The sequence below is a fragment of the Aeromonas sp. ANP5 genome (assembly GCF_963870295.1).
Lineage (GTDB): Bacteria > Pseudomonadota > Gammaproteobacteria > Enterobacterales > Aeromonadaceae > Aeromonas > Aeromonas veronii.
Genome location: NZ_CAWMRY010000011.1, coordinates 1 through 56,497 on the forward strand (window position 1 = coordinate 1; position 56,497 = coordinate 56,497).

Annotated in this window: 51 protein-coding genes and 3 tRNA genes (1 of these 54 cut by a window edge); 28 read left to right on the forward strand and 26 right to left on the reverse strand. The window is 58.9% G+C overall.

Features of this window, described 5'->3' with window-relative positions:
• Nucleotides 1–95 precede the first annotated feature (95 nt).
• From AACT07_RS08380 to AACT07_RS08415, 8 genes are all read right to left on the reverse strand, one after another.
• Nucleotides 96–818, reverse strand: a complete 723-nt coding sequence (locus AACT07_RS08380; protein ID WP_069527203.1) for an AcvB/VirJ family lysyl-phosphatidylglycerol hydrolase — start codon at nt 816–818, stop codon at nt 96–98.
• Nucleotides 819–829: 11 nt separating this feature from the next.
• Nucleotides 830–3,379, reverse strand: coding sequence for a bifunctional lysylphosphatidylglycerol flippase/synthetase MprF (gene mprF / locus AACT07_RS08385; RefSeq protein ID WP_069527205.1), 2,550 nt, complete (start codon nt 3,377–3,379; stop codon nt 830–832).
• A gap of 153 nt (nt 3,380–3,532) precedes the next feature.
• Nucleotides 3,533–3,715 carry a hypothetical protein gene (locus AACT07_RS08390; protein WP_005337116.1) on the reverse strand — a complete coding sequence of 61 codons (183 nt, stop codon included), beginning with the start codon at nt 3,713–3,715 and terminating at the stop codon, nt 3,533–3,535.
• 54 nt (nt 3,716–3,769) lie between these two features.
• Nucleotides 3,770–5,095, reverse strand: a complete 1,326-nt coding sequence (gene rstB, locus AACT07_RS08395) for a two-component system sensor histidine kinase RstB (RefSeq protein WP_069527206.1) — start codon at nt 5,093–5,095, stop codon at nt 3,770–3,772.
• 21 nt (nt 5,096–5,116) lie between these two features.
• A complete protein-coding gene (rstA, locus tag AACT07_RS08400) occupies nt 5,117–5,827 on the reverse strand; it encodes a two-component system response regulator RstA (RefSeq protein ID WP_069527208.1) in 711 nt (236 codons plus the stop codon).
• A 310-nt stretch (nt 5,828–6,137) separates the two neighbouring features.
• Nucleotides 6,138–6,213, reverse strand: a tRNA-His gene (locus AACT07_RS08405).
• A gap of 52 nt (nt 6,214–6,265) precedes the next feature.
• Nucleotides 6,266–6,342, reverse strand: a tRNA-Arg gene (locus AACT07_RS08410).
• Nucleotides 6,343–6,379: 37 nt separating this feature from the next.
• Nucleotides 6,380–6,456: transfer RNA gene (locus AACT07_RS08415), tRNA-Pro, on the reverse strand.
• 213 nt (nt 6,457–6,669) lie between these two features.
• Here AACT07_RS08415 and folD point away from each other — a divergent pair.
• A complete protein-coding gene (folD, locus tag AACT07_RS08420) occupies nt 6,670–7,524 on the forward strand; it encodes a bifunctional methylenetetrahydrofolate dehydrogenase/methenyltetrahydrofolate cyclohydrolase FolD (RefSeq protein WP_005346435.1) in 855 nt (284 codons plus the stop codon).
• 117 nt (nt 7,525–7,641) lie between these two features.
• Here the strand turns inward: folD and cspD are convergent, their stop codons facing one another.
• Nucleotides 7,642–7,860: a cold shock-like protein CspD gene (gene cspD, locus AACT07_RS08425; RefSeq protein WP_005300025.1), complete on the reverse strand. Its 219-nt coding sequence runs from the start codon at nt 7,858–7,860 to the stop codon at nt 7,642–7,644.
• A 229-nt stretch (nt 7,861–8,089) separates the two neighbouring features.
• Between cspD and clpS the strand changes: the two genes are divergently transcribed.
• Both clpS and clpA read left to right on the forward strand, forming a co-directional pair.
• Nucleotides 8,090–8,407: an ATP-dependent Clp protease adapter ClpS gene (gene clpS, locus AACT07_RS08430; RefSeq protein ID WP_005337111.1), complete on the forward strand. Its 318-nt coding sequence runs from the start codon at nt 8,090–8,092 to the stop codon at nt 8,405–8,407.
• 59 nt (nt 8,408–8,466) lie between these two features.
• On the forward strand, nt 8,467–10,722 hold the full coding sequence (gene clpA, locus AACT07_RS08435; protein WP_005337110.1) for an ATP-dependent Clp protease ATP-binding subunit ClpA: 2,256 nt from the start codon (nt 8,467–8,469) through the stop codon (nt 10,720–10,722).
• A 68-nt stretch (nt 10,723–10,790) separates the two neighbouring features.
• On the opposite strand, the gene infA is transcribed toward clpA, so the two are convergent.
• The 3 genes from infA to aat form a co-directional block, all read right to left on the reverse strand.
• Nucleotides 10,791–11,009, reverse strand: a complete 219-nt coding sequence (infA, locus tag AACT07_RS08440) for a translation initiation factor IF-1 (protein WP_005300033.1) — start codon at nt 11,007–11,009, stop codon at nt 10,791–10,793.
• Between the two features lie 68 nt (nt 11,010–11,077).
• Nucleotides 11,078–11,794, reverse strand: coding sequence for an arginyltransferase (locus AACT07_RS08445; RefSeq protein WP_069527209.1), 717 nt, complete (start codon nt 11,792–11,794; stop codon nt 11,078–11,080).
• On the reverse strand, nt 11,791–12,498 hold the full coding sequence (gene aat, locus AACT07_RS08450) for a leucyl/phenylalanyl-tRNA--protein transferase (RefSeq protein WP_069527212.1): 708 nt from the start codon (nt 12,496–12,498) through the stop codon (nt 11,791–11,793). The genes AACT07_RS08445 and aat overlap by 4 nt, the downstream gene beginning before the upstream one ends.
• Before the next feature lie 19 nt (nt 12,499–12,517).
• Between aat and AACT07_RS08455 the strand changes: the two genes are divergently transcribed.
• The gene (locus tag AACT07_RS08455; RefSeq protein WP_005337104.1) at nt 12,518–12,988 is read left to right on the forward strand and encodes an outer membrane lipoprotein; all 471 of its coding nucleotides are present in this window, start codon (nt 12,518–12,520) and stop codon (nt 12,986–12,988) included.
• Nucleotides 12,989–13,096: 108 nt separating this feature from the next.
• Here AACT07_RS08455 and AACT07_RS08460 read toward each other — a convergent pair whose 3' ends face one another.
• The 3 genes from AACT07_RS08460 to ald form a co-directional block, all read right to left on the reverse strand.
• The gene (locus tag AACT07_RS08460) at nt 13,097–14,344 is read right to left on the reverse strand and encodes a diguanylate cyclase (RefSeq protein ID WP_005351207.1); all 1,248 of its coding nucleotides are present in this window, start codon (nt 14,342–14,344) and stop codon (nt 13,097–13,099) included.
• Nucleotides 14,345–14,406: 62 nt separating this feature from the next.
• Nucleotides 14,407–15,357, reverse strand: coding sequence for a thioredoxin-disulfide reductase (gene trxB, locus AACT07_RS08465; RefSeq protein WP_069527213.1), 951 nt, complete (start codon nt 15,355–15,357; stop codon nt 14,407–14,409).
• A 185-nt stretch (nt 15,358–15,542) separates the two neighbouring features.
• Complete coding sequence (gene ald, locus AACT07_RS08470; RefSeq protein WP_005337098.1) at nt 15,543–16,658, reverse strand: alanine dehydrogenase; 1,116 nt, start codon at nt 16,656–16,658, stop codon at nt 15,543–15,545.
• A gap of 150 nt (nt 16,659–16,808) precedes the next feature.
• Between ald and lrp the strand changes: the two genes are divergently transcribed.
• The 5 genes from lrp to serS all read left to right on the forward strand — a co-directional run bounded on the left by lrp (nt 16,809) and on the right by serS (nt 23,725).
• Nucleotides 16,809–17,300 carry a leucine-responsive transcriptional regulator Lrp gene (gene lrp, locus AACT07_RS08475; protein ID WP_005300047.1) on the forward strand — a complete coding sequence of 164 codons (492 nt, stop codon included), beginning with the start codon at nt 16,809–16,811 and terminating at the stop codon, nt 17,298–17,300.
• A gap of 202 nt (nt 17,301–17,502) precedes the next feature.
• Nucleotides 17,503–20,019 (forward strand): DNA translocase FtsK, encoded by a 2,517-nt coding sequence (locus AACT07_RS08480; RefSeq protein WP_069527214.1) that lies wholly within the window; start codon nt 17,503–17,505, stop codon nt 20,017–20,019.
• Between the two features lie 81 nt (nt 20,020–20,100).
• The gene (gene lolA, locus AACT07_RS08485; RefSeq protein ID WP_069527291.1) at nt 20,101–20,709 is read left to right on the forward strand and encodes an outer membrane lipoprotein chaperone LolA; all 609 of its coding nucleotides are present in this window, start codon (nt 20,101–20,103) and stop codon (nt 20,707–20,709) included.
• Between the two features lie 76 nt (nt 20,710–20,785).
• Entirely contained in the window at nt 20,786–22,123 is a 1,338-nt protein-coding gene (locus AACT07_RS08490; RefSeq protein ID WP_139123772.1) for a replication-associated recombination protein A, read from the forward strand.
• Nucleotides 22,124–22,429: 306 nt separating this feature from the next.
• Complete coding sequence (gene serS, locus AACT07_RS08495; RefSeq protein WP_069527215.1) at nt 22,430–23,725, forward strand: serine--tRNA ligase; 1,296 nt, start codon at nt 22,430–22,432, stop codon at nt 23,723–23,725.
• Nucleotides 23,726–23,727: 2 nt separating this feature from the next.
• On the opposite strand, the gene AACT07_RS08500 is transcribed toward serS, so the two are convergent.
• Nucleotides 23,728–23,904 (reverse strand): hypothetical protein, encoded by a 177-nt coding sequence (locus tag AACT07_RS08500; RefSeq protein ID WP_155395816.1) that lies wholly within the window; start codon nt 23,902–23,904, stop codon nt 23,728–23,730.
• A gap of 8 nt (nt 23,905–23,912) precedes the next feature.
• On the opposite strand from AACT07_RS08500, the gene AACT07_RS08505 reads away from it, so the two are divergent.
• From AACT07_RS08505 to AACT07_RS08545, 9 genes are all read left to right on the forward strand, one after another.
• Nucleotides 23,913–24,401 carry a CvpA family protein gene (locus AACT07_RS08505; RefSeq protein WP_005337086.1) on the forward strand — a complete coding sequence of 163 codons (489 nt, stop codon included), beginning with the start codon at nt 23,913–23,915 and terminating at the stop codon, nt 24,399–24,401.
• A gap of 21 nt (nt 24,402–24,422) precedes the next feature.
• Nucleotides 24,423–25,943, forward strand: a complete 1,521-nt coding sequence (gene purF / locus AACT07_RS08510) for an amidophosphoribosyltransferase (RefSeq protein WP_005351229.1) — start codon at nt 24,423–24,425, stop codon at nt 25,941–25,943.
• 218 nt (nt 25,944–26,161) lie between these two features.
• Entirely contained in the window at nt 26,162–26,920 is a 759-nt protein-coding gene (gene miaE, locus AACT07_RS08515) for a tRNA isopentenyl-2-thiomethyl-A-37 hydroxylase MiaE (protein WP_005346385.1), read from the forward strand.
• 303 nt (nt 26,921–27,223) lie between these two features.
• Entirely contained in the window at nt 27,224–27,868 is a 645-nt protein-coding gene (gene adk, locus AACT07_RS08520; RefSeq protein WP_005337083.1) for an adenylate kinase, read from the forward strand.
• 98 nt (nt 27,869–27,966) lie between these two features.
• Nucleotides 27,967–28,941, forward strand: coding sequence for a ferrochelatase (gene hemH, locus AACT07_RS08525; RefSeq protein ID WP_069527216.1), 975 nt, complete (start codon nt 27,967–27,969; stop codon nt 28,939–28,941).
• Nucleotides 28,942–28,975: 34 nt separating this feature from the next.
• A complete protein-coding gene (locus AACT07_RS08530; protein WP_064338136.1) occupies nt 28,976–29,368 on the forward strand; it encodes an MAPEG family protein in 393 nt (130 codons plus the stop codon).
• 186 nt (nt 29,369–29,554) lie between these two features.
• The gene (locus tag AACT07_RS08535; protein WP_005346378.1) at nt 29,555–30,859 is read left to right on the forward strand and encodes an inosine/guanosine kinase; all 1,305 of its coding nucleotides are present in this window, start codon (nt 29,555–29,557) and stop codon (nt 30,857–30,859) included.
• Between the two features lie 179 nt (nt 30,860–31,038).
• Nucleotides 31,039–31,401, forward strand: a complete 363-nt coding sequence (locus tag AACT07_RS08540) for a DUF2750 domain-containing protein (protein ID WP_005337077.1) — start codon at nt 31,039–31,041, stop codon at nt 31,399–31,401.
• Between the two features lie 175 nt (nt 31,402–31,576).
• A complete protein-coding gene (locus AACT07_RS08545; RefSeq protein WP_042055706.1) occupies nt 31,577–32,071 on the forward strand; it encodes a hypothetical protein in 495 nt (164 codons plus the stop codon).
• On the opposite strand, the gene AACT07_RS08550 is transcribed toward AACT07_RS08545, so the two are convergent.
• Nucleotides 32,034–33,674, reverse strand: a complete 1,641-nt coding sequence (locus tag AACT07_RS08550) for an EAL domain-containing protein (RefSeq protein WP_069527217.1) — start codon at nt 33,672–33,674, stop codon at nt 32,034–32,036. The two genes, AACT07_RS08545 and AACT07_RS08550, sit on opposite strands and share 38 nt — an antisense overlap.
• A gap of 189 nt (nt 33,675–33,863) precedes the next feature.
• Here AACT07_RS08550 and glgC point away from each other — a divergent pair, with 189 nt between their 5' ends.
• Nucleotides 33,864–35,138, forward strand: coding sequence for a glucose-1-phosphate adenylyltransferase (gene glgC, locus AACT07_RS08555; RefSeq protein WP_005337070.1), 1,275 nt, complete (start codon nt 33,864–33,866; stop codon nt 35,136–35,138).
• Nucleotides 35,139–35,221: 83 nt separating this feature from the next.
• Here glgC and AACT07_RS08560 read toward each other — a convergent pair whose 3' ends face one another.
• A complete protein-coding gene (locus AACT07_RS08560) occupies nt 35,222–37,219 on the reverse strand; it encodes a hypothetical protein (RefSeq protein ID WP_069527218.1) in 1,998 nt (665 codons plus the stop codon).
• Nucleotides 37,220–37,414: 195 nt separating this feature from the next.
• Nucleotides 37,415–37,966 (reverse strand): lipoprotein, encoded by a 552-nt coding sequence (locus AACT07_RS08565; RefSeq protein WP_005337065.1) that lies wholly within the window; start codon nt 37,964–37,966, stop codon nt 37,415–37,417.
• Nucleotides 37,967–38,258: 292 nt separating this feature from the next.
• On the opposite strand from AACT07_RS08565, the gene AACT07_RS08570 reads away from it, so the two are divergent.
• Nucleotides 38,259–38,978 (forward strand): hypothetical protein, encoded by a 720-nt coding sequence (locus tag AACT07_RS08570; RefSeq protein WP_445206772.1) that lies wholly within the window; start codon nt 38,259–38,261, stop codon nt 38,976–38,978.
• 12 nt (nt 38,979–38,990) lie between these two features.
• Here the strand turns inward: AACT07_RS08570 and AACT07_RS08575 are convergent, their stop codons facing one another.
• The 3 genes from AACT07_RS08575 to AACT07_RS08585 form a co-directional block, all read right to left on the reverse strand.
• On the reverse strand, nt 38,991–39,452 hold the full coding sequence (locus tag AACT07_RS08575; RefSeq protein WP_069527220.1) for a DUF2919 domain-containing protein: 462 nt from the start codon (nt 39,450–39,452) through the stop codon (nt 38,991–38,993).
• Between the two features lie 148 nt (nt 39,453–39,600).
• Nucleotides 39,601–40,548, reverse strand: coding sequence for a magnesium/cobalt transporter CorA (corA, locus tag AACT07_RS08580; protein WP_005337059.1), 948 nt, complete (start codon nt 40,546–40,548; stop codon nt 39,601–39,603).
• A gap of 293 nt (nt 40,549–40,841) precedes the next feature.
• Nucleotides 40,842–42,485 (reverse strand): electron transfer flavoprotein-ubiquinone oxidoreductase, encoded by a 1,644-nt coding sequence (locus AACT07_RS08585; protein WP_069527221.1) that lies wholly within the window; start codon nt 42,483–42,485, stop codon nt 40,842–40,844.
• 169 nt (nt 42,486–42,654) lie between these two features.
• Here AACT07_RS08585 and AACT07_RS08590 point away from each other — a divergent pair, with 169 nt between their 5' ends.
• From AACT07_RS08590 to aroG, 5 genes are all read left to right on the forward strand, one after another.
• Nucleotides 42,655–43,407: an electron transfer flavoprotein subunit beta/FixA family protein gene (locus tag AACT07_RS08590; RefSeq protein ID WP_069527222.1), complete on the forward strand. Its 753-nt coding sequence runs from the start codon at nt 42,655–42,657 to the stop codon at nt 43,405–43,407.
• Nucleotides 43,404–44,330: an electron transfer flavoprotein subunit alpha/FixB family protein gene (locus AACT07_RS08595; RefSeq protein ID WP_069527231.1), complete on the forward strand. Its 927-nt coding sequence runs from the start codon at nt 43,404–43,406 to the stop codon at nt 44,328–44,330. The genes AACT07_RS08590 and AACT07_RS08595 overlap by 4 nt, the downstream gene beginning before the upstream one ends.
• 225 nt (nt 44,331–44,555) lie before the next feature.
• Nucleotides 44,556–45,644, forward strand: coding sequence for a 3-phosphoserine/phosphohydroxythreonine transaminase (gene serC, locus AACT07_RS08600; RefSeq protein ID WP_069527233.1), 1,089 nt, complete (start codon nt 44,556–44,558; stop codon nt 45,642–45,644).
• Between the two features lie 227 nt (nt 45,645–45,871).
• On the forward strand, nt 45,872–47,155 hold the full coding sequence (gene aroA, locus AACT07_RS08605) for a 3-phosphoshikimate 1-carboxyvinyltransferase (RefSeq protein ID WP_005351267.1): 1,284 nt from the start codon (nt 45,872–45,874) through the stop codon (nt 47,153–47,155).
• Nucleotides 47,156–47,375: 220 nt separating this feature from the next.
• Nucleotides 47,376–48,431, forward strand: coding sequence for a 3-deoxy-7-phosphoheptulonate synthase AroG (gene aroG, locus AACT07_RS08610; RefSeq protein WP_005351268.1), 1,056 nt, complete (start codon nt 47,376–47,378; stop codon nt 48,429–48,431).
• 126 nt (nt 48,432–48,557) lie between these two features.
• Here the strand turns inward: aroG and AACT07_RS08615 are convergent, their stop codons facing one another.
• Nucleotides 48,558–50,153 carry a methyl-accepting chemotaxis protein gene (locus tag AACT07_RS08615; RefSeq protein WP_005360022.1) on the reverse strand — a complete coding sequence of 532 codons (1,596 nt, stop codon included), beginning with the start codon at nt 50,151–50,153 and terminating at the stop codon, nt 48,558–48,560.
• Between the two features lie 256 nt (nt 50,154–50,409).
• Between AACT07_RS08615 and hutW the strand changes: the two genes are divergently transcribed.
• Nucleotides 50,410–51,771 carry a heme anaerobic degradation radical SAM methyltransferase ChuW/HutW gene (gene hutW, locus AACT07_RS08620; protein ID WP_069527235.1) on the forward strand — a complete coding sequence of 454 codons (1,362 nt, stop codon included), beginning with the start codon at nt 50,410–50,412 and terminating at the stop codon, nt 51,769–51,771.
• A 111-nt stretch (nt 51,772–51,882) separates the two neighbouring features.
• Here hutW and AACT07_RS08625 read toward each other — a convergent pair whose 3' ends face one another.
• Together AACT07_RS08625 and AACT07_RS08630 are read right to left on the reverse strand one after the other, a co-directional pair.
• Nucleotides 51,883–53,250, reverse strand: a complete 1,368-nt coding sequence (locus AACT07_RS08625) for a DEAD/DEAH box helicase (protein ID WP_069527241.1) — start codon at nt 53,248–53,250, stop codon at nt 51,883–51,885.
• 182 nt (nt 53,251–53,432) lie between these two features.
• On the reverse strand, nt 53,433–53,909 hold the full coding sequence (locus tag AACT07_RS08630) for a glutathione peroxidase (protein WP_069527243.1): 477 nt from the start codon (nt 53,907–53,909) through the stop codon (nt 53,433–53,435).
• 349 nt (nt 53,910–54,258) lie between these two features.
• Between AACT07_RS08630 and AACT07_RS08635 the strand changes: the two genes are divergently transcribed.
• Both AACT07_RS08635 and AACT07_RS08640 read left to right on the forward strand, forming a co-directional pair.
• Nucleotides 54,259–54,867, forward strand: coding sequence for a 2OG-Fe(II) oxygenase (locus tag AACT07_RS08635; protein ID WP_069527245.1), 609 nt, complete (start codon nt 54,259–54,261; stop codon nt 54,865–54,867).
• A gap of 204 nt (nt 54,868–55,071) precedes the next feature.
• The gene (locus AACT07_RS08640) at nt 55,072–56,061 is read left to right on the forward strand and encodes a D-alanine--D-alanine ligase (protein WP_047438279.1); all 990 of its coding nucleotides are present in this window, start codon (nt 55,072–55,074) and stop codon (nt 56,059–56,061) included.
• A 170-nt stretch (nt 56,062–56,231) separates the two neighbouring features.
• Here the strand turns inward: AACT07_RS08640 and mngB are convergent, their stop codons facing one another.
• Nucleotides 56,232–56,497 carry the 3' portion of a mannosylglycerate hydrolase gene (gene mngB / locus AACT07_RS08645; RefSeq protein ID WP_069527248.1) on the reverse strand. 2,389 nt of this gene lie beyond the right edge of the window, so the window shows 266 of its 2,655 coding nt (coding positions 2,390–2,655); the start codon falls outside the window, past its right edge; its stop codon occupies nt 56,232–56,234.

Consider the following 56,497-nt stretch of genomic DNA (forward strand, 5'->3'; position numbering starts at 1 on the left):
AATTCAGTACAAGGGCCTCTCGCAAGAGAGGCCCTTTTCATTGCTCGCTGATTTGCCCTGCTCGGTACTTAAAAGGCATTCCGTGGTGATACCGATTAATGCTCCACAGTCAGCGGATCCGGGGGTAGGTTCAGATGCTTGGTGATGGCCTGATAGAGCTGGGGGTAGTTATCGTCAAAATGATGTCCTCCCGGCAGGGTGATGCTGGTGACGTTGGGTTGGTTGAGACGGGGGCAGAGGCGGTCATCATCATCATCATCGGCACCTTGCAGGCAGAGCATCGGCAGATCCCGGATGGTCTTCACCTGCGGCTCGGTCGGATAGCTGCGCGCCTTGTGGGTCAGCATGTCGCTGACGTGGATCTCGAAATCCGAGCTGGTGGAGGGGGAGAGCATCACGGTCCCGACCAGTCCCTGACGATAGTGCTCCGGCAACCGGTTGATGACGAAGGGGACAATCTCGGCACCAAACGAGAAACCGACCAGCAGCCAGCGGGGGCGCTGCCAGCGCGCCTGATAATCATCAAGGATCCGCTCCAGATCGGCGGTCACCTGCTCCGGGGTTTTCTTCTTCCAGTAGTAGGTGAGGGAGCTCCAGCCCACGACCGGCATGCCGTTCAGCTGAAACTGGGCGCTCAGCCCCTTGTCGAGGGCCGCCCAGCCACCATCGCCGCTGAGAAAGATCACCATGGGGGTGTCGGATGGCTGCTTGACCGGCAGCTCAATCAGGCTCAGGTCATCCTTGACCGGGGCGGCGTGCGCCGCAAAAGATGAAACGGGCAGTACGAGACTGAGTAACAGCAATATCAAGGCTCTCATTGGCCATACTCCTATTTCTTGATCAGCCCCAGCGGGCCGCGGCTAATCAGGGTGATCAGGTGAGTCAGGGTTCTGGGCAGTACCAGCTTGCTGCTGCAGAGCAGGTAGCGGGGTTCCCAGCGGGGCGAAAATTTCTCCTTGTAGCGTCTGAGCCCCTGGAAGTTGTAAAAACGGCTACCACGGACGAACAGGGTATTGCCAAGGCGGGCCCAGTAGCCGTTGAGCGGGTGATCGTTGAAGCCGGACATGGGGGCCATCCCCAGATTGAAGCTGGCGTACCCCTGTGCCTTGCCCCACAGCAGCAGCTCGACAAAGAGAAAATCCATGATGGGAGCAGTACCGGTATCCAGGCTGTAGCGCATCAGGTCGATGGAGAGGGTCCCCTTGTTATCGCTCACCCAGAGGTTGGCAAAGCCGACGATCTGCCCCTCGTGCCACACCAGCGCAGCCGGACTTAAAGTCAGGTAGTCAGGCTCGAAACGGCCGACCGAGAAGCCCTTCTCCTTGCCCATCTTGCTCTGCAGCCAGGTATCGGAGACGGTCTGCAATCTGGGCAGCAGGGGGGCCACGGCACTGGCCTCGACCACCTCGAAGGTCAAACCTTCCCGTTTGCCCTTGGCGTGGCTCTGGCGCAGGTTGCGCAGCCGGCTGCCTGCCAGATCGAAGGTGGCCAGATCGACCATCGCCTCTTCACCAAGCTTGAAGGGGATCAGCCCCAGCTCCAGATAGAGCGGAAGATAGCGGGCCGAGACCTGATAAAAGACCGGGTTGGCGTCGTGCTCGTCGCAGCGCTCGCGAAATTGCCAGAGCAGCTCTTCGATCTGCTCGGGGCGACCGGCCGGATCCCCCATCACAATCCAGCTGTTGCCCTCGATGCCATACATCAGGAAGGCGTCGCCGGCGGGGTGGAACAGCAGTGACTTATCCTGCAACTGGGCCAGATAGCCGTGGATCCCCCCTTCGCGCACCACCAGCTCGTGAGCGCGCGCCAGCGTCTCCTTGTCCGGCTTTTCACCGACTACGCGCAGCGGCGCAAGCAGCTGGGCAACCCCGGCCACGGCCAGCACGGCCACCACGCTCCCCATGGCGCGCAGGCCGCGGGCAGCCCCACCGTGGGGCGAGAAGTGGAACCAGAGGGCCTGGTCATACTCCACCTGACGGTAGGAGAAGAGCAGCAGCCACAGCGCCCCCAGCAGCACGGCGCCGACCGAGATGAGCCAGCCCGGGGTGTACTGGGGATAGAGCAGCGACCCCTTGCGATAGAAGAGAGAACGGCAGGGGGTCATGATGAGCAGGACGCTGCCGAGCAGCAGGGCAGACTCCCAGTCACCGCCCTTGAGCAGGGAGAAGGCGATACCCAGAGCCAGCAGCAGCTGGGTGATGCGAAACGCGGCGTCGTGACGGCGATAGAGGCTGCGCGCCAGCAGGATCAGGAGGATACCGCTCACGCTGCCGAGCACGTGGGAGAGCTCCAGCAGATGGAGCGGCAACACCTGCAGCCACACCTCGATGTGGCTGCGCATGGTCGGGATCATCCCCGAGCAGAGCAGCAGGCTGCCGGCGGCGAAGGTGCCCATGCTGATAAGGGCAGGCAGAAATTCGCGCACCGCGCTCATCAGCCCCTGTAGCCGCTGCCAGCGCGCTTTTTGTTGCAGCATCTCCTGACTCGCAAAGAGCAGCAGGGCACAGAGAAAGGGAAGCAGGTAGTAGATGCAGCGATAGAGCAGCAGCGAGGCGAGCAGCTTGTCGGCCGGCAGGTAGTGGGCCAGCAGCAGGCTCATGCTCGCTTCGAACACGCCGATCCCGCCCGGCACGTGGGCCAGTACCCCGAGGAAGCTGGCCAGCACGAAGGCACTGAGCAGAACGGGGTAGGGGACGCTATCTGCAGGCAACAGCACAAACAGCACTGCGGCGGCGGCCATCCAGTCGGCCAGCGCGACCAACAGTTGCAACAGACGAACCTTGAAGCCGGGCAGGATCAGGCTGTGTTTCCGCCAGGAGAGACGGTGTGTGGGCCAGCAGAGGTAGCAGGCCACCAACAGCAGAGCCATCATGCCCGCCAGCTTGAGCAGGGTATCTGCCCATTGCGGCCAGTCAGGCAGCAACTGTGATACATCGCAGGTCAGTAGGGCGCCACCTCCCCACGCCAGCAGGCCGAGGAAGAAGGTGATGGAGCAGAACAGCACCACGCGGGCCACTTCTCCGGTGGCGAGCCCCAGTGCGGAGTAAAGGCGATAGCGTACCGAGGTGCCGGTCAGCAGGGCAAATCCCAGGGTGTTGGAGAAGGTGTAGGCGATAAAGGAGGTGATGCTGACCTGTTGCCAGGGAAGGCGCTTGCCCAGCGCATGGAGCGCCAGCATGTCATAGCTGCAGAGGCAACCATAACTGAGCAGGGTCAGCAACAGGGCGCCCGCCAGTCGCGGCAGGGGTTGGGACCAGATGGCCACACGAATATCGTGCCAGTGCCATGCCTGGGTCAGGTGATACAGCACGGTCAGTGCGGTGCCGAGCAGCAGCAAGCTGCACAAGGGGCCGAGCCATTTAAGCAGATGACGCCACATGCCATGTTCCTGTGGTCATTGACCGTTTCCCGCAAAGGGGGAGCCGGGTCGTGGATCCGGTTTGGACGAGGGAGGCGCTCGTCAGGAAAATTTCGGGAAGAGATGGAAAGGGAGGCGTCAGCCTCCCTCTGTGTTATCCAGTGACCGGTTGGATCACTTGGTTTTCGGCGCGACTTTGACGGCAGGGGTCTTGGCGTGGGTGGCTTTATGGTGTTTTTTCACCACCTTGGTCTGGGTAGCCTGCGGTGTGGCTGTCTTGGTCGGGGTGGCCGCCATGGTGAAACCGGAAGTGAGGGCGAAGACGGCTGCCAGGGTCAGAGGAATGATCTTTTTCATGTTCAATTTCCTTATTCGGGTTGATGTTATGGAGCGTTCTCCATGACAGTCATCCTATGACGGTTGCAGCGGCCCTTCAGTGAGCGGTTGGTGACGGTTTGTATCCAAATGTACAGGCAGGGTGAGGCAGAAGCGGGCGCCGTGGTCACTGGCCAGCAACGCCACATCCCCCCCGTGATGACGGGCAATGCTGCGCACGATGGCCAGCCCCAGTCCGGTGCCGCCGGTGCGACGATCCCGGCTCTGATCAAGGCGTACGAACGGCTCGAAGATCTGGGGCGCCAGCGCGGGATCGATCCCCGGCCCATCATCGCTAACCTCCAGCAGATAGTTTTCCTGCAGCCGCGAGATGGAGAGGGTAACCTCGCTCTCGGCGTAGCGCAGGGCATTGCCGATGAGGTTCTCCACCGCGCGCGTCAGCAGACGCTGATCGCCGCACCAGGGCATGTGGCGTGGCGGCAAATCGAGGGTGAGCCTCTTCTCGGGTGCCAGCGCTTTCCAGTCGCCGAGATGCGCTTGTGCCCAGTGGCTGAGCTCCAGCTCGTCCTGTTGCAGCGGCAGTTCGGGTCTATCCAGCTTGGCGTAAGTGAGCATCTCTTCGATCAGGGCGTCCAGCGCTCCCAGGTCTCGCTCCAGCGCCTGCTGCTCCTGCTCGGCAGGGGCAGGATCGAGCATGGCAAGCCGATAGCGCAACCGGACTAACGGGGTGCGCAACTCGTGGGCGATGGCATCGGTCAGCTGCTTGCGGCTGGCAATCATGGCCTGCAATTGGGTCGCCATTTGATCGAAGGTGCGTCCCACCCGGGCCAGACTGCTGCCCGGTGGCAGATTGGTTCGGCAGGAGAGATCCCCATCGCCTACGCGACGTGCGGTTTGCTCCAACTGCTGCAATCCGTGCCAGTGGGGACGCAACCAGAGCAGAATGGGCAGGCCGAGGGATAGGCCGATCACCAGCAGCAGCCCCACATCGACCCAGTGCAGCTCGTGCAGGTAGGAGAGGTAGGGTACAGGGCCGACAATCAGCACCCGGTCGGTATCGGGGATGCGCTGCAGGAAGGTGTCATCCTCCTCGACGATGACAATGTTGCCGGCAGCCAGAAAGGCCTGATCCTCGCTGGTCAGGGGCTGGCGCACCAGCTCGCCGATCTTGAGGGGGAGGGTAAACTGACTGCTCTGCTCGGCCAGTCGAGCGGGCCAGCGCTCTGGCGGGGTTCTTGCCAACTCGCCGGTCAACAGGCCAAGAGTGCCCTGCATCATGCGTTCGAGATAGCGATCACCCGCCCGTTCGGCGGTCACCTGATAGACCACGCCAACCAGCAGGATGGCCAGGGTGAAGCAGCCGATCAGCAACAGATAGAACTGGATAAAGAGGCGGCGCATGGCGGTGCTCCCGAAAGAGGGTTATTCCCAGGCGTGGGGGACGAAGAGGTAGCCTTTCTGGCGCACCGTCTTGATCCGGGTCGGGTTGTCGGGGTTATCACCCAGTTTGCGGCGCAGGCGGGAGATGGCCACATCCATGCTGCGATCTTGGCCGTCATACTCCCGGCCGCGCAAGCTGCGAAAGAGGGCTTCCCTACTCAAGATTTGGCCCGCGTGGCAGGCGAGCTCCCACAGCAGATCAAAGTCGGCGGTCGAGAGGGCAATGCTCTCGCCATCGAGGCGCACATCTCGTCCCGGGCCATCTACCCGCAGCCGACCAAATTGCAGCTGCTGGGGAACGCTACTGGTGGCTGCCGGTTGGGTTGATGCTTGCGGGTGCTGGCGAAACTGCACCCGAAGTCGGGCCAGCAGCACGGGGGGTGGGGTGGTTTTAAGGATGTAGTCGTTGGCGCCCAGCTCCAGACTAAGGATCTGGTTCATGTCGCTATCCAGCGAGGTGAGCATTACGATGGGGCCGTCGAAGCGCGGCCGCAGATCCCGACAGAGGGAGATGCCATCCTGCCCCGGCAACATGATATCGAGCAGCACCAGATCGGGCTGTTCGGCCTCTACCCGTGCCAGTGCCAGATCTCCTCTGGGCTCGAGGATCACGTCCATATCGTGGCGACCGAGCCAACTGCTGATGAGCTGGCCAATCTCGGGATCATCTTCGACAAAAAGAATGCGTTGCATAGAAAAGCTCCAACGGGAAGCAGGAGAGAAGAAGAGCGATCAGCATATCAATGGCGCTTGGGAAATACAGAAAAAGAACCGGGCAGGCTGGTGTGTGGGGGAGTGTGGCTGTGTGTATCGATGGGGAGGCGCGAATCGTGACAAATGGGCGGAGCCGCGTTTATCGGTCTGGAGGATGGCCTTGCAGACAAGGAATGGTACAGTAGAGCGCAAAACAAAAAACCGGCCAAGGCCGGTTTTTCGCGGGCAGACCAGACGTCACTGCACCAAGTCGATGGACATCTCCTTGCGGCGATTATCGACAGAATAATGGGGTGGCTGATGGGGCTCGAACCCACGACAACCGGAATCACAATCCGGGACTCTACCAACTGAGCTACAGCCACCACTGAAATCTTCATCAACACTCGCCAATCCATAAGAAAAGGAGAGCATCAATGGCGCGCCCTGCAGGATTCGAACCTGCGACCCACGGCTTAGAAGGCCGTTGCTCTATCCAACTGAGCTAAGGGCGCTTTGTATCAACACGTCTTAAGGACGAGTCGATGAACATGGTCGGTGATAAAGGATTCGAACCTTTGACCCTCTGGTCCCAAACCAGATGCGCTACCGGACTGCGCTAATCACCGAAAATCCCTGACCAGCATATCGACAAGAGTCGTACTGGGCAACGGGCGGGCATCATAGCCAAGCGTAAGGGCCAGCGTCAACGACTTTTTCCCCCAGTAAATTCAAGTGCCTACTTATTGCCCGCTACAGGTCTGGCGTGCGTCTGCCGCTAACATCCCGGCTAAAAAAATGCGACAATGCGCGGCAGTTGAACACATGGTGAGTGGAGAACGATGTCTGCCAAAATCATAGATGGAAAACAGGTTGCGCAAACGATTCGCAGCCAGGTCGCGGCGCAAGTCCAACAGCGGTTGGCGGCAGGGAAACGGGCTCCAGGGCTGGCAGTCATTCTGGTGGGGGCGGATCCCGCCTCTCAGGTCTATGTCGGCAGCAAACGCCGGGCATGTGAGGAGGTGGGGTTTCTCTCCCGCTCCTATGACCTGAGTGCCACTGCCAGTCAGGAAGAGCTGCTGGCGCTGATTGACCAGCTTAATGCGGATAGCCACGTAGATGGCATTCTGGTTCAGCTGCCGTTGCCGGATCACTTTGATACCACTCAGGTGCTGGAGCGGATCCAGCCTGACAAGGATGTAGATGGATTCCACCCGTATAACGTCGGCCGTCTGGCACAACGTATTCCGGCGCTGCGCCCCTGCACTCCGAAAGGGATCATGACGCTGATCGAGACCACCGGCGTGAAGACGCACGGTCTACATGCTGTTGTGGTGGGAGCGTCCAACATAGTGGGGCGTCCCATGACTCTCGAATTGCTGCTGGCGGGCTGCACAACTACGACCTGTCACCGCTTTACCCGGGATCTGGAAGATCAGGTACGCCGTGCCGATCTGCTGGTTGTCGCAGTCGGCAAGCCCAACTTCATACCTGGGGAGTGGATCAAACCGGGGGCACTGGTAATCGATGTGGGCATCAATCGCCTGGCTGATGGCTCGCTGGTCGGGGATGTAGAGTTTGAGACGGCGCGCAGCCATGCCTCCTTCATTACCCCGGTACCCGGTGGCGTGGGCCCGATGACGGTCGCCAGCCTGATGGAAAATACCCTGATCGCCTGCAGTGAATATCACGACTGATCATGGCTGGCGATAACCCTGTGATCCCATGAGGAGGCAGGATTCGCCAGAAATCTGACAATAAAAAACCGGTTGCTCAGAGAGGAACCGGTTTTTTATTTATCCAACGGGTGTTATTTACATATTTTGTGCTTCGTTTGGCACAATCACAGAGGCGTGATTTCCTTTCGGCCCCTGTTGCAGTTCAAAATTGACAGCCTGACCCGCTTTCAGGGTCTTGTAGCCCTCCATTTGAATCGTGGAGTAGTGAGCGAAGATATCCTCACCGCCCCCTTCCGGACAGATAAACCCAAATCCTTTTGCGTTGTTAAACCACTTAACTGTGCCGGTTGCCATACTTCTACATCCTTTTATTGATTACCCAGAAGTCGTTGAGTAACCTGCGCCAGCCCTTTATAACTAGGGACATGGGCCCATAGCAGACGGGCACAGATTAGCAAGTAACCAATCTAGTCTAACTTTTGAGCGAGTCAAGAAGTTGTTAACAGCTGATGTGATCTGGTTAACAAGTCTATTGACAACCTTGTGTTAGACGGTAGTAATCTAGAGGTACCAAAGCGCGATTATGAGCAAGCAGAAAGAACTCTTTGCTAATGAAGAGATTGCAGAAGCAGAGAAAACAAAGCTGCAGCCGCCACCCATGTATAAAGTTGTGTTGAACAACGATGACTACACCCCGATGGAGTTCGTGGTGGAGGTGCTGCAAAAGTTCTTTGGTATGGATTTGGACAAGGCGACTCAGGTCATGCTGAGTGTGCATTATAGTGGTAAGGGTGTCTGCGGCATGTTTACCGCAGAGATCGCCGAAACCAAGGTTGTCCAGGTCAACACCTATGCACGTAACAACGAACATCCACTGCTCTGTACTATGGAAAAGGCTTGAATCTGATGACTTGATGGCGAGTGTGACACCACATTGTAGCTGTACTAGGGGAGGTGCCTATGTTGAATAAAGATCTAGAAAAGACGCTGAACGAGGCTTTCAAACTGGCCCGTGACGAGCGTCATGAATTCATGACCGTCGAGCACCTGTTGTTAGCCCTTCTGGATAACAGTTCAGCCCATGAGGCGCTGAGCTCTTGTGGTGCCGATGTTGAGCAGATGCGCAAGGAGATCCGCGCATTCATCACCCAAACTACTCCGCTCATACCGCGCGATGATGAAGATCGTGAAACCCAGCCGACACTGGGCTTCCAGCGCGTGTTGCAGCGTGCCGTCTTCCATGTGCAATCCTCCGGCAATACCGAAGTCAGCGGCGCCAACGTGCTGGTCGCTATCTTCAGTGAGCAGGAGTCACAAGCTGCCTATTTCCTGAAAAAAGCCGAGATCAGCCGTCTCGACGTCGTCAATTTCCTCTCCCACGGGGTGCGCAAGGACAGCAAGCCGGATCTCGGCAGCAATAACAATCCCGAGTCTGATGATGATGTTTCGGCCGCACAGATCGAGAGCTTTGCCACCAACCTGAACCAGCTGGTGCTGGAAGGGCGCATCGATCCGCTGATTGGCCGTGATCAGGAGCTCAATCGTACCATTCAGGTGCTCTGCCGCCGTCGCAAGAACAACCCGCTGCTGGTGGGTGAAGCCGGCGTGGGGAAAACCGCCATTGCCGAAGGGTTGGCCTATCGCATCGTCAAGGGGGATGTGCCCGAGGTGATTGCGGGCAGTACCATCTATTCGCTGGATATGGGTTCTCTTCTGGCGGGCACCAAATACCGTGGTGATTTCGAGAAGCGCCTCAAAGTACTGCTCAAGCAGATTGAGCGTCAGGAAGGGGCCATCCTCTTTATCGACGAGATCCATACCATCATTGGTGCCGGTGCTGCTTCCGGTGGTCAGCTGGATGCGGCCAACCTGATCAAGCCGCTGCTCTCCAATGGTTTGCTCCGCTGTGTGGGCTCCACCACTTATCAGGAGTACGCCCAGATCTTCGAGAAAGACCGTGCGTTGGCCCGTCGCTTCCAGAAGATCGATATTGTTGAGCCGACTATCGATGACACCACGCGCATCCTGATGGGGCTCAAGAGTCGCTACGAAGCCCACCACGGCGTGCGCTATACCGCCAAGGCGATCCGTGCAGCTGCCGAGCTCTCTGCCAAGTACATCAATGATCGTCATTTACCCGACAAGGCGATCGACGTGATCGACGAAGCGGGTGCCGGTCAGCGGTTGCTGCCGGCGAGCAAGCGCAAGAAAGTGATCAATGTGCAGGAAATTGAGTCCATCGTAGCCAAGATCGCCCGCATTCCGGAGAAATCAGTTTCTTCCTCGGATAAAGAGGTACTGAAGAACCTGGAGCGCAATCTGAAGATGGTGGTCTTTGGTCAGGATAAAGCCATCGAGGTGCTGACCGATGCGATTCGCCTCTCTCGTTCAGGTTTGGGTAACGAGCGTCGCCCGGTTGGTTGCTTCCTGTTTGCCGGTCCTACCGGTGTTGGTAAAACAGAGGTGACCCAGCAGTTGGGCAAGGCATTGGGTGTCGAGATGCTGCGCTTTGATATGTCCGAGTACATGGAACGTCACACCGTCTCACGTCTGATTGGTGCGCCTCCCGGCTACGTTGGTTTTGAGCAGGGTGGTCTGCTGACTGATGCGGTGATCAAGCATCCTCATTCCGTTGTGTTGCTTGACGAAATTGAGAAAGCTCACCCGGACGTATTCAATCTGCTGTTGCAGGTGATGGACAACGGTACCCTGACCGATAACAACGGACGCAAGGCGGATTTCCGTAACGTCATTTTGGTGATGACTACCAACGCCGGTGTGCAGGAGACTCAGCGCAAATCGATTGGCTTCCAGCAACAGGATTTGAGCCACGATGCCATGGCGGTGATCAACAAGACCTTCAGTCCGGAGTTTCGTAACCGGCTTGATCACACCATTTGGTTCAACCATCTCGATATGACGGTGATCCATCAGGTGGTCGACAAGTTCATTGTCGAATTGCAGGTTCAACTGGATGCGAAGGGAGTCTCTCTCGAGGTGTCCGAACGTGCCCGCCACTGGTTGGCAGAGAAGGGATATGACAGAGCCATGGGGGCCAGACCGATGGGTCGGGTTATCCAGGAGCACCTCAAGAAACCCCTGGCCAACGAGATCCTGTTCGGCTCACTGGTTGACGGGGGAATTGTGAAGGTTGAGTTGGTAAATGACAGCCTCAGCTTTGATTTTCAGGTCAATGTTGAAGCTGTTTCCCACTAAGCGTCAGTGATCAGAAAACGACAAAAAACCCCAACCGAAAGGTTGGGGTTTTTTGCTGAATTCCTGGCTTAGCGAGAGCGGAAAACAATACGTCCCTTGGAGAGATCGTAGGGAGTCAGTGCTACCGTTACTTTGTCTCCAGTCAGGATACGAATGTAGTTTTTGCGCATCTTGCCTGAAATATGAGCGATAACCACGTGACCATTCTCCAGTTCCACACGGAACATGGTATTGGGCAGGGTTTCGAGAATAGTGCCCTGCATCTCAATACTGTCTTCTTTAGCCATTGAATCCTCTTGATAAGCCACAACAAAAAACCGCTGGATCATGCCGGATTTAAGGCTATGTGTAAAGTTTACTCGGGCTTGGTGTCGATATTTTTCCATTCCCCCTGAATTAACAGCTCATGAGGGAGATAATTGCGCTTGTAATTCATCTTGCTACACGCCTCCACCAGATAGCCAAGATAGAGCCAGCTTCGCCCGGTTCGCTTGGCCAGATCGAGCTGGCAGAGGATGGCAAAGGTGCCCAGGGAGCGATCGGCATAATCCGGATCGAAGAAGGTATACATGGCGCTCAAGGAGTGGGGCAGCAGGTCTGTGGTGGCCACGCCGATAAGACGGCCCTCCTTGCGCATCTCCAGATAGAGTGGCGACATCCAGTCACAATGGAGAAAACCGCGATACTGGCTGCGGTTGGGGGGATACATGCTGCCATCGTGGTGGCGTTCGCGGATATAGCGTTCGTAGAGCAGGTAATACTCGGGTTTGTCATCGTAGCTCAGGACGATCTCGATATCCCTGTTGAGCTGGCGGATCCGCTTCTGGCCGCGGCTGGGACGAAAGTGTTCACTGTGAATACGAAGGGATTGGCAGGCATGGCACGCCGGGCAGTGGGGGCGATAGATGTCGTTGCCACTGCGGCGAAAACCGGCAGTCAACAATCGCTCGTAACCGTTGGCGTTGAGCAGATTGTGATCCATCAGCACCAGCAACTGCTCCTGTTCATGGTCCAGATAACTGCAGGGATGCTTGGGAGTCAGCCCTACTTTAAGGATCACTTCTTCAGTCATAAGCTGATTTCCCCCTCTTGCCAGCAGGAAGCCAATAGTGGTTGATGGCCAAGGCGTGCCAGCTCGGCCAGAAAACGGGCCCGTGGCCACTCCTCGATACCCAGGGTCGCCAGAAACGGGTTTTGCATCTGGCAATCGATGAGGGCGCCGCGATGGCGGGCGAAGTGGCGACAAAGTGCCACCATGGCAAGTTTGGCGCCGTTATCAATCCGGCTGAACATGGATTCACCGCAAAACAGTCGGCCGATAGAGAGGCCATACAGTCCCGCTTGCAGCTCTCCCTCCTGCCAGATCTCGATAGAGTGGGCATGACCCAGTTGGTGCAACTGCTGGTAGGCCTCGATCATGGGTTGGCTGATCCAGGTGCCATCGGCAGTGCGACGAGGGGCGGCGCAGGCGGTAATGACTTCATTAAAGGCGCGATTGACGGAAATATCGAATGGGGTACGGCGGATAATCTTCTGCAGTGTCCGCCCCACATGGAGTTGGTCGGGACGGATCACGCCGCGGGGATCCGGTGACCACCACAGGGTCGGTTGGTGGGGTTCATTCCACGGGAAGATCCCCTTGTGGTAAGCTGCCAGCAATCTGGCAGGGGAGAGATCCCCGCCGATCGCCAGCAAGCCGTTGGGCTCTTCCAGCGCATGGCTGGGGTCGGGAAACCAGCAAAGCTCATCATCCAGTTGGGTAAGATAGCGAGACATAAGGCAACGAGGTTCATAGATGAAGGCCATTATCCTGATAGTATCCAGCTTGCTCTGCTTTGTCACGGCGCCCGCCGGGGCGGAGGTCTACCAGCGCAATACCGCGCGGCCGGTCAATCAGGTGGTGTTTGGTCAGGTCGAAACGGTGCGCAATATTACCCAGCGCCAGATCCTGGAGTCCGAGCACTCTGGCTGGAAGACGCTGGGGGGGGCTGTGTTGGGCGGCCTGCTGGGGAACCAGTTTGGCGGCGGTCATGGCCGTGAAATCGCCACCGCCGTCGGCGCGCTCGCGGGGGCTGCAGCTGCGCAGCAATACCAGTCCGGGGGAACCGTGGTGGAAAACAAGTTGGTGGAGCTACTGATCCGCAACGAGCAAAATGCCCTTATCAACGTGATCCAGGATTATGATCCCGCCATGGTCTTTGCCAATGGGGACAAGGTGCGCATTCTCTACTTCGATGATGGGGTGCGGGTCGACAAGACTTACTGACTTTCGATAGTCATGGTGATGGGGAGACTGTGGCGGGAAAGGAACCCGCAGACTCTCCTGTCGGAAAGTCTGTCGGGCGGTAATACACGGGACTGATGCCCTGAGGATTCAGATAGCTGTCTCTTGAGAGACTATCTTGTCGCGACCGGTGTTCTTTGCCTGATAGAGCAGCCGATCCGCTACGCTCAGCGCCTCGTCCATGGATATCCGCCCGACGCTGATCACGCCGTAACTGGCGCGAACAAAGAGCGGGGTTTCCGGTGACAAGGGTTGCTGGCGCAGCTGCTGACGCAGCCCTTCAAGACGCTTGATCAACACGGGGACGGTACAGTGAGGCACCATCATGGCAAACTCCTCTCCACCAAAGCGGGCGATCATGGCATCGGGGAAGAACTGGGTCAGTAGCCGGGTCAGATGGCAGAGCAGTTGATCGCCGATGGCATGGCCCCAGTGATCGTTGACCTGCTTGAAGTGATCCACATCGAGCACACAGAGTGCGAGAGGCGTCTGCTGGCGCTGATGCTCTTCAAACCATTTTTGCCCTTCGTTGAACCAGTAGCGCCGGTTGTAGAGACCGGTTAGGTAATCACGATTGGCTGACTCCTGAATGCTGTTGAACTGCTCGAGCGCCTCCAGATTGTGGCTGACCCGACACTGCAGCTCTTCCGGCTCGAACGGCTGGTTGAGAAAGTCGTTGGCGCCCTGCTTGAGGTAGCGAGCAGAGAGACCGCGCTTGTCCGAGACCGAGATCCCGATAATCGCGAGCTGCTGCTTGCTGTAGCGCTCTCTCAGCATCCGCACCAGACTGATGCCATCGATATCCGGCATATAGTAGTCGACCAGTGCCAGCCGGATGTCCGGGTGTTGCTCCAGCATCGCCATCGCTTCACGGGCATGACTGGCCTCATGCACCTGCAACAACTGCTTGCGCAACTGGGCCATGGTGCGGTGACGGGAGGTGCGTGAGTCGTCGACCACCAGCACTTCGATCGACTGGTTGAGATAGAGGCGGTGCACCAGACTAACGGCATATTGCAGCGAGTGGCGCGAATCCTTCATCACATAGTCCAGCACGCCGGTTTCCAGCCAGGCGGCACGTTTATCCTCGCTGATGTCGGCAGTGAGGATCACCACCGGCAAACCTCGAGCCAGCAGCTCGTTGACCGCTTCGCCACGGGGCGCATCCGGCAAGGTCAAGTCCACCAGCGCGACCACATACTCCTCGCCCCGACAGTGACGGGCGCCTTCGAGGGTATCGAAGGCGTCAATCTCGAGGCCTGTCTGCTGGGCAATGGCCTGAGTCAGCATACGGCGGATGGTCAGGCTATCTTCGACAATCAATATCTTCTGTTTCATTAGACTCCTTTAAATAAAAAAGGCATACCGACTGGTATGCCTTATATCACAACTGCGCTTGTTTATTGCGCGTCGAGGTAGCGTTCGGCATCGAGGGCTGCCATGCAGCCGGTACCGGCAGAGGTGATCGCCTGACGGTAGTTGTGATCGGCCACATCGCCGGCAGCGAAGACACCTTCAATGCTGGTCTGGGTGGCAAAACCATCGAGGCCGCCACGTACCTTCAGATAGCCGTTTTGCATCTCCAGCTGGCCATCGAAGATCTGGGTATTGGGCTGGTGGCCGATGGCGATGAAGACGCCCATCAGCGGCAGCTCGCTGGTGCTGTTGTCCTGAGTGTTGCGCAGGCGCACACCGGTGACCCCCATCTGATCGCCCAGCACTTCGTCCAGGGTCTGGTGGGTGTGCAGCACGATATTGCCGCTTTCGACCTTGTCGTGCAGACGCTTGATCAGGATCTTCTCGGCACGGAACTCGTCGCGGCGGTGGATCAGGTGCACCTTCTTGGCGATGTTGGCCAGATACAAGGCCTCTTCCACAGCGGTGTTGCCGCCGCCGATCACCGCCACTTCCTGATTGCGGTAGAAGAAACCGTCACAGGTGGCACAGGCAGAGACGCCGCGACCCTTGAAGGCCTCTTCGGAGGGCAGGCCCAGATACTTTGCGGAGGCGCCGGTCGCGATGATCAGGGCATCGCAGGTGTACTCGCCGTTGTCGCCCTTGAGACGGAACGGGCGCTGAGTCAGTTCGACACTGTTGATGTGATCAAACAGGATGCGGGTGTCGAACTTCTCTGCATGCTCTTTCATGCGCTCCATCAGGGCAGGGCCGGTCAGCCCTTCCGGATCACCTGGCCAGTTCTCCACTTCGGTGGTGGTGGTCAGCTGACCCCCTTGCTGCATGCCGGTGATGAGCAGGGGATTGAGGTTGGCGCGGGCGGCATAGACGGCCGCGGTGTAACCGGCCGGGCCTGACCCTAAGATCAGCAATTTGCTGTGAGTGACTTGGCTCATGATGTCATTTCCGGGATGTGATGAGTTTGCGCGATTGTAGGTAATTCGTGATCCGGGGTCAAAGGCTGGTGAGTCGATTGCACTAATCGTGTTCACAAGGGGTGACATGCAAAATAAAGGAATAAAAAAACCGCCCATCGCGGGCGGATTTTCACTCATCTCCAACTGGCGCAGGCCAGCGCAGATCAGTTCAGCAGGGTCAGGGGATCCGTGTAGGCAAGGCCATGTGCCACGGCCACTTCCTTGCAGGTGAGTTTGCCCTCCATCACGTTGAGCCCGTGCAACAGGTTCGGATCGCTCAGCAGTGCCTGACGATATCCTTGCTGGGCCAGCTTGATGATAAAGGGGAGGGTGGCATTGTTGAGCGCCACGGTCGAGGTGCGGGCCACCGCCCCCGGCATGTTGGCGACACAGTAGTGCACCACCTCATCGACAATATAGGTCGGATCCTGGTGGGTGGTGGCGTGGGAGGTTTCCACACAGCCGCCCTGATCGATGGCCACATCGACGATGGCAGAACCCGGCTTCATGCGCGCAATGTGGTCACGGCGGACAAGTTTTGGCGCAGTGGCACCCGGTACCAGCACACCGCCGATGACCAGATCGGCCGCCAGCAGATGGCGTTCCAGCGTCTCGCTGTTGGAGTAGACCACCTTGGCCGCTCCCTGGAACTCGTTATCGAGACGGCGCAGGGTATCGACGTTGTTGTCGAGGATGGTCACATCCGCGCGCAGGCCAATGGCCATGCGGGCTGCATTGGATCCGACCACGCCGCCACCGATGATCACCACCTTGGCCGGTTCGACACCGGGTACGCCGCCGAGCAGCACACCGCTACCACCGCGCGATTTTTCCAGCGCCTGGGCACCCGCCTGAATAGACATGCGTCCGGCCACTTCCGACATGGGGGCCAGTAGGGGCAGGCCGCCACGGCCGTCAGTGACGGTTTCATAGGCGATACAGATGGCGCCGCTTTTCAGCAGGGCTTCGGTCTGGGGCAAGTCTGGCGCCAGATGCAGATAGGTGAACAGGGTCTGACCCGGACGCAGCATGGCACATTCGACAGGCTGAGGTTCCTTGACCTTGACGATCATCTCGGCTTTGGCGAAAACCTCTGCTGCAGAGGCCAAAATTTCGGCTCCAACAGCGATATAATCTGCATCGCTGAAGCCAATGCCGTTTCCAGCACCGCTTTGGACGAAAACAGTATGGTTTCGTGCTGTCAGTTCACGTACACTGGCCGGAACCATGCCTACGCGGTATTCATGGTTTTTTATCTCTTTAGGTACACCGATAATCATGCTATCCCTCGTCTATAGATTGGTGTTTCATGTTGCCAAAATGTTAACCAACATTTGCGCCTAGTATATTCAGGTATTGACAGGATTTGTGACCATAATTATAAAATGACTGGTGATTCTTACCAAAAAATAGCCAAAGGATGGAATAAAATGATGGAAGCTAAGAGTCGGCTAAAGGATTTGGACAGGATTGACCGCAACATTCTTAATGAACTGCAAAAGGATGGCAGGATTTCGAATGTTGAGTTGTCCAAGCGAGTTGGCCTGAGTCCTACACCGTGTCTGGAACGGGTTCGTCGCCTCGAGCGACAAGGTTATATCGAAGGATATGCCGCTATTCTGAACCCTCATTATCTGGACGCATCTCTGCTGGTGTTTGTAGAGATAACCCTTAATCGCGGGGCGCCTGATGTGTTTGAACAGTTCAACAAGGCTGTTCAGGTGCTCGAAGAGATCCAGGAGTGTCATCTGGTTTCCGGTGACTTCGACTATCTGCTCAAGACCCGAGTCAGCGACATGTCGGCTTACCGCCGTCTGTTGGGGGAAACCCTGCTGCGTCTGCCCGGTGTCAATGACACCCGCACCTACGTGGTGATGGAAGAGGTCAAGCAGAGCAGTCGTCTGGTGATCAGCACCCGATAAAGCAGGTTATGCCGTGGTGTCTTTTCCATATGAGACACCATGACAGTCAGAAACGAGCGGCCGGTCCGCTCGTTTCTTCTTGTAAAGATAATTGCAAATATGGCCCCGTCCCATCAGGCTCTGGCTGACAATCGATGGGCTTTTCGGGGATACTAGGCCCCCTTATTTCCTGCATTACATGTTTTCAGAAAGGAGCCGGAGTTTGGCCGATAAAAAGCTGTTTACTCCTTTATCAGGTACACAACGGATCTTCGAAGCCGTCTTGATCGCCATCACCCTGATGGCTGCTTATCTTCTGCTTGCCCTGTTGTCCTATCATCCCGCTGATCCCGGCTGGTCCCAGACCTCCTGGCAAGGGGAGGTGAAGAACCTCGCCGGTAGTGCCGGTGCCTGGCTCGCCGATATCACCATGTTTACCTTTGGTGCCTTCTCCTATCTGGTGCCGCCGCTGGTGGTGCTGCTGGGCTGGAGTCTGTTCTGGCGCCCGAGCCGTCTGCTCGATGTGGATTACCTCACCCTGGGGGTGCGGATCATCGGCTTTATCCTGACCGTGCTCGGCATGTCGGCCATTGCCAGCATGAACTTCAACGATATGCAAAACTTCTCCGCCGGTGGTCTGGTGGGGGATGTGATCGCTTCTGCAGTGGTGCCGCTGTTTGGCGGCGTCGGGGCCAACCTGATGCTGCTCTGCTTCGTGGCAACCGGCATCACTCTGTTTACCGGCTGGTCCTGGCTCACCATCGTCGAGCAGATCGGTGCGGCCTGTACCGGTTCGGTCAGCGCCGTTTACCACTTCCCGACCACCCTCGGCCGCTGGCTGACCGGTGGCTGGCGTCAACCCCGCAACGAGGGGCCGGATCCCTTGCTGGAAGGCGGGGTAGGGGCCATCGCGTTTGATGATGAGGAAGATGAGCCGCACACCAGCTGGACGCGCAAGCCCAAGGCCAAGAACCAGAAGGCTGCCGCCGAAGAGTGGCTGCCGGAACTCGACGACGATACCTTCGAGTTCGATCCCCAGTTTGATGATGAGGATGACGAGCCGGCGCCAGCTGCCAAACCGAAACGTGCGGTGGCGGCTGCCAATGGGCGCCGTCAGCCGGTACTGGCTGTGGCCGATGACGATGATGAGGACGATCTGGATCTGCCGTGGGCCGAGGGGGACGACGAGGTCGCCGCGCCGGCAGTCGTCGCACCGACCAAGCCCAAGCGTCGTCCGCAATCTACGCTGCCGCCGTTGCCGAGTATCGAGCTGCTCGACCGTCCACCCGCCAAGACCCAGATGATGAGCAAGGATGAGCTGGATCGCATGGGGCGTCTGGTGGAGGCCAAGCTTGCCGACTACAACGTGCAGGCCAAGGTGGTGGGTGTCTATCCGGGCCCGGTCATTACCCGTTTCGAGCTGGATCTGGCGCCGGGCATGAAGGCGAGCAAGATCACCAACCTGTCGCGCGATCTGGCCCGTTCCCTCTCTGCCAGCAGTGTGCGGGTGGTGGAAGTGATCCCGGGCAAGACCTTCGTCGGTATTGAGCTGCCCAACCGGGTGCGTCAGACCGTTTACCTGCGCGAGACCCTCGACTGCGATGCCTTCCGCGATAGCCGCAACCCGCTCACCATGGGCCTGGGTCAGGACATCGCCGGCGAGCCGGTGGTGGTGAACCTGGCCAAGATGCCGCACCTGCTGGTGGCCGGTACCACAGGTTCCGGTAAGTCGGTAGGGGTCAACACCATGATCATCTCGATGCTCTACAAGTCATCCCCCGATGATCTGCGCTTCATCATGATCGATCCCAAGATGCTGGAACTCTCGGTCTACGAAGGGATCCCCCATCTGCTGACCGAGGTAGTGACCGACATGAAGGATGCCGCCAATGCCCTGCGCTGGTGTGTGGGCGAGATGGAGCGTCGCTACAAGCTGATGTCGGCAGTCGGGGTGCGCAACCTCAAGGGCTACAACGACAAAGTGCTGGCGGCTATCGAGGAGGGGGATCCCCTGCTGGATCCGTTGTGGCGCCCGGGTGACTCCATGGATCAGATGCCGCCAGAGCTGGAGAAGCTGCCCCATATCGTGGTAGTGGTGGACGAGTTTGCCGACATGATGATGATCGTCGGCAAGAAGGTGGAAGAGCTGATCGCCCGTATCGCCCAGAAGGCGCGGGCCGCCGGTATTCACCTCATTCTGGCGACCCAGCGTCCGTCGGTGGATGTCATTACCGGTCTTATCAAGGCCAACATCCCGACCCGTATTTCGTTCCAGGTGTCGAGCAAGATCGACTCGCGCACCATCATCGATCAGGGCGGCGCTGAATCTCTGCTCGGCATGGGCGACATGCTCTACATGCCGGCCGGTACCTCCAACCCGACCCGGGTACACGGTGCCTTTGTTGATGACCACGAGGTACACAAGGTGGTGGCGGACTGGAAACTGCGCGGCGAGCCGAACTACATCGAGGAGATCCTCTCCGGTGAGTCGGGTGGCGAAGGTGGCAGCGGCGAATATGGCGGTGGTGGCGACGAAGAGCTCGACCCCCTGTTCGACGAAGCAGTCGCTTTTGTTGTGGAGTCCCGCCGTGGCTCGACCTCCAGCGTCCAGCGCAAGTTCAAGATTGGTTACAACCGGGCAGCCCGTCTCATCGAGCAGATGGAGAATCAGGGCATCGTCAGCTCACCGGGTGGCAATGGTCAGCGCGACGTGCTGGCACCGCCGCCGGTGCGGGACTAAGCCTCACCCGTTTCATACTATCCCTGGCCATGCCCTCCGCGGGCGTGGCCTTTTATCGAGAGCGTCTTTATGAAGAGCGTGATGAAAAAACAACTGTTGATGGGTACCGTGCTGCTGATGGCCAGCAGCCAGGTGTGGGCCGATGCGGCCAGCGATCTCAAACAGAAGCTGGCGGGTGTCAGCCTCTTCGCCGCCAAATTTGCCCAGACCGTCTATGACAGCAAGGGCAAGGAGCTGCAAAAGGCCAGCGGCGACCTGCTTGTGCAACGCCCCAACCGTTTCAACTGGCACACCACCTCGCCGGACGAGAGCCTGATCGTGGCAGATGGTCAGGATGTCTGGGTCTATGATCCCTTCGTCGAGCAGGTCACTGCCCTCAAGCTGAAAGATGCGGTGCTCAACACCCCCTTTATCTTGATCGCCGGTAATGACGACAAGTTCTGGAAGAACTATGACGTGACCCAGCAGGGGGATGTCTACACCGTCACCAGCCGCAACAAGGATGAGCTGATCGCCTCCTTCCGTGTCACCTTTGACAGACAAGACAACATCAGTCGTTTCGATGTGAAAGAGGCGCAAGGGCAGTGGAGTGAATTCACCCTGAGCAGCTTCAACCGCAAGCCGGTGCTCAAGGGCAACGAATTTGTTTTCAAGATCCCGAAGGGGGTCGAGCTGGACGACCAGCGCTAATGAGTAAGCGGTCGTTGGATTGCTCGCCACTGCGCCAGTCAAAGGCGAGTGGCGTGACGCTGGGTGGTCAATACAGATGAGTAACTTGTCGCTGGATTTTTCATCGGACTTTCGTCCGCTGGCGGCCCGGATGCGGCCGCAAAACCTCGACCAGTATATCGGTCAGCAACATATCCTGGGGGCTGACAAGCCCCTGCGCAAAGCCATTCTGGCGGGTCACTGCCACTCGATGATCCTGTGGGGGCCACCCGGGACCGGCAAGACCACGCTGGCGGAGCTGATGGCTCACTACTGTCAGGCGGAAGTGGAGCGACTCTCGGCGGTCACCTCCGGAATCAAGGAGATCCGCACCGCCATCGACAAGGCGAAGGAGAACAGCTGGCGCGGGGTGCGTACCATCCTGTTTGTGGATGAGGTGCACCGCTTCAACAAGAGTCAGCAGGATGTGTTCCTGCCCTACATCGAAGATGGCACTATCACCTTTATCGGTGCCACCACCGAAAACCCCTCGTTCGAACTCAACAACGCACTGCTCTCACGAGCCCGGGTCTATCTGCTCAAGCGACTGGAGGAGAGCGATATTCTCGCCATGCTCGATCAGGCGATGACCGATCCCCGTGGTCTTAATGATCCGGCACTCACCTTTGCCCCGGGCGTCAAAGAGGCGCTGGCCAAGGCGGTGGATGGGGACGGGCGAAAATCCCTCAACTATCTGGAGCTGTTGGCCGACATGGCCGAAACCGATAGCGCAGGGGCGCGGGTGATCGACAGCTCCCTGCTCGCCGCCGTGGTAGGGGAGCATGTGGCCCGCTTCGACAAGGGGGGCGATCACTTCTACGACCTCATCTCGGCGGTGCACAAATCCATTCGCGGCTCGGCGCCGGATGCGGCGCTCTACTGGTATGCCCGTATGGTGAGCGCCGGTTGCGATCCCCTCTATATTGCCCGCCGTTTGCTGGCGATTGCCTCGGAAGATGTGGGCAATGCCGATCCCCGTGCCATGCAGGTCGCCCTGTCAGCCTGGGATTGCTTCCATCGGATCGGGCCGGCGGAAGGGGAGCGGGCTATCGCCCAGGCGATCGTCTATCTCGCCTGCGCCCCGAAAAGCAATGCGGTCTATACCGCCTGGAAGGCGGCGCTTCATGATGCCAAAAACCTCCCTGACTTCGAGGTGCCGGTACACCTGCGCAATGCGCCGACCAAACTGATGAGCGATCTGGGCTATGGCGCCGAGTATCGCTACGCCCATGACGAGCCGGGCGCCTATGCTGCGGGCGAGCAGTATTTCCCGCCCGAGCTGGCGGGCAAGCAGTACTACCAGCCCACCGATCGCGGCCTTGAAAAGCAGATTGGCCAGAAGCTCGATTATCTCCATGAACTGGACAGGCAAAGTCCGCAGCAACGGGGCAAATAGCCCCTTTGTTACCTCGCATGGCTGAAAATTGGTCAGGCGTTTGAATATGCAGGACGGTTTGCGTGTCAAAGTCGGTAAAAACGACACAAATAGTCCCTGTTCGGGCGGGGGGGCGGTCTGCTACACTGCCCGTCTGACCCCGCTTGTCTTGGCCTTGCGCCATCTTCTTGATCTCGAAGGCCTGATAGTTAAGGCCCGATTCTGAAGACGATTGGGGTGCGCCAACCGATGTTAACTTCCGGATCTGTTTCCCAGCCCGTCATGACGACTCAGGCCCAGATCCCATTTTAAAAAAGTAGGTAAACCATGCTGGATCCCAAATATCTGCGCAGCGATATCGAAGAGGCTGCCGCTCGTCTGGCGACACGTGGCTACGTTCTGGACGTAGCGGCTGTCAACGCTCTGGAAGAGAAACGCAAGGATCTGCAGTCCCGTACCCAGGAGCTGCAGGCCGAGCGCAACGCCCGCTCCAAATCCATCGGTGAAGCTGCCCGTCGTGGTGAAGATGTTGCCCCGCTCAAGGCCGAAGTGACCAAAATCAACGACGAGCTGGAAACCAGCAAGGTCGAGCTGGATGCCCTGCTGGCCCAGCTGAAAGCCATTGCCGACGCCATCCCCAACCTGCCGAGCGAGACCACCCCGGTGGGCCGTGACGAGAACGACAACGTGGAAGTGCGTCGCTGGGGTACCCCGCGCGAGTTCAGCTTCCCGGTACGCGATCACATCGATCTGGGCGAAGCGGCCAAGGGCGTTGACTTCAAAAACGGCGTCAAACTCTCCGGTACCCGTTTCGTAGTGATGAAGGGTCAGATTGCCCGTCTGCACCGTGCCCTGGCTCAGTTCATGCTGGATCTGCACACCCAGAAGCATGGTTACACCGAGTGCTACGTGCCCTATCTGGTGAACCCGGACAGCCTCTATGGCACCGGCCAGTTGCCGAAATTTGCCCAGGACCTGTTCAATACCGGTATCGAAGGTGAAGGGGAAGAAGAGGGCAAGGTACGCAAGTTCTCCCTGATCCCGACCTCCGAAGTGCCGCTCACCAACATGGCCCGTGACGAGATCTTTGACGCGCAAGAGCTGCCAATCAAGATGACCGCCCACAGCCCCTGCTTCCGCTCTGAAGCCGGTTCCTACGGTCGTGATACCCGTGGCCTCATCCGTATGCACCAGTTCGACAAGGTTGAAATGGTTCAGCTGGTTCACCCAGAGAAATCCTGGGATGCGCTGGAGGAGATGGTGGGTCACGCCGAGAAGGTGCTGCAACTGCTGGAGCTGCCGTATCGCGTGATGGCGCTCTCTACCGGTGACATGGGCTTCTGCGCTTCCAAGACCTACGATCTGGAAGTGTGGCTGCCGGCCCAGAACACCTATCGCGAGATCTCCTCCGTCTCCAACTGCACCGACTTCCAGGCGCGCCGCATGCAGGCTCGCGTGCGCATCGACGGCAAGCCGCAGCTGCTGCACACTCTGAACGGTTCCGGTCTGGCGGTGGGTCGTACTCTGGTTGCCGTGATGGAGAACTACCAGCAGGAAGATGGCCGCATCGCCATCCCGTCTGCGCTGCAATCCTACATGGGTGGCCTGACCCACATCGGGTAAGCTCACGCCGCTGACCACAACGCCATGGCATTGCCATGGCGTTGTGCATTCTGGCGCCGATCAACCGTTTTAGTACTGAAAAAATGCGGCTTTTCGGCGTCGCTTTGAACAGTTAACACATTTTTATCAAGCAATGCGCAATCGTTTTTGTTAGACTGCGCCGCAATTTCGCAGGACATCTTTTTCTATGGTCTGGATTGATTACGCCATCATCGGCATCGTCGGTTTCTCTGCTCTCATCAGCCTGGTGCGCGGCTTTGTCAAGGAGGCTATGTCTCTTGTCACCTGGTTCGTCGCCTTCTTTATTGCCAGCCATTTCTATCCCGATCTCGCCGTCTATTTCACCTCCTTCTCCGACGCGCTGGTTCGCAACGGTCTGGCCATCGCGGCGCTGTTTGTGGCGACCCTGATCCTCGGCAGCGTGGTCAACTATGTGGTGGGCCTGTTGGTGGACAAGACGGGTCTCTCTGGTACAGATCGGGTGCTGGGGGTCTGCTTCGGTGCAATTCGCGGGGTGCTGATCGTCAGTGCCCTGCTTTTTTTCATGGATACCTTCACCAGCCTCTCCCAGAGCGACTGGTGGGTAGCGTCCAAGCTGGTGCCGGAGTTCAAGCCGGTGATCCAGTGGTTTTTCGGGTTCATGTTGAACTCATCCAGTTTTCTTAAACAGGTATAGTGACTTCGAGGTAGCAAAGACATGTGTGGTATTGTCGGTATAGTTGGCACCACCCCCGTCAATCAGGCCCTCTACGACGCCTTGACGGTGTTGCAGCACAGGGGACAGGATGCCGCCGGGATCGTGACCATTGATAGTGGAAACTTCCGGCAACGCAAGGCCAATGGCCTGGTGAAGGACGTGTTTGAAGTGCGCCACATGCAGCGTTTGCAAGGGAACATCGGCATAGGTCATGTCAGATATCCCACCGCAGGCAGCTCAAGTGCCGCTGAAGCCCAACCTTTTTATGTGAACTCGCCCTACGGCATGGTGCTGGCCCATAACGGCAACCTCACCAACGCCAAGGAGCTCAAGGAGCAGCAGTTCAAGGTCGCCCGTCGTCACATCAACACCACCTCCGATTCGGAAGTGTTGCTGAACGTGCTGGCCCACGAGCTGGATCGTTGTGACAAGATGGCCCTGCGCCCCGAAGATATCTTCGCCGCGGTGCGCAGAACCCATCAGCAGATCCGCGGCGCTTATGCGGTGGTCTCGCTGGTGATTGGTCATGGTCTCATCGGTTTTCGCGATCCCAACGGCATTCGCCCGCTGATCCTCGGTCGTCGTCAGGACGAGCAGGGCCAGGTGGAGTACATGCTCGCCTCCGAGAGCGTGGCACTCGACGCCATCGGTTTCGAGACGGTGCGGGATATTGCGCCGGGTGAAGCCATCTACATCACCGAGCAGGGCCAGCTCTTCTCCGAGCAGTGTGCGGAGAACCCGCAGATGAGCTCCTGTATCTTCGAATATGTCTATTTCGCCCGTCCCGATTCGTGCATCGACAAGGTCTCGGTCTACGCCGCCCGCCTCAACATGGGTCGCAAGCTGGGTCAGAAGATTGCCCGCGAGTGGGAAGATCTCGACGTTGATGTGGTTATCCCCATCCCCGAGACCTCCTGTGACGTGGCGCTGGAGATCGCTCACACCCTGGATCTGCCATACCGTCAGGGCTTCGTGAAGAACCGCTACATCGGCCGTACCTTCATCATGCCGGGCCAGACCCAGCGCAAGAAGTCGGTGCGCCGCAAACTCAACGCCATCAGCTCCGAATTCAAGGGCAAGAAGGTGTTGCTGGTAGATGATTCCATCGTGCGTGGCACCACGTCCGAGCAGATCATCCAGATGGCCCGTGAAGCGGGGGCAGCCAAGGTCTACTTCGCCTCGGCGGCACCGGAAATTCGCTTCCCCAACGTCTATGGCATCGATATGCCCACAGCCAACGAGCTGATCGCCCACGGCCGTGAAGTGGAAGAGGTATGCAAGCTGATTGGCGCTGACGGCCTGATTTTCCAGGATCTGGAAGATCTGGAAGCCGCCGTGCGGGAGATCAACCCGGATCTGCGTCACTTCGAGACCTCGGTCTTCAATGGCCACTACGTCACCTCCGACGTGGACCAGTCCTATCTGGATCACCTCAACGCCCTGCGCAACGATGACACCAAAGCGGTGCGTGAATGGCAGGAAGGCACCAGCAATCTGGAAATTTTTAACGAAGGCAGTTAAACGTTTGCGATTTTGCCGGATGGGATAGCGAAATGGGGGCCAGTGGCCCCCATTGTCGTTTCTACCTCGCACCGGCAGAAGGGGTAGGGGGTATCTGTTTGAAAAACATCCGTTTATCTTGCCGGATATGGGCATGGCCAGCAGGATCCGCTAGCATAGGTGGCAACATATATGACCGATACGCTTTTAACCGGCGTGTTTAACAAACGAGAGTTTAGATGGATGATCTGTTAGCCCCTGTGCGCCAGTTTTTGCAGTGCGAGACCCCGGATGAGTGGGTGGAGATGGCGCGGGATCCGGCCCGTTTACCGACCCTGCTCATCGATCACGCCAACTGCGAGACCAAGGCCGCACTCACTGCCCACAGTCTGGTGCGCCGCTACTGCCTGCCCAAGGGCAAGCGCCATCTGCTGCCCAAGCTGGAGTTCTATCGCGAGCTGGATGCCATCCCAGAGAAGGCCGAGATCCTGGGCAAACGCAGCATGGGGGAGTCTGATCGCACCGTCTTTGCCGAGCTGGAACGCAATCCGCTGCTGTTTCCCATGGTGAGACTCATTCAGGAGGAGCTGCATCACTTCGAGCAGGTGCTGGAGATCATGCAGGCCCGCGGCATCGAATACGGGCCGGTGACGGCCTCCCGCTATGCTCGCCAGTTGATGCAGCATGTGCGCACCCATGAGCCGGCCACCATAGTCGACAAGATGATCATCGGCGCCTATATCGAGGCCCGCTCCTGCGAGCGCTTTGCCAAGCTGGCCCCCCATCTGGACGAGGAGTTGAGCCGCTTCTATGTCTCTTTGCTGCGCTCCGAAGCGCGTCACTATCAGGATTACCTGAGCCTGGCCGAACAGTACGCAGGGGAGGATATCAGCGAGCGGGTAGCCTTCTTTGGCAAGCTGGAAGCCGAGCTAATCTGCTCGCCGGATCCGCAGTTCCGGTTCCATAGCGGCCTGCCTGTCACATCTGACAGTTGTTGACGCACAGGGGGCAAACTACTATTGCCCTGTTCCTACTACGAGCGACAAGTAGTTACTTTTGAGCGCAATTCCCGGCCCTGAGCCGGGATCTTTTTTTCTGTCGTACGTCCTTCCGGTTTTTGGCGCTCTATGCTGAATCCCTGGCTATTTTTGCGTCTTCCCCTTGCGATGAAATCCTGTTCGATCAGCCGGTTATTGTGGTGATAAAGTGCTCATTCAAGTGGCTCACCCTTGTAGAAACGGGCGAAACCGTGTACTTTTTTGCCTTCGCAAGATTTGAATAACCAATCAATAGGAGCGTGTATGCGCATTGTTCTGTTGGGGGCTCCGGGCGCCGGCAAAGGTACCCAGGCTCAGTTCATCATGGAAAAACACGGTATTCCCCAGATCTCCACCGGCGACATGCTGCGTGCGGCGATCAAAGCGGGCACCGAGCTCGGTCTGAAAGCCAAAGCTGTGATGGACGCAGGTCAGCTGGTCTCTGACGACATCATTATCGGTCTGGTCAAAGAGCGCATCGCTCAGCCGGACTGCGCCAAAGGCTTCCTGTTGGACGGTTTCCCGCGCACCATTCCCCAGGCGCAAGCCATGAAGGACGCTGGTGTCGTGGTTGATTTCGTGCTGGAGTTCGATGTGCCGGACGAAGAGATCGTCAAGCGCATGAGCGGCCGTCGCGTTCACTCCGGCTCCGGCCGTACCTACCACGTGGTGTTCAACCCGCCGAAAGTGGAAGGCAAGGATGACGTGACCGGTGAAGATCTGGTGATCCGCGCCGACGACGAAGAGACCACAGTACGCAAGCGTCTGGATGTATATCATCAGCAGACCGCGCCGCTGATCGGTTTCTACGGCAAAGAGGCGGAAGCGGGCCACACCCGTTACGTCAAGATCGACGGCACCCAGCCGGTTGATCTGGTCAGCAAGCAGCTTGCCACCATTCTGGGCTGATCTTTGCTGCCGGCACTGTTTCCCGTGCCATCAGATAAATAAAGAGAAGGGCCCTGTCGGGCCCTTTTTGCATAATGACAGATAGACAGGAAGCCAACGTGACCACGAAAACCGGAATATTGCTGGTCAATCTGGGTACCCCAGCCGCACCGACCACCGCTGCCGTCAAAGCGTTCCTCAGCCAGTTCCTGCACGATCCCCGTGTGGTGGACCTGCCCCGTTACCTCTGGTGCCCGCTGCTCCACTTCATCATCTTGCCGACGCGCTCGCCCAAAGTGGCCAAGCTCTATCAGCAGGTCTGGACCGAGCAGGGCTCGCCGCTGATGGTGATAAGCCAACAGCAGCGCGCCGCACTGGAGCAGGAGCTCAAGCGGGAGGGGGTCGAGGTGCCGGTGGAGCTGGCAATGACCTATGGTTCCCCGTCAGTGAATGATGGCTGGCAGGCGCTCAAGGCCAAAGGGGTCAACCGGGTGATCCTGTTGCCGCTCTATCCGCAATATTCGGTCAGTACCACCGCCTCGGTCTTCGATGCCTGGGGCAAGGCGATGAAGAGAGAGCGCAATCTGCCGGTGGTACGGCTCATTCGTGATTATCACGCCCATCCCGAATACATTCAGGCGCTGGCCATGAGCGTGCGCCGTCACTGGGAGCAGCAGGGCCAGGGTGATCACCTGCTGATGTCGTTCCACGGTATTCCCGAGCGCTATGAGAACGAAGGGGACCCCTATGGTCACCAGTGTCGCCATACCGCCAGCTTGCTGGCCGAGGCGCTCGGGCTGGAGTCCGGGCAGTGGACGGCCAGCTTCCAGTCCCGCTTCGGCAAGGAGGAGTGGCTCAAGCCCTACACAGACGTGACCATCGCCGGTATGCCTGCTGCGGGCATCAAGCGGCTCGATGTGATTTGCCCCGCCTTTGCCGCCGATTGCCTCGAAACTCTTGAGGAAATTCAGGTACAAAACCGGGAGATCTTCATGGAGGCCGGTGGCGAGCGGTTTGAATATATTCCGGCCCTCAACAGCGATCAGGCCCATATCAGGATGATGGTCTCGCTCATTTGCCGCGAATTGGCATGAGTGACCGGCAGTCAGTCAAACAAGGAGTCGAGTCATGGTACATATCACGCTGATATACGCAGGCCTGCTGGGGCTGCTGTTTTTGGGGCTATCTTTCTGGGTGGTCAGACGTCGTGCCCAGTTCGGGGTGATGATAGGGCAGGGGGAAGCCCCCGAGCTGCTGGCGGCGATCCGGGCCCACGGTAATTTTGCCGAGTATGTGCCGCTGACCCTGCTGCTGATGGCGCTGTGCGAGCTATCCGGTGCCGGTGCGCTCTGGCTGCATGCCGGTGGCGCCATGCTACTGGTTGGCCGCATCCTGCATGCCATCGGCATCCAGATCCCCAAAGCCCCCAATGTGCCCCGTTTTCTGGGCACCTTGCTGTTCTGGCTAGCCCTCGGCCTCTTCTCGCTGCTGGCCCTGTTGCAGGGGATGGCGGCCGCCTGAAAACCGACGCTTTTTTATGCTAGGGAACCACCCCGGGCGGGGTGGTTTTTTTATGGTGAAAAGGCAAACGTTTTTCCTTGCAAGCCTTGTCTATACTGACTCCATTATTTAAACAGGGCGACTTTTCGGGGCGGCGGATTGTGTTAAAATCCCGCCCCTCTTTCCCCCAGAGCACAGAACATTGCCATGAAATTTCCCGGTCAGCGCAAGTCCAAACACTACTTCCCTGTCGACAGACGCGATCCCCTGGTGCCGCAAAATCCCCTGTTAACCGAGCTGGGCAAAGCCTACGTCGTCGGGATTGATCAGACCCTGGTTGATATTGAAGCCCATGTGGATGAAGACTTTCTGACCCGTTATGGTCTGAGCAAGGGGCACTCCGTTGTCATCAACGACGACGTGGCCGAACGGATTTATGACGAGCTCAAGACCAACAACATGGTAGTGAGCGAGTTTGCCGGTGGCACCATTGGCAACACGGTACACAACTACTCGGTACTGGCCGACTCCCACTCCATCCTGCTGGGTGTGATGAGTCAGGATATTCGCATCGGTTGCTACGCCTACCGTTATTTGTGCAACACCTCTTCCCGTGTCAATCTGGACTATCTGCAGCCGGTTGATGGTCCCATCGGCCGTTGCTTCACTTTCATTACCGAGTGCGGCGAGCGCAGCTTCGGTATCAACGCCGGCAAGATGAACCAGCTGGATGTGCAGCACATTCCGGAGGATGTGATCAAGGGGGCGTCTGCCCTGGTGATCACCGCCTATCTGGTACGTGGTGACGATGGTGATCCGATGAAAGAGGCGGCCATGACCGCGGTGCGTTATGCCCGCGAGGCCGGTATTCCCGTGGTGCTGACCCTGGGCACCCGTTTCGTCATCGACGAAAACCCCCAGTGGTGGCGCGACTTCATTGCCGAGAACGTGACCGTGCTGGCGATGAACGAAGACGAAGGTGAAGCCCTGACCGGCATCGCAGATCCGCTCGGTGCGGCCGACAAGGCGCTCGACTGGGCCGACATGGTGCTCTGTACTGCTGGCCCCATCGGCCTCTACATGGCGAGCTACACCGATGAGGACTACAAGCGCGAGACCACTCATACCTTGCTGCCCGGCGTTATCCCCGAGTTCAACATGTATGAGTTCAGCCGCCCGATGGCCCGCGCCAAGTGCCGCAAACCGGCCCGCATCTACTCCCACATCTCCCCGTACATGGGGGGCCCGGAGAAGATCAAGAACACCAACGGGGCAGGGGATGGCGCCCTTTCCGCCGTGCTGCACGACATGGTGGCCAACTCCTATCACCGGATGAATGTGCCCAACTCCGCCAAGCACATCTCCGAGTTCCTGACCTACTCCTCACTGGCCCAAGTGTGCAAATACGCCAACCGCGTCAGCTACGAGGTGTTGGCCCAGAGCAGTCCCCGTCTCTCCCGCGGTTTGCCGGAGAAAGAGGACAGCCTGGAAGAGGTTTACTGGGAGCGTTGATCTCCTAATCTGCAAGACGCCTCCATCGGGAGGCGTTTTTGCAGGCAAATGGGAGTTATCCCGGCTTTTTTCCCGGAATAACCCCAATATGCTTGAGTCCATGTCACTTTTACGACACCATTTGGCCATCGTATTGTCGCCCGACAATGCCGCAGCACCCGAAAGAAAGAGAGAATCCCATGAGCATGCTTAACGACAACCTTGACGCCAATTTCCAACTGTTTATCGAACAAGTCCGCGAGTCGGGTCAAGTGTGGGGTCTGCGCTATGGGGAAGACTGGGTCGTCTGCCGCTCCGCCGAATTTGAAGATGCCGACGTGATGCCGCTCTGGTCTGCCGAAGAGGATGCCCGTCTGCACTGTGTTGACGAGTGGGCCGATTACGAGCCGGAAGTGATCGATCTGGAAGAGTTTCTCGATATCTGGATCAACGATCTGGATGAAGATGATGTGCTAGTCGGCCCGAACTGGAACGCCGATCTGGAAGGCCAGGAGCTCGAACCCATCGAGCTGGCCAAGGCACTGGTTGAATTGGACGCCTGAAAGCGCCTCCATTGATGGCCTGAACGCACAGGCCATCGGGACAAAGACCGGCATCCGTGAGGGTGCCGGTCTTTTTTATGGTCGAATGGCCCTATTGATGAGTTAAAAGCCGATTTGCCTTTGCACCTGTCAGGGGGATGGTCCATCATCAACCTTTTGCCAAGGGAGGAGCGCCATGTTTGTATTCGACGTAACGGGAGCTGCGGGTGAGAAGGCCAGCATTCGGGTGCAGGCGCTGGATTGGGCGCAAGCCGGACCTGTGACCTTCCAGTGCGATGACGATCAGCTGGCGGTCGTGCTCCTGAGCGGTTGTCGTTGCGATGCGGTGGGCTTTTTCAATCTGTTGGCGGGGTGCAAACCGCTCTATATCGAGCAGTGGCTCAGCTATCTGCAGGAGAGTGGTCGCATTGGCAAGTGGAGCCATCAGACCGAGAGTCCCGCCGATGGGGACTATCTGGCCAGAGCCGGTCTGGAGCACGATGAGCTCAATACCCTGCTTGGCCAGGTCTATCAGGTGGCGGGGTTCAACCGGTTGCAGATCAACCGTTACCTCAAGAACCGCCACAATCCTACTACACTGGCGACCCGTTACGATCAGAAAGAGCTGGAGCGCTATCGCCAGCTCAATGACATCATTCTGACCCTTTTGAAGCTGAAGCATCCTCAGTAAAGAGCCCCAGCTGGCTGATATCCGGTCGCAACGGTTGCGGCCGGGCGATCAGATAGCCCTGCAAGCCATCCACGTACATCCCCTGCAGCAGCTGTTTCTGACCAAGCTGTTCTACCCCCTCTGCAATCACCTGACACCCCATCCGATGTGATACATCGACGATCATTCGTACGAACTGCTGGTTGGTCTGATCCTGCTCCAGTCCGGTGATCAGGGCAGGGTCCAGCTTGATGTAGTCGGGCTTGAGCTCACGAAACAGGGTAAAGGAGCCGATCCCCTTGCCGAAATTGGCGATGGCCGAGCGACTGCCGTTGCGGCGCAGCAGTTCAAATACCCGCTTGGCGCCTGTCAGGTTGCGTTCCAGATGCTCTTCATCCAGTTCGAACACCAGATTGGCACTGGTATTGGGATCTTTGAGCAGCTGGCGGTCAAGCCAGATCAGGAAGGCGCTGTTTTGCAGCAAGTTGGGAGAGAGATTGATCCCCCAGCGACTCTGGTTGGCACCAAAGGCCCGGTACTGACGCATGATGTGGGTAATGACCAACTGCTCCAGCCGCATCACCATATCCAGCCGCTGTGCCATGGCAAACAGGGTGTCGGTGGGCAGTGCTGTGCCGTCGCTGCCGCTGAAGCGGGTGTAGATCTCGTTGTAGGCCAGCATGCTGCGGTGCAGGGGCTGGATCGGCTGATAGGTAAAGCTGAGGCGCTCCTGTGCCAGCACTTCAGTAAGCACGTCGCGCCAGTGGTGTTGCCCCTGCAGCTCGGAGGCGCTGTCATCCTGTTGGATGGCCCAGCCGTTGATGGTTTCGGTCTGGGCGCGAGCCAGCGCCAGATCCGCTCTGGCCAGTACGGCTTCAATTTTCTGGCCGCTGCTGAGCTTGGTCAGCCCCGAGTAACCGGTGCTCTCCAGCTCGTGCTGATCCTGATAGTGATCGAAGGCCACCTTCAAATCCTGCCCCAGCAGATGGGGAGGAATATTGGCCACCGGTTGCACCAGCACGGCGAAATCGGCCCCCGAAATGCGGTAGACCTGATTGCCCGGGAAACGGCTTACCACCCGCTTGATAAGGGCCGCCATGTCCTTGATGTAGGCATCACCAGATTGGAAGCCGCGCTGGGCGTTGATCTTGCCAAGCTCGGTGGCACGGATCAGCACCAGGGTCGCGGTCTGGGTGTCCTGATCCCGCTGCAGCAACTCGGTCATGTCGCGGCGAAACGCGTGGCGGTTGAGTAGCTGGGTCAGCTCGTCGGTGGTGGCCAGGTTGCTGAGCTCGGTCAGCTGGCGATGAGCGCTCTGCTCGGCGCTTTCGAACTGCTCCAGCAGCTGTTGCAGCACCTCCTGGGAGGCGGGCTCATCGAGTTGTGAGGGATCCCGTCCCCTGATCGCCTTGACCCAGGTGAGCTCCTGATGCTGGAGCATGCCATCCATGGTGCGGATGGCCAGCATCAACAGCAGGATCATGCCAAGCAGTGTGGTGGCCAGGATAATGGCCAATGTGAGCGGTGTGCTCTGAAGGGCCAACCAAACTGCTTGCAGGAGCAGCAGGGGTATGGTCACTATGGTGGCGATCAGAAAGAGGGTACGTCCGAGCTTGTGAACCATCTTGTCATCCTTGAAGTGGCTGCTTTGTGGGGGAATTTTAACCAAGCTGGCGGAGCAAAGCATGCTATTCCTCGCAACTCGGTGAAAAGGGTCAATTGAGATCGGTTAAATGTGAGTGAAACCACTTTCACAGGTGCCGAAACAGGCGAAGATGAGTTGAAAATAGATCAAACAAGGCAGAGGTAAATCATGTTGTTAGAGCCCGAAAATAGTGCCAAAGCACGACAATTATTGAACCAGAGTATGGCACTGGTGCTGGCGGGTGGACGTGGTAGTCGCCTGAAGCAGTTGACTGACAACCGCGCCAAGCCTGCCGTCCATTTCGGTGGCAAATTCCGGATCATTGATTTTGTGCTCTCCAACTGTATCAACTCGGGGATCCGCCGGGTTGGTGTAGTCACCCAATACAAATCTCACAGCCTGCTGCGTCACCTGCAATCGGGCTGGTCCTTCCTGCGTTACCAGATGAACGAATTCATCGACCTGCTCCCTGCCCAGCAACGGGTGGACGAGGTGCACTGGTATCGCGGTACCGCCGATGCCATCTATCAGAACGTCGATATCATCCGTGACTACGGCCCCAAATACCTGGTGGTGCTGGCGGGGGATCACATCTACAAGATGGATTACGCCGCCATGCTGCTCGACCATGTGCGCCTTGGTGCCAAGGTGACGGTCGCCTGTATCGAGGTGCCGCGGGCCGAGGCATCGGCCTTCGGGATCATGGATATCGACGAGCAGCGCAAGATCCGCGCATTCGTCGAAAAACCGGCCAATCCGCCCGCCATGCCGGGTTGCGAAGATCGCTCGCTGGCCTCCATGGGGATCTATATCTTCGAGGCGGAGTACCTCTACCAACTGCTGGAGGAGGATATTCACAATCAGGACTCCAAACACGACTTCGGGATGGATGTGATCCCCCGCATCGTGGAGGAGGGGATGGCATTTGCTCACCCTTTCAACATGTCCTGTGTCGGGGCGCGCGAGGGGCAAAAGCCCTACTGGCGTGACGTGGGTACGCTGGACTCCTTCTGGGAAGCGAACATGGATCTCGCCTCCGTGCTGCCCGAGCTCGACATCTACGATCAGAACTGGCCCATCTGGACCAGCCAGACCCTGACGCCACCGGCCAAGTTTGTGCAGGACCGCAATGGTCAGCATGGCATGACCATCAACTCCATGTTCTCGGGCGGTACCATCGTCAGCGGGTCGTTTGTGCTCAACTCGGTGCTCTTTACCAATGTGCGGGTGCACTCCTTCTGCACCCTGGATCAGGCCATCATCTTCCCCGGGGTCGAGATTGGCGCCGGTTGCCGTCTGCGCCGGGTGGTGGTGGACAAGGGATGCGTGCTGCCCGATGGGCTGGTGGTGGGCGAGAATGCCGATGAGGATAGCCGCCGCTTCTACCGCTCCGAGCAGGGGATTGTGCTGGTGACCAAGGAGATGTTGGACAAGCTGGTTTGAGGAAGTCCTTGAAACTGTGTCAGACGCTGTAATGCAAAGGGAGCCAAGTTGGCTCCCTTTTTCATGCTGGTGAATGGCGAGGATTATTCGCTGACCACCGCTTTGGCGGCCATCACCATGGCGGTGCCGTGCTTGCCACCGGCAGCGGTCACTTGCGGTACGCCATCTTCATCGGTGTCGCTGCCGGCACCTTCGATGATGTTCTCGCCGGAGTCACCGATCCACTCGGCCATCTGCATGCCACCGTTGACGGTGCCACGGAACCAGCTGACGTACTGACCGGTCAGCTTGGCCAGCTCCAGCTCGGGCGCCTTCTCGGCCCCTTCGTTGCGCAGGTTCAGCATGGCAGAGCGCAGGGCGCCGGAGATGGCAGCCTGGGTCCAGGGAGTGTATTCACCCTGTTTACCCGCCAGCCAGGTGCCCGCCTTGGCATTGAAGTAGGCCTTGTCGGTGGCGATGAACAGCTCGCGGGCGGCAGTGCGGTACTTGGCATCGGAGGTAGCGAGGAAGGCGGCAGTCAGACCACGGATGGCGGCGAACTGTGCATCGATGGAGTGGCCGGCATCGAGCTTGCCACCCAGGGTGATGCCGTCATGCACCAGACCATTTTTGCCCTTGAGGTTGGCAAGGATGAAATCGGCCTGTTTGCGGATAAGCTCAAGCGCCTGCTGACCCTGCTGGGTCTTGAGGTTCAGCTCGCCATTGTCACCGGCGGCGTAGCCGACCGGCAGCGCATCCTGAGCGCGCTGGAAGATCTGCAGGGCGACCAGTGCGTAAGCAGCGTCAAAGGTGGTGACGTGCTTACCCTGTTTGCCTGCCTGCCAGCTGTCGACCAGGGTGCCAGCCTTGGTATCAAAGTGCAGGGCCGCCAGGTTCTTGAAGGTGAGGTTGGAGAGATTGATCGCCAGCGAGAAGGCATCGCTGCCTGCGACCGCTTTGCCCAGGTCATTGGTCTTGTTGGCAGCCGGTGCGGCGGCAAACGGCGCGCCGTCAAACACGGCGTGGAAGGCCGGGTTCTGGTTGGTGTTGGCGCTGCGCTGATCGCTGAAGGCATAGAACTCGGAGAGCGGCCACAGCATCATCCAGGCATCGCGCAGCTGGGCGGAGCCATCCACCACCTCCAGCTTGCCAATGGCACCGGCATCGTTGTTGCTGGTTTCGGTCACTTTCACCTGATGGGGGAAGTAGACAACACCCTTGGCCGGATCGTACTGCGGGGTTATTTTGGCGCCCAGTTGCTTGCCATCGAAGCCGAGCTGGTTCTGCATGATGGCCAGCTTGTCGATGGATTGCTCGGTCAGCATCATGCCGTTGAAGCCATCGGCGGCAGAGACGCCCAGCTTGTGCTTGCCATCCTGATCCATGGTGGCGGAGGCGGCTTCTACCTCTTCATCGGTCTCGGCCACGTGCATGCCGCCGAGGAAGTCCTGGGACCACATCACCTCTTTGAGCAGGATGCCGCCCACGGCTGCGGGCACCAGCAGGTTGTCGCTGCCGCTCCAGCGCAGGGTGCTGTAGTCGCGGAAGTAGGCGGGTACCTGGGTCTTGACGGTTTTCTCGGTCCCTTTGGCGGTCTTGATGGTGATCTGGTCGCCATTGACCGGGGTGGCGTTGACGGCCTGGGCAAACTCCGGATTGGCGGAGGCGTAGGGCAGGGAGAGGGGATACATGCCCTGCGGCACTTCATCCGCCGGGAAGCCAACGGCATCGGCCATGGCCAGCACTCGTTGCCCCAGAGAGGCCATGGTGCCACCACGAGCCAGGTTTTGCGGCCCGTTCACCAGATGCGGGCCCATGCCGGATTGGTAGTTGAGGGCGTACATCGCCTCTTCGGAGTATTCGTAGGATTCGATGCCGGCAGCGAAGTCGAACGGGGTCGGCTCATCGGCACGGTTGGCATCCAGCACATCCAGATCCAGCCCCAGCGCTTCGGCCAGTGGCTCACCGGAGAGCTCGAATTCGGTATAGGCCAGCATGTTGGCAGCGGTATTGAATGTCTTGTCTTCGACTTTGACGGCTGCGTGTGCGGCGCCGCTGATCAGTGCGCAGGCGATCGCCTGAACCAGTACGGTTTTTCTCATGTCCCTTCTCACCATTGGTTTTATTATTGACGCTTCTCATGACGAATCTAAATGAGAATGGTCTGCATTATGCTGTGTTGCAGGGGACTTGAGAAGTAAAAAACCGCCCCATTCGGCTGCACGTTAAACCGGATGTGCGCTGTCGAATAGGACGGTTATCTGTTGAGCGCGCTGAAAGTGCCAGCGCTGCGGGGATCAGAGCAGCTTGAACGGGATGACCAGACGGCCCGGCTCTACCTTGAGGGCTTCGACCTTCTCCTTGATCCTGGCTTCGTTCTTGCGGCTGCTGTCGAGGCGGTAGACCGGCGTCTGCGACAGGAACAGGGAAAGGGACTGATTGAAGGTGGGCAGCAGCGGGGTGAGGGCAGCCCCGATATCGGCCGGCTCGGTCTTGACCGAGACCAGCTCAAGGTCGCGCAGATAGATGGCGCCCTGATCGGCCACATAGTCCGGGCGGGCGCTCAGGGCAAAGCGGATCTTCATCTGCTGGCTACCAAGGGGACTGCTCACCTGCAGGTCACCAGCGGCGTCCAGCTCGATGCGATCTGCTTGTTTGCGGCCGATGCGGCTCTGCATCTCGTCCAGACGGATCTTGCTCGACATGATGCCGGGGATCCCCAGCTGTTTTTCAAAAGAGACCTGATCTTTGAGGTACTGGTTGATTTCGGCCTCGCTGACATTGTACTGGGTCAGGGAGCAGGCCCCCAGCAGCAAGGCGAGGGGGAGTAACAACAGCTGTTTCAACATGATGGATTCCGCTTGGGCAACTATGATGACGCTATCTTACGCGATAACGGGCGTGGAATGAGAGCCTCATACCGTGGGAAATCACGGAGTTGCTGCATTCCCGATGGTTTTTTGGCAACCGCCGGGTTCATCATCGAAGGGTGAGCGGAATAGGGCTGAGCTGTTGGCTGCGGGCGCAGGTCTACGCCTGAGCAGAGAGAGAACAGAGAGCGAGAAGAGCACAGAGAACGAGGAGAGCGTAATGGTTCGGATGGGCAAGGTTGGCCGCAGGGTGCTGCTGTGGCTTGGCTGCATGATGGGACTCTGGAGCCCGTCGTTGTGGGCCGAGGTGAAGGTGATCCCGGTCTTCGAGGCGCAGGCGGCGGTGCAGACCCTCAAGGAGATCTATCCCCAGCTTGGGGTCAGCGCCATGGGGAATCAGCTGGTGCTGAGCGGGACGCCAGCCCAGCTGCAGGAGGCCGAAGCCACGCTGGCGCAGATCAACCAGCCACCGCAAAGCCTGCTTATCGAGTGGCGGGTCGATGGTGCCGCCAGCGGTCAGCAACTGGGGGGGTCAATCAGTCGCGACGAGGTCAAGCGGCAGTGGCTGGTCGATGGCAACGCCCGGCAGTACCAGCGCAGCCAAAACGACAGCTGGCAGGTGCGCGGGCTGTCGGGCCGTCCCGTGCTGCTGCAGATGGGCTCCTATCAGCCGGTCACCTTCTATCAGTGGAACGGGGGCGCCGTGGTGGGGATGATGCCGCTGGTGAACGGCCTCTATGCCACGGCCACCTTGATTGGCGATCGGGTGCAGATTGCGCTGAGCAGCGAACAGGCGAGGCTGGATCAGGGCACCATCAATCGTGGGCAGAGTGCCACCGAGGTGAGCGGGGCCCCGGGCCAGTGGCTGACGGTGGGGGAGCTCTCGACCAGCTCAGCGGATCAGGGGAGTAGCCTCGGCACCCAGCTACAGGGTGGGCGAGGCAGCCAGAGCGAGCGCCAGACCCTGCAGATCCGGGTCACTCGTCAATAGGTGTCAGCCCCGTCAGTGGGGCTGATCTGCGGCATATTCCCGTAGCTGGCGACTGCGCAGCAGATACCAGAGCGCCCAGAGGCTGGCGACCAGCACCAGTGCGGTGGGCCAGCTGAATGACCACTTCTGCAGATTGAGGCTGTGCAGTTGCATCAGCAGACCGCTGACGGCAGAGCAGAGCAGCAGCAGCGGGCTGTAGCGTCGAAGTCTGGCGCGAATGCTTTGGGTCTGCTGATAGGTGCCGCCGCAGGCGAGCAACGCCAGCATAGCGGGCACGTCGGTCAGCAGGCTGATGTAGAGGGTGATCTTGTCCGGATAAAAGAGGGTCAGGATCTCGCTGCCGCTCTCGCGGGTGACCCCTGCCATCAAAAAGAGCCAGACCGAGCGGGTCAGCAACAGGGCGATGGGCCAGAACCAGAGGGGCGGGCGCAACTGGCCGTGATCGTCATATCGGTGTTCGGGGTAGAGGGTCATGGTTGCCCGTTATCCACTTGAATTGAGTGATGGAGGGGATATGGGGCGACGAAGCGCCTTTTGCAAGGCGTTTGGCGTGGCGCAAATTAATCGGGGGGCCATGCCCCCCAATCGGTTTCTTCAGATATCGCAGCGCGCGTCGGCGGCGTTACAGCCAGCCTTTGCGCTTGAAGAAGAGGCCGGTGCCGAGTGATGACATCACCATCAGCACCAGTGACATGGGATAACCATACTCCCAGGCGAGCTCCGGCATGCGGCCGAAGTTCATGCCGTAGATACTGGCGATCAGGGTCGGCGGCAGGAAGATCACGGCGGCTACCGAGAAGATCTTGATCACCTTGTTCTGCTCCAGATTGGTCACCCCCATGGAGGCCTCCAGCTGGAAGTTGATCTTGTCGAACAGGAACTGGGTGTGGGGCAACAGGGATTCCACGTCGTGCAGCATCTCGTCGATCCACTTGTTCTGTTCAAGGCTCATGCGCTGGCGCAGGCTGCGTTTGAGGAAACGCAGGGCGCGGCGGGTATCGTGCAGAGAGAGACGGATCTGGCCGTTGGCCTCTTCCTGTGCCATCAACTCTTTCAACATGGGGTTGATCTGATCCGGCTCGAAGATCTGATCGGCGGTGTTTTCCAAGGTCTTGTAACCATCTTCGATAAGGTCGGAGAGGTACTCCACCTTGAGGTTCTGCACCTCCAGCAGGATGTCGAGGGCATCCTCCACCTCCAGCCGATCCTGGCGCATATAGTGGCGCAGCAGGCGCACCAGCCCGATGTCATCTTCGCGAATGCTGATCAGCAGGTTGTTGCGCAGGGTAAAGGAGACGTGGACACCCTTGGTGTCACGACCGATCCGCTGGGGAAACAGGGAGTGAATGTGTAGACCATCGGTATCCCAGTAAAAACGGGCGGATGCTTCGATGTCGTCGAGCTCTTCCTTGTCGGGGACCTCTTCCAGGAACAGGCCCGTCAACCATTCTCGCTCTGCCGTGTCCGGCTTGTAGGCATCAAGCCAGACCGTGTTGTCAGGTACTATGTCGTCAGGCCCGAGCGTGACTATGTCCAGCACCTTGTTATTGAGAATGTAGGCGGTGATCATCTGTCCCCCCTTAAAAAGTCATGGGTAATCAGGGATGGTTGCACAGGTCATGCGGCCTTAGATCGCTGCAGAAGGCGATCCCGTGGATAAGCAGATCGGGCCGATGGAAAACCTGAATGCGGCGAACTATACAGGGGCGGGCCGCGCTTGTCAGGGGCTATTCATCAGGGATTCAGCTTGTTTGTTCAAAAAAACAGCGAGGTCGGATCACCTGAGCGGCTATGCGGGGTAGAACCCAGCCTTTGGCTGGAGGAGGGCTAGCTGGGGCTGCTTGTTGCCGCTGCCCCGCTTCATCACATATTGGGATAATTGGGCCCGGAGCCTCCCTGTGGCGGTGTCCAGACGATATTTTGACTGGGATCTTTAATGTCACAGGTCTTGCAGTGGATGCAGTTGGCGGAGTTGATCTGCAGTTTGGCCGCGCCTTCCATTTCCAGTACCTCAAACACCCCGGCCGGACAGTAGCGTTGGGCGGGTTCGGCCCAGGTGGGCAGATTGACCTCGACCGGAATGCGCTCGTCCTGCAGCTTGAGGTGGCAAGGCTGATCCTCGTCGTGACTGGTGTTGGCCAGATACACAGACGAGAGCTTGTCAAAGCTCAGCTTGCCATCGGGTTTGGGATAATGGATGGGCTCGCAGCGGCTGGCAACGCGCAGCTGACGGTAATCGTGAGCCTTATCGAGCAGCTTGAAGGGCGAGTTTGCGCCAAACAGCCGTTGCTCCAGCCAGTTGAAGGCACCGCCTAACCAGGGACCATAGCGGTGAAGCGCCGCGCCGAAGTTGCGCGCCGCCTTGAGTTCGCGGGCCAGCCAGCTCTGGTGCAGCTCGTCACCATACTGGGCCAGATCCCGGCCCCCTTCATCGCCCCCCCGCAGGGCCATCGCGACGGTTTTTGCCGCCAGCATGCCGGACTTCATGGCGGTGTGGATCCCCTTGATGCGGGAAAAGTCGAGAGTGCCCGCATTACAACCGATCAGCAGGCCGCCCGGGAAGTGCATGCGGGGCAGGGCGTGCCAGCCCCCCTTGGTGATGGCGCGGGCGCCATAGCTGATGCGCTCACCTCCTTGCAACACGCCAGCGATAAGCGGGTGATGTTTGAGGCGCTGGAATTCGTCGAACGGGCTGAGCCAGGGATTCTGGTAGTTGAGATCGACAATCAGCCCGACTGCCACCTGATCCTCCTCCATGTGATAGAGGTAGAAACCGCCGTGACTATTGCCGCCCCCTTGCTTGCCGAGGGGCCAGCCACTGCCGTGCAGCACCTGTCCCGCTTTGCCTTGACCTACTGGCAGTTGCCACAGCTCCTTGAAGCCGATGGCATAGTGCTGGGGCTGGGCAGGGCTTGCCAGGTTGAAGTCGGCGATCAGCTGTTTGCCGAGATGGCCGCGGGCCCCTTCGGCAAAGAGGGTGTAGCGGCCGAGCAGCGCCATGCCGGGCACATGATCAGCTTTTGGATTGCCCGCCCGATCCAGCCCCAGATCGCCGGTGATGACCCCCTTGACCCGGCCCGCTTCCATGATAAGTTCGCTGGCGGTAAATCCTGGGTATATTTCGACTCCCAGTTTTTCCGCCTGCTGGCCAAGCCAGCGGCAGAGATTGCCGAGGCTGACGATGTGACAGCCCTCATTGTGCATCCGGGGTGGCACCGCCCAGGCGGGGAGTTGCAGGGAACGTTGCTCGCTTTGCAGCAGATGAACCTGATCGTCGCTGACCGGCACGCCGAGCGGCGCTTGCTGCCAGCAATCCGGCAGCAGCTCTTGCAAGACGACGGGATCAAAAAGGGCGCCGGAGAGCAGATGGGCGCCAATTTCGGCCCCCTTCTCCAGTAGACAGACAGAGAGAGTGGCATCCTGCTGTTTCAGGGCGATGGCTGCACTGAGCCCCGCCGGACCGCCGCCGACGATGACGACATCAAATTCCATTGCTTCCCGTTCCATCTTGCCTCTGCGCTCTGGTTGGCCTAGGGTAATGCTGGTAGTTTACGTAAACGTAAAGCGATTGTAAGCAAAGCTGAGCAAGAAAAAGCAAAAAATCAGGGAAGAGCGTACTGCAACAAACGCAGAGGCACACTAATGAATTCAATCCAAAGAGACGAGGCATGACCCCATGAAGCTGCTGGTCGCAATCAAACGGGTAGTCGACTACAACGTCAAGATCCGGGTGAAGGGAGACGGCTCCGACGTGGAGCTGGCCAATGTGAAGATGGGGATCAACCCCTTTTGTGAAATTGCGGTGGAGGAGGGGGTCAGGCTGCGGGAAGCCGGGGTTGCCAGCGAACTGGTGGTGGTGACCTTCGGCCCTGACGCTGCCGCCGAGCAACTGCGGCATGGGCTGGCGCTGGGGGCGGATCGGGCGCTGCATTATGTCACCGATGAGACGCTCACCCCGCTGACTGTCGCCCGCGCCTTGCACAAGGTGTGTGAGCAGGAGCAGCCGGATCTGGTGCTGCTCGGCAAGCAGTCCATCGATTCAGACAACAATCAGGTGGCTCAGATGCTGGCGGCCTTCAATGAGTGGCCGCTGGCGACCTGCGCGTCCGCCCTTAAGGTGGAAGCGGGGGAACTGCTGGTGACTCGCGAAATCGACGGTGGCCTCGAGACCCTGGGCATGCCGTTGCCTGCGGTGGTGAGCGCCGATCTGCGTTTGAATGAACCGCGCTTTGCTTCGTTGCCCAACATCATGAAGGCCAAGCGCAAGCCGCTTGATAGCGCCCCGTTCTCGACACTCGCCGTTGAGGTGGCCAATCAGACCCGTTTGCTCGGGGTGATGGCGCCGCCAGCCCGCAGCGCCGGGATCAAGGTGGGCTCGGTGGACGAGCTGGTGGACAAACTCAAACACGAAGCGAAGGTGCTGCCATGAGCGTGCTGATCATTGCCGAACATCATCAGGGCCATCTGGCCGACAACGTGGCACAACTGGTCACCGCCGCCGGATCCATCGGCGGTCAGGTTGACCTGCTGTTGCTGGGTCAGGGGCTGACCGAGGCGGGTGAACAGGCGGCTGCCCTTGGCGGTGTCGACAAGGTGTTGCTTGCCGAACATCCCCGCTTGGCCGACGGGCTGCTGGATGGGGTGGACAAGCTGCTGGCCAGCTGGTGCGAAGGTTACAGCCACTGCCTGATGGCGGCGAGTGCCATGGGCAAGGCGCTGCTGCCACCGGTGGCGGCCCGGCTCGGGGTGGAGATGCTCTCCGAGGTGACGGCTATCGAGAGCAGCGACACCTTCCTGCGCCCCATCTATGCGGGCAATGCCATTGCCAGAGTGGTGAGCTCGGCGCCCGTCAAAGTGATGACGGTGCGGGCTACCGCGTTTGCCAAGACGGCGACGGGCGGACAGGCTCTTATCGAGCACTTGGCCGTGCCCGAATTCGCTGGTCGTACCCGGTTGGTCGAGCGCCGCGCGGTGCGCTCAAGCAGGCCCGAACTGACCGCCGCTCGGGTGGTGGTCTCCGGTGGCCGAGCCCTTGGTTCCAAGGCGCAGTTTGCCCTGATTGAGGCGCTGGCCGACAAGCTGGGCGGTGCCGTGGGGGCATCGCGAGCCGCCGTTGATGCAGGATATGTCGCCAACGATCTGCAGGTGGGGCAGACCGGCAAGGTGGTGGCGCCCGAGCTCTATATCGCGGTCGGTATTTCGGGCGCCATCCAGCATTTGGCGGGGATGAAGGAGTCGAAGGTTATCGTGGCCATCAACAAGGACAGCGATGCCCCCATCTTTCAGGTGGCGGACTACGGGCTGGTGGGGGATCTCTTCACTCTGCTGCCTGAGCTCACCGCCAAACTGTAAATTTGTCAGAAATGGCTGGGCTGTGGTCGTTTATGCGCTCTGCCCGCCATTTCTGTGCATGTTCCCTGCAAGCCCTGACCCGTTCAGGGCTTTTTCTACTGCAAGGGAGACGCAGAGTGACGGTAAAAGGTTGAGCCAGCTCCCAAAAAGCCTTTGATCCGCTGGCTGCTCTTGTGTAAAACCTGACAAGTCATCGATTACTCTCATCCACTCACGGAAAGCGTCATGAGCAAACAGATTTACAACTTCTGCGCCGGCCCCGCCATGCTGCCGGTTGAAGTAATGGAGCGCGCCCAGCGCGAATTTTGTAATTTTCAGGGGCTGGGAGCCTCGGTCATGGAGCTTTCCCATCGCGGCAAGCCCTACATGGCGGTGGCCGAGAAGGCTGAAGCGGATCTGCGCGAGCTGCTGGCGGTGCCGGACAACTACAAGGTGCTCTTCATGCACGGCGGCGGCCGCGGTCAGTTCTCCGCTGTGCCCATGAACCTGCTGGGCGGGGCCAACAAGAAGGCGGACTTCCTGCTGACCGGTGTCTGGTCCCAGAGTGCTGTGGATGAAGCCAAAAAGTATGGCGATATCCAGACCTTCCAGGGGGTTGCCAAGAACGAGCAGGGGATCTCCCACCTGCTGCCGACCCCGGCGTTTCGCGCCGATGCGGCCTATGTTCACTACTGCCCGAACGAAACTATTGACGGCATCGAGATGTTTGACATCCCAGCCACCGGCGAGGTGCCGCTGGTAGCAGATCTCTCCTCCACCATTCTCTCCCGTCCTCTCGACGTGAGCCGCTTTGGCATCATCTATGCTGGTGCCCAAAAAAATATCGGGCCGTCCGGGCTTGCCATCGCCATCGTGCGCGATGATCTGCTGGATCAGGCGAGAGCCGATGTGCCCTCGATTTTTGACTACAAACTCACGGCCAAGAACGACTCCATGTTCAACACGCCGCCCACCTACGCCTGGTATCTGGCCGGTCTGGTGTTCGAGTGGCTGAAAGAACAGGGTGGCCTCGAGGCGATGGAAGCGCGCAACAAGGAGAAAGCCGACTTCCTCTATGACTATCTCGATCAGTCGAGCTTCTACGGCAATCAGGTGGATGTCAGCTGCCGTTCGCGGATGAACATCCCGTTCCAGCTGAAAAATGCCGATCTGGACAAGCAGTTCCTGGCCGAATCGGAAGCCGCTGGCCTGCTGGCCCTCAAAGGACACCGCATTGTCGGTGGCATGCGCGCCAGCCTCTACAACGCTATGCCGCTGGAGGGGGTGAAGGCCCTGGTGAGCTTTATGGATGGTTTTGCCAAGCGCAACGGCTGAGAAGAGAGTACTCACGTGCTTGCTGGCGGCCTCTCGTGACAACTCGTGAGCCGCTTCCAGCTATTGCAGTGATTCAAGACGCCGGGGATACCCCGGCGTCTTTTTTTCAACAGAACCAGCGCGCTGGCGTTTACCGTGCGATTTCCCCTGAAAGTGCCCTTGCCGAGCGGGACGCAGGCTGTTAACGTCCGGACAGGCGTTTATTTTTGAGATAGCACAGGAAGTCTATGAATTCGTTGCGTTTGGAACCCATTTCTCGTGTGGCCGGTGAGGTTAATCTGCCCGGCTCCAAGAGTGTCTCTAACCGTGCGCTGCTGCTGGCGGCGCTGGCTCGTGGCACCACCCGTCTGACCAACCTGCTCGACAGCGATGACATTCGTCATATGCTGGCTGCGCTGACCCAGCTCGGGGTCAAGTACAAGCTCTCCGCCGACAAGACCGAGTGTACCGTGCAGGGTCTGGGTCGCAGCTTTGCGGTGAAAGAGCCGGTCAATCTGTTCCTCGGCAACGCCGGTACCGCCATGCGACCGCTGTGCGCCGCCCTGTGCCTCGGCTCCGGTGAATATACCCTGGGCGGCGAGCCGCGCATGGAAGAGCGTCCCATCGGCCATCTGGTGGATGCCCTGCGTGAAGCAGGTGCCCATATCCAGTACCTGAAACACGATGGTTATCCGCCGCTGGTGGTGGATGCCAAGGGGCTGTGGGGCGGCGATGTGCACGTCGATGGATCCGTCTCCAGCCAGTTCCTGACCGCGTTTTTGATGGCTGCGCCGATGGCGGCCGGTGATACCCGGATCCACATCAAGGGGGAGCTGGTCTCCAAGCCTTACATCGACATCACTCTGCACATCATGAAGCAGTTCGGGGTGGTCATCGAGCACGACAACTACAAGCTGTTCTACATCAAGGGCAACCAGACCTACATCAGCCCGGGTGACTTTCTGGTGGAAGGGGATGCCTCCAGCGCCTCCTACTTCCTCGCGGCGGGTGCCATCAAGGGCAAGGTACGGGTCACCGGTATCGGTAAGCACAGCATTCAGGGTGATATTCACTTCGCCGATGTGCTGGAGAAGATGGGTGCGCGCATCACCTGGGGTGATGACTTCATCGAGGCGGAGCAGGCGCCGCTGCACGGAGTGGATATGGACATGAACCATATTCCCGATGCGGCCATGACCATCGCGGTTGCCGCGCTGTTTGCCGAGGGGCCGACCTCCATTCGCAATATCTACAACTGGCGGGTGAAAGAGACCGATCGTCTGCACGCCATGGCGACCGAGCTGCGCAAGCTGGGCGTCGAAGTGGAGGAGGGGCATGACTTTATCACCGTGACCCCGCCGACCCAGCTCAAACATGCCGAGATCGATACCTACAACGATCACCGTATCGCCATGTGCTTCTCGCTGGTGGCGTTGTCGGATACTCCGGTCACCATCAATGATCCCAAGTGCACGTCGAAGACCTTCCCGGATTACTTCGACAAGCTGGCCAGTATCAGCCAGCGTGGCTGATCACTGACAAACCCGTCATCACCGACGCTTCGGGCCCGCGCTGAGCGGGCCTTTTTGCCTTCCTCACCAGCATCGTCATTTCTCTTAGCATCATTTCAATAACTTGCAAGACTGCCATATAAAATAGTTTTGTGATTGCTGTAATTTCCTATTTACACATGCCCTGTCGCGGGCTATGTTGAGATTTCCTAATCGCAGTCATCTAGCAGGAAGCCTTGTCATGCAGCATCAAACCGACGACGTTCGTATCAGTGAAATCAAAGAGTTATTACCCCCGGTTGCGGTGCTAGAGAAGTTTCCGGCTACCGAGGTGGCCTCGTCCACCGTTTTTGAATCCCGTCAGGCCATTCACAATATCCTGGCCGGCGAAGATGATCGTCTGCTGGTGGTGATTGGCCCTTGCTCCATCCACGATCCGGTTGCCGCGCTGGAGTACGGCAAGCGCCTCAAGGCGCTGCGCGACGAGCTGAAAGGTCAGCTGGAGATCGTGATGCGGGTCTACTTCGAAAAACCGCGCACTACAGTGGGCTGGAAGGGGCTGATCAACGATCCGTACCTCGACAATAGCTGCAAGATCAACGACGGTCTGCGCATTGGTCGCAAGCTGTTGCTGGATCTCAACGACATGGGGCTGCCAACTGCCTCCGAGTTCCTCGACATGATCACCCCGCAATATGTGGCGGATCTGATGAGCTGGGGCGCGATCGGTGCCCGTACTACCGAATCCCAGGTACACCGCGAGCTGGCCTCCGGTCTCTCCTGCCCGGTGGGCTTCAAGAACGGCACTGACGGCACCATCAAGGTTGCCATCGATGCCATTGGCGCTGCCAGTGCGCCGCACCACTTCCTGTCGGTCACCAAATACGGTCACTCCGCCATCGTGGCGACCCGCGGCAACCCGGACTGTCACATCATTCTGCGTGGTGGTCGTGAGCCGAACTACAGCGCTGCCCATGTCAGCGAAGTTGTGAAGGGGCTGGAGAAGGCCGGTCTGCCGCAGAAGGTGATGATCGACTTTAGTCACGCCAACAGCAGCAAACAGTTCAAGAACCAGATGGTGGTGGCCGAAGATGTAGCCGGTCAGTTGCGTGCCGGCAGCAAGGCGGTGTTTGGTGTGATGGTGGAGAGCCATCTGGTAGAAGGCCGTCAGGATCTGGTGGAAGGGTGTGAACTCACCGTCGGTCAGAGCATCACCGATGCCTGCATCGGTTGGGCCGATACCGAAGTGCTGCTGCGCAATCTGGCGGATGCCGTCGCAACCCGTAACGCCCGCTAAAGTCATCCCGGCGGCGTAGTTAATAGTCAGCGCGCCGCTGGAACAGCAACGATGCCATTCAGCCAAATCGAATCCATAAAGCAAAAGCGCGACCCTCGGGTCGCGCTTTTTCGTTGGTCAAGTGGATTACCAACGGTAGGTTTTCAGCAGCGCCTCCAGTTTCTGGCACTGCTCCACCAACTGGATGCTGGCGAGGTTGGCGGCGTGCGCCTGACCCAGGGTGTCGTTGGAGGTGTTGCGAATATCGCTGACCGAGCTGTCTACCTCATGGCAGACCCTGTCCTGCTCTTCGGCCGACTGGGCCATCTGGGCGTTGAGGTCGTTGATGCGGGCGATGCGCTCGATGATGTTCTGCATGGCTGCCAGGGTCGCTTCGGTCTTACTGATGCTCTCATCGGCTTTGCTTTTTGCATCCCCGATCACCGTAACAGCGCTCTGGGCCTCATTTTGCAGGGCGGCGATCATCTGGGAGATCTCTTCGCTGGCGGCGCGGCTGCGATTGGAGAGGGCCCGCACTTCATCGGCCACCACCGCAAAGCCACGGCCTTGCTCACCTGCCCGGGCCGCTTCAATCGCAGCGTTGAGGGCCAGCAGGTTGGTCTGATCGGCAATCCCCTTGATCACCTCGAGCACACCGTCAACCGCAAGACAGCGACTGTCGAGTTGCTGGATCACCTGATCCACTCGATCGATCTCTGCCGACATCTCGCCCATATCGGTGATGGAGTGCTGGGCGAGGCGGCTGGTGTCGGCGGCATCCTGATTGGTGAGGGCGGAGAGCTCGGCGCTGTGGCGGGCATGTTCGCGCACTTCATGAGAGCTGGCGGCCAGCTCGCTGACGGCGGCGGCGACCTGAGTGGTCATCCCCTCTTGCTGGCGGGCCGAGTTTTCGGTCTGGGTCGCCACCTGACGGATCTGGTTCGACTCCTGATAGAGCTGGTGGGTTGCCCCTTCCACCTCCTGCAGGCTGTGGCGGAATCCCTGCACCATGTCATTGACGGCGCGGGTCATCTGGCCCAGTTCATCCCGGCTGTGATTGACCAGGGGGAGGGCGAGGTCGCGCTCTTTGGCCATCCGGATCATGGTGAGCTGCAGCTGGCGCAGTGGGTGTTTCACGTAGCGTTGCAATACCCACCAGAGCAAGCCGAAGCCGAGGCTGAAGACGGCGGCTAGGCTGCCGCTCAGGATCAGGTTGTTGTGGCGGATCTCGCCGAAGGTGTGGCTGAGGTCATAACTGATCCGCACTGCCCCCATCACGGTTCCTTCATTGACCTGGTGGCAGGTGAGGCACTGGGTGCCGCGATACTCCTTGTAAGCTTTGAACGGTTTGATCAGGGTGAGCCGGTTGCCCTGCTGCTCCAGGATGGCTTCGCCCTGATTGATGGCACGCTCATCGAGGGGATCCTGCGCTTTCTGATCCGGGTGGCCCGGGCCAAACAGGTTGCTGACGGCTGGCGCGCGCACTAGGCGGGCCTCAACGATGCCCGCTTCACTCTTGAGTTTGGTCTGCACTATCTGCCGGTTGGCCATGCCACCTGTCATCATCAGCACGTTCACCTGATCCATATAGGTGTTGGCCATGCTCTCAACTTTCTCCTCAGCCAGCCGGATGGCGAGATCCCGTTGCAGCCAGGCAGAGAGTTCGAAGCAGAGGCCAAAGGTGGTGCTGATGACCAGCGCAAGAGGGAGGAATATTTTCCAGTTCAAGGAGAGGTTATGCATTTTGGGCAAGTTCCATGCGCTTGGTGTTGTTATGTGATCCCGTATCATCTTGATCGTAGACGAAGAAACGGCGGGAGATGGTTCTCTATCGGCACACGATAACCACTCTTGAGTAAATAATCTGTTAAGCAGATCGGTAATGCAGGTTGCCAAAATGCCTTTCGGGAGGGGGGCTGCTCCTCGGGTTGATCCAGAACAAATTGCAAGTAACGATAATCGTTATCATTGTCATTATTTGCTGATAATAGTGACCATCATGAATCTGACCCCTTCCATGACCGGCATTGCCACGCCGGATCCCCTCAAGTTTGCTTTTAGCGCCAAGACCTCGGCTCACGCCAGTCGGGGAGGGATGCGCCCCTTCCCGCTGGATGAGGCAGGCTGGCAGAGCTGGTGGCAGCGAGAGACTGAAGCTGAGGAGCGCGCCCTCTACATCCATATTCCGTTTTGCCGAAAGCGCTGCAGCTTCTGCAATTTTTTCGAAAATGGCGCCAATCCGGCGCGGATAAACCGCTATGTCAACGCCTTGTGCGCCTCCCTTGCGCAGGCGGCTGACACCCCGCTGGCTCAGAGCATGCCGTTTTCAGCCGTCTATGTGGGGGGCGGTACGCCGACCGACATGAGCGCCGACGAGCTGGCCATGCTGGCCGCCATGATCCGCCGTTTTCCGCTGGCGGCGGATGCCGAGGTGACGCTGGAGGGACGCCTCAACGGCTTTGATGATGAGAAATGGCAGGTGGCGTTGGCGGGGGGCTTCAACCGCTTCTCCTTCGGGGTGCAGAGCTTTGATACCCGGGTGCGTCAGCAGGCGGCCCGTTTCGATGACAGGGAGACGCTGCTGACCCGTCTGGGTGATCTGACCCGGGATGATGTGGCTGTGATCGTGGCGGATCTCATCTTTGGTCTGCCCGGTCAGGATGATGCCGTGTGGCAGCAGGATATCCGCGATGTGATGGCGAGTGGTGTACACGGGGTCGATCTCTACCAGCTCATCGCCATGCAGGGCACCAATCTGGAGCGGGCGCAGGAGAAGGGCACTCTGGATTGGCTCGCCGATGGCCAGCAGCGGGCGGCCATGTATGCCTATGGCGGGGCGCAACTGGAAGCTCACGGCTGGGAGCGTCTCTCTTGCAGTCACTGGCGGCGCAGCCCGGCCGAGCAAAGTCGTTATAACCAGATGGCCAAGCGCGGTGCGGAGATCCTCCCCTTTGGCGCCGGTGCTGGGGGCAGCATTCTTGGCCACGGCTTGATGTATGGACGGGATCTGGCCCCCTGGCATGACGCGCTGGCCAGTGGCAAGCGGGCGCCCGGGATGGTGATGGGACGCAATCCCAATGCAAGGATGGACGGTCTGCTGCGTGGCGCCCTCGACAGTGGCGTGCTGGCGCTGGATCGTCTGCCAGCGCCTTTGCTGACCCATCTGATGCCGCTTTTTGCCGTCTGGCAGCAGCACGGGCTGGCCGAGATCGAGAATGCACGGTTGCAACTCACCCTCGCCGGACGCTTCTGGAACGTCAATATGCAGGCTGGCTTGTTCGAGTTCTTGCAGCTCAATCCGCTCGATGGTTCTGCGCCGCCCAGCCATGGTACCGCCGCGGTACGCCATTCGCTGGTTTGAGCCCGGGCGGAGCATTTGCACGGAGCATTTGCCCGGCTCCGTGCGATCCATAACGAAAGAGAGAGCCTTGCAGGCTCCCTCTTTTGGCTTGGCAGTTAGCGTCGCGCGAGCTTACTCGTCGTTGCTCTCCTGATAACTGTCGCGCATTGCTTTGGGCAAGCGGCGCATCGGCGCAAAGCCGATATCCTCGCCCACCACTTCGCGCTTGCGGGCCGGTGCAGGTTTTTTGCTGGCGTCACCCTTGGCTTTGCCCTTGCCCGCGGCTGGCTTGCCCTTGGCATGACCGCGAGACCGAGGCGGGTTCTGCACCGGCTTGCTGCCCGGCAGAGTCTGGCGACTCGGCTTGCCGCTTGGCTCATACCCTTCCAGGATCTCCACGGTCAGGGATTGGCCGATCAGGGCTTCGATAGCCTTGAGCTGACCCAGCTCGTCCTGGCTGACCAGCGAGATGGCCTCGCCGCCACGACCGGCGCGGCCGGTACGGCCGATACGGTGGATGTAATCTTCCGCCATCTGGGGCAGTTCAAAGTTGATCACGTAGGGCAGTTGATCGATATCGAGACCGCGGGCGGCGATATCGGTCGCTACCAGCACCCGCACCTCGCCACTGCGAAAATCGGCCAGCGCCCGGTTGCGGGCACCCTGGCTCTTGTCACCGTGGATCGCCACGGTATTGAGACCATCTTTTTGCATCTGCTGGGCGAGGCGGTCGGCGATCTGCTTGGTGCGAACAAACACCAGCACCCGCTGCCAGTTGCCACGGCCAATCATGTGGGAGAGCAGCTCGCGGCGGCGTTCCCGATCCACCTGAATGATGCGTTGGGTTACCTGCTCGGCAGCAGTATTGCTGGGGTCAACCTCGATCAGGGTGGGGTCGTTCAGCAGATCATCGGCCAGCGCCTTGATGTCGTTTGAGAAGGTGGCAGAGAAGAGCAGGGTTTGCCGCTCTGCAGGCAGCGCCTTCATGATGCGGCGAATGTCGACGATAAATCCCATGTCGAGCATGCGATCCGCTTCATCCAGCACCAGCACTTCCAGCTGGCTCAGGGTCAGGGCGCCCTGGGTCAGCAGATCCAGCAGACGGCCCGGGGTGGCGACCAGAATGTCCACACCCAGCTTGATGGCGTCCAGATTGGGCTTGATGCTGACACCGCCATAGGCGATCAGAGTCTTGAACGGCAGGTGGTGGGCATACTTGATGATGCTCTCGCCCACCTGTGCCGCCAGTTCGCGGGTCGGGGTCAGTACCAGTGCGCGTACCTGACGACGGCCACGACCATGGTTGGCCAGCAGACGCTGCAACATCGGCAGGGTGAAACCGGCCGTTTTGCCTGTGCCTGTCTGAGCGCCGCCGAGCACATCCTGACCGGCCAGAATGGCCGGAATCGCTTGCTGCTGGATGGGGGTTGGCTGTTCGTAACCCAGCTCCTTGACGGCCCGCAGAATATGCGGAGACAGACCCAGTTCGTTGAATGACATGTTCGAGAGAAACTCCTGAGATGAGCCTTTGGCTCAACGGGCAGCCAGCGTGTTGGGGCCAGCCACGATATGGAAAAGATAGTGGGGCCGTAATATAGCAAAAGAGCGGCCGATGCGCAGTAGCTGTCGCACCGGCCGCCATACAATCGTTCAACGCAGTGGCGTAAAACGGTGCGGGAGCATCAGAGCATCTCGCGGATCTGCTCGGCCAGACTCTCCGGTTTGGCCTGGGGGGCGAAACGCTCTACCACATTGCCATCGCGGTCGATCAGGAACTTGGTGAAGTTCCATTTGACGTTTTCCAGCCCAAGAAAGCCCGGTTTCTGTTGCTTGAGCCACTGATAGAAGGGGTGGGCATGCTCACCGTTGACATCGCACTTGGCCATGATGGGGAAGCTGACCGGATAGTCGAGGGAGCAGAAGCGGGCGATCTCGTCCGCATCCCCCGGCTCCTGATTGCCAAACTGGTTGCAGGGGAAGCCCAAAATCACCAGCCCCTTGGGGCCGAGCTCCCGATAGAGCGTTTCCAGCCCTTCATATTGGGGAGTAAAGCCGCAGCGACTGGCCACATTGACCACCAGCACCACCTTGCCCGCCAGTTGAGTCAGCGGGTAGGGGGTACCATCCAGTCGTTGCAAAGTGAGATCGGGCAGAGGCATAAGAAGATCCTTTCGTGGGTGATGCGCGGGTTGTGCCGTGAGTGGTTCGGTCGGTGACAGAGACAAGCGCCGGATGAACAGCAACATGGCGATGCGGCTACGGTATCGGCTGGCTCTTGGCACCGCAAGGAGGCCGCGGCGCCTCCTCGTCCCGATTGCAAGGGCCATCACAGTTCGACAGCCAATACGCTCTTTGGCAGGGCGGGATCACAACTGGCGACAAAAATGCGGGGAGGCGGGCAACAACTCGCGTATTGATGTTGGGACTTCTCAAGAGAAGCAAACCGGTTTGTGACTTTGCCGGTAAGTCGCTACAAAGCGCCCTCTTTCCACTCATTGTGAGCCAATCTTGGACTATCAAGCTGCCATGGATGCCATTTACACCCGGGGATGGGTGATAGTGGATGATTTTTTGACCGTCGCCGAGGTGGATGCCCTCAAAGCCTGTTTGCCAGGCGAATGGCAACCGGCCGGGATCGGCCGTGACGCCCTGCATCAGGGCAATCCCGACATTCGCCGTGACCAGATCCACTGGCTGGAGCCCTCCCTCGGTGCGCCGGTGGCTGACTACCTCGCCCGGATGGAGTCCCTGCGTCTTGCCGCCAACCGGATGCTGATGCTGGGATTGTTCGACTACGAGGCCCACTTCGCCCGCTATCGCAGCGGGGATTTTTATGCCACCCATCGGGATGCCTTTGCCGGTCGCTCCAACCGCCGTCTTACCACCGTGTTTTACCTAAACAACGACTGGCTGCCCGAAGCGGGTGGAGTGCTACGCATGTATGACGACAAGGAGCAGTTTCTGATGGATGTCAGCCCCAAGGGGGGGAGGCTGGTCATGTTTCTCTCCGAGGAGTTTCCCCACGAGGTGCTGCCTGCCAATCGCGAGCGCTACAGTATTGCCGGCTGGTTTCGGGTCAATGGCAACGGCATGGGAAGGGTCGATCCCCCGCGCTGAGGGGCAATGTGTCCCGATTTTGACATAGGGGAGACTTTTCACTGCAAGAAGTGGGGTCATGGGTCTCCCATCAGCTGACAAGGGTTGATCTCCCTTGCTACACTGGCGCGCACTTATGTTCGTATCTGGCTTCGTCCGGTTTTTATGGTGGTTTGCTTATCAAATGGTCATGACGAGGCCGCTTTTCCCAAGGGATCACATCTAATGAAGAACATGCATGTCTTGCTGCTGTGCGGCGGCGGCGGCTCAGAGCACGAAGTTTCTCTGCGCAGCGCCAATTTCCTCGAGCAACAACTGGGCCTTCTGCCCGGTGTCGAAGTGACCCGCGTCGAGATGTTCGCCGATCGCTGGCTCAGTGCCGATGGCCGTGAGTGCAAGTTGGGGCTCGACAAGCTGCTTTCGTTTGACAGCGTGGCCCGTCCGGTGGATTACGTGGTGCCCTGTATCCACGGCTACCCGGGTGAGACCGGCGATCTGCAATCCTTCCTCGAACTGGCCGGATTGCCTTATCTCGGTTGCGATGCCGAGGCGAGCAAGATCTGCTTCAACAAGATCAGCACCAAGCTGTGGCTCTCCGCCATCGGCATTCCCAACACCCCGTACCTGTTCCTGACCGAGCAAAATGAGGCGGCGCTTGCCGAGGCCAAAGCCGCGCTGGCCAAGTGGGGCAAGGTCTTTATCAAGGCGGCTTCCCAGGGCTCTTCCGTTGGCTGCTACTCCGCCAGCAACGAAGCTGACCTGGTGAAGGGCATTGCCGATGCCTTCGGTTACTCCGAGCAGGTACTGATTGAGAAGGCGGTCAAGCCGCGCGAGCTGGAAGTGGCGGTTTACCAGTATGGTGACGAGCTGGTGGCGACTTATCCGGGCGAGATCTGCGTGCCGCAGGACAAGTTCTACACCTATGAAGAGAAGTACAGCAGCGCCAGCCATACCGAGACGGCACTGCGTGCCGAGGGGCTGACCCAGGCGCAGGCCGATGCGATCCACGAGTATGCCCTCAAGGCGTTCCGTCAGCTGAAACTGACCCATCTCTCGCGCATCGACTTCTTCCTGACCGAGGAGGGGGAGATCCTGCTGAATGAAATCAACACCTTCCCGGGCATGACCTCCATCTCCATGTTCCCGAAACTGCTGGAGCATCACGGTCACCGTTTCTCTGACTACCTTGAGCAGATCCTGCGCAAGGCCAGCTAAGCGCGCTCTCCCGCTCGCGGGATGAAGCAGGGCCCAATAAAAAATCCCCGCCAATCGGCGGGGATTTTTTTATGCCTTTATCAAGCGGGGGAGGCCAGCTTGAAGGGATAAACAGGCGGGGAGGGGATGACTCTTCCCCGCCTGTTGCTACCTGTGGGTGTTACCGGCGGTTAGCCGCGAGCCACCCGAAAGCGCACGCTGCGGGAGTGGCACGGCGCCAGCTCGCCAAACTCGCCAGCGGCCAGTTCAAGGGGCAGGGGCTGCTCGTCCATCCGCACCGCTTGCCAGTCGTTCAGGGCGTGTTCGCAGCTCACTTTGCCTCCCTCCAGTATTGCCTGCTCGCTCGGGTTGTAGACCCGGATCACCAGCGCCTCTTCATCCTCTGCCTTTTTCAGGGCGCTCAGCACCGGACCGGAGGGATCCATGGAGAACAGAC

Excerpts from the sequence above, each read along its gene's own strand:
- AACT07_RS08550 (WP_069527217.1), bottom strand. The coding sequence starts at position 33,674 with ATGGTTCACAAGCTCGGACGTACCCTCTTTCTGATCGCCACCATAGTG.
- AACT07_RS08535 (WP_005346378.1), top strand. The coding sequence starts at position 29,555 with ATGAAATTTCCCGGTCAGCGCAAGTCCAAACACTACTTCCCTGTCGAC.
- lrp (WP_005300047.1), top strand. The coding sequence starts at position 16,809 with ATGATGGAAGCTAAGAGTCGGCTAAAGGATTTGGACAGGATTGACCGC.
- aroA (WP_005351267.1), top strand. The coding sequence starts at position 45,872 with ATGAATTCGTTGCGTTTGGAACCCATTTCTCGTGTGGCCGGTGAGGTT.
- AACT07_RS08455 (WP_005337104.1), top strand. The coding sequence starts at position 12,518 with ATGAAGGCCATTATCCTGATAGTATCCAGCTTGCTCTGCTTTGTCACG.
- clpA (WP_005337110.1), top strand. The coding sequence starts at position 8,467 with ATGTTGAATAAAGATCTAGAAAAGACGCTGAACGAGGCTTTCAAACTG.
- AACT07_RS08575 (WP_069527220.1), bottom strand. The coding sequence starts at position 39,452 with ATGACCCTCTACCCCGAACACCGATATGACGATCACGGCCAGTTGCGC.
- lolA (WP_069527291.1), top strand. The coding sequence starts at position 20,101 with ATGAAAAAACAACTGTTGATGGGTACCGTGCTGCTGATGGCCAGCAGC.
- AACT07_RS08390 (WP_005337116.1), bottom strand. The coding sequence starts at position 3,715 with ATGAAAAAGATCATTCCTCTGACCCTGGCAGCCGTCTTCGCCCTCACT.
- ald (WP_005337098.1), bottom strand. The coding sequence starts at position 16,658 with ATGATTATCGGTGTACCTAAAGAGATAAAAAACCATGAATACCGCGTA.
- glgC (WP_005337070.1), top strand. The coding sequence starts at position 33,864 with ATGTTGTTAGAGCCCGAAAATAGTGCCAAAGCACGACAATTATTGAAC.
- AACT07_RS08615 (WP_005360022.1), bottom strand. The coding sequence starts at position 50,153 with ATGCATAACCTCTCCTTGAACTGGAAAATATTCCTCCCTCTTGCGCTG.
- trxB (WP_069527213.1), bottom strand. The coding sequence starts at position 15,357 with ATGAGCCAAGTCACTCACAGCAAATTGCTGATCTTAGGGTCAGGCCCG.
- AACT07_RS08445 (WP_069527209.1), bottom strand. The coding sequence starts at position 11,794 with ATGACTGAAGAAGTGATCCTTAAAGTAGGGCTGACTCCCAAGCATCCC.
- AACT07_RS08560 (WP_069527218.1), bottom strand. The coding sequence starts at position 37,219 with ATGAGAAAAACCGTACTGGTTCAGGCGATCGCCTGCGCACTGATCAGC.
- rstA (WP_069527208.1), bottom strand. The coding sequence starts at position 5,827 with ATGCAACGCATTCTTTTTGTCGAAGATGATCCCGAGATTGGCCAGCTC.
- AACT07_RS08565 (WP_005337065.1), bottom strand. The coding sequence starts at position 37,966 with ATGTTGAAACAGCTGTTGTTACTCCCCCTCGCCTTGCTGCTGGGGGCC.
- cspD (WP_005300025.1), bottom strand. The coding sequence starts at position 7,860 with ATGGCAACCGGCACAGTTAAGTGGTTTAACAACGCAAAAGGATTTGGG.
- adk (WP_005337083.1), top strand. The coding sequence starts at position 27,224 with ATGCGCATTGTTCTGTTGGGGGCTCCGGGCGCCGGCAAAGGTACCCAG.
- serS (WP_069527215.1), top strand. The coding sequence starts at position 22,430 with ATGCTGGATCCCAAATATCTGCGCAGCGATATCGAAGAGGCTGCCGCT.
- AACT07_RS08490 (WP_139123772.1), top strand. The coding sequence starts at position 20,786 with ATGAGTAACTTGTCGCTGGATTTTTCATCGGACTTTCGTCCGCTGGCG.
- AACT07_RS08595 (WP_069527231.1), top strand. The coding sequence starts at position 43,404 with ATGAGCGTGCTGATCATTGCCGAACATCATCAGGGCCATCTGGCCGAC.
- clpS (WP_005337111.1), top strand. The coding sequence starts at position 8,090 with ATGAGCAAGCAGAAAGAACTCTTTGCTAATGAAGAGATTGCAGAAGCA.
- folD (WP_005346435.1), top strand. The coding sequence starts at position 6,670 with ATGTCTGCCAAAATCATAGATGGAAAACAGGTTGCGCAAACGATTCGC.
- serC (WP_069527233.1), top strand. The coding sequence starts at position 44,556 with ATGAGCAAACAGATTTACAACTTCTGCGCCGGCCCCGCCATGCTGCCG.
- AACT07_RS08505 (WP_005337086.1), top strand. The coding sequence starts at position 23,913 with ATGGTCTGGATTGATTACGCCATCATCGGCATCGTCGGTTTCTCTGCT.
- AACT07_RS08545 (WP_042055706.1), top strand. The coding sequence starts at position 31,577 with ATGTTTGTATTCGACGTAACGGGAGCTGCGGGTGAGAAGGCCAGCATT.
- corA (WP_005337059.1), bottom strand. The coding sequence starts at position 40,548 with ATGATCACCGCCTACATTCTCAATAACAAGGTGCTGGACATAGTCACG.
- AACT07_RS08500 (WP_155395816.1), bottom strand. The coding sequence starts at position 23,904 with ATGTCCTGCGAAATTGCGGCGCAGTCTAACAAAAACGATTGCGCATTG.
- mprF (WP_069527205.1), bottom strand. The coding sequence starts at position 3,379 with ATGTGGCGTCATCTGCTTAAATGGCTCGGCCCCTTGTGCAGCTTGCTG.
- AACT07_RS08540 (WP_005337077.1), top strand. The coding sequence starts at position 31,039 with ATGAGCATGCTTAACGACAACCTTGACGCCAATTTCCAACTGTTTATC.
- rstB (WP_069527206.1), bottom strand. The coding sequence starts at position 5,095 with ATGCGCCGCCTCTTTATCCAGTTCTATCTGTTGCTGATCGGCTGCTTC.
- AACT07_RS08630 (WP_069527243.1), bottom strand. The coding sequence starts at position 53,909 with ATGCCTCTGCCCGATCTCACTTTGCAACGACTGGATGGTACCCCCTAC.
- infA (WP_005300033.1), bottom strand. The coding sequence starts at position 11,009 with ATGGCTAAAGAAGACAGTATTGAGATGCAGGGCACTATTCTCGAAACC.
- AACT07_RS08585 (WP_069527221.1), bottom strand. The coding sequence starts at position 42,485 with ATGGAACGGGAAGCAATGGAATTTGATGTCGTCATCGTCGGCGGCGGT.
- purF (WP_005351229.1), top strand. The coding sequence starts at position 24,423 with ATGTGTGGTATTGTCGGTATAGTTGGCACCACCCCCGTCAATCAGGCC.
- hutW (WP_069527235.1), top strand. The coding sequence starts at position 50,410 with ATGAATCTGACCCCTTCCATGACCGGCATTGCCACGCCGGATCCCCTC.
- AACT07_RS08530 (WP_064338136.1), top strand. The coding sequence starts at position 28,976 with ATGGTACATATCACGCTGATATACGCAGGCCTGCTGGGGCTGCTGTTT.
- AACT07_RS08625 (WP_069527241.1), bottom strand. The coding sequence starts at position 53,250 with ATGTCATTCAACGAACTGGGTCTGTCTCCGCATATTCTGCGGGCCGTC.
- AACT07_RS08640 (WP_047438279.1), top strand. The coding sequence starts at position 55,072 with ATGAAGAACATGCATGTCTTGCTGCTGTGCGGCGGCGGCGGCTCAGAG.
- AACT07_RS08380 (WP_069527203.1), bottom strand. The coding sequence starts at position 818 with ATGAGAGCCTTGATATTGCTGTTACTCAGTCTCGTACTGCCCGTTTCA.
- aroG (WP_005351268.1), top strand. The coding sequence starts at position 47,376 with ATGCAGCATCAAACCGACGACGTTCGTATCAGTGAAATCAAAGAGTTA.
- miaE (WP_005346385.1), top strand. The coding sequence starts at position 26,162 with ATGGATGATCTGTTAGCCCCTGTGCGCCAGTTTTTGCAGTGCGAGACC.
- aat (WP_069527212.1), bottom strand. The coding sequence starts at position 12,498 with ATGTCTCGCTATCTTACCCAACTGGATGATGAGCTTTGCTGGTTTCCC.
- AACT07_RS08570 (WP_445206772.1), top strand. The coding sequence starts at position 38,259 with ATGATGGGACTCTGGAGCCCGTCGTTGTGGGCCGAGGTGAAGGTGATC.
- AACT07_RS08460 (WP_005351207.1), bottom strand. The coding sequence starts at position 14,344 with ATGAAACAGAAGATATTGATTGTCGAAGATAGCCTGACCATCCGCCGT.
- AACT07_RS08590 (WP_069527222.1), top strand. The coding sequence starts at position 42,655 with ATGAAGCTGCTGGTCGCAATCAAACGGGTAGTCGACTACAACGTCAAG.